The sequence below is a fragment of the Shinella yambaruensis genome, assembly GCF_050859155.1.
GTDB classification, from domain to species: domain Bacteria; phylum Pseudomonadota; class Alphaproteobacteria; order Rhizobiales; family Rhizobiaceae; genus Shinella; species Shinella yambaruensis.
Window position 1 is genome coordinate 2649759 of record NZ_CP150638.1, and the last position, 57013, is coordinate 2706771.

Sequence of the window (57013 nt, forward strand, 5' to 3'; positions counted from 1 at the left end):
AACTCGCCTGGAACAACGCCGCCGTCTACATCGACTATGCCTTCAACGCGACGGACCGTTCGCCGCCCGCGGGCGACGACCACTGGCCGTCCCGCCCCCTCTTCGATTGCCCGCGGCTGGCCGATGGCAGCCGCAATCCCTTCCATGGATGCCTGCGCCACGAGCTGGAAGCGGGCGCCGTCCACTGTCGCCGCAAGGTCTGCTGCCTGCGCTACATGCTGCCCGGCATTCCGGGCTGCGGCGAGCTGTGCGCCCTGCCGGAGCTGAGAAAACAATGACCCTGCGCCTTTCCGCCTTCATCGCCGCCGCCTTCCTGCTCCTGGGCGCCCTCGCCGCCCGCGCCGAGGTGGCCTATCCGCTGACCGTCAAGGACGCCTTGGGCCGCGAGGTCACCATTCCCGCCGAACCGAGGGCGGTGCTGCTCGGCAGCGGCTTCAACCTGGTCGCGCTCTCGCTGGTCCATCCCGACCCGGTCGGCATCCTTGCCGGCTGGGCGAGCGACATGAAGGGCGACAATCCGGAGATCTATGCCCGCTTCAAGGACAGGTTCCCGAAGATCGAGGACGTGCCGATCATCGGCGACGGCATCACCGTCTCGTTCGAGGCCGCGCTCTCGCTGCAGGCGGATCTGGCCATCCTCGCCAACTGGCAGGCCGACACGGATCTCGGCAAGCAGGCGATCGACTATCTGGAGAGAAGCGGCGTCCCTGTCGTCGTGGTCGATTTCAACAGCGACGCGCTGAACAACACCGCGGACAACATGCGCCTCCTCGGCAAGGTGCTGAACCGGGAGGAGCAGGCGAACGCCTTCGCCGATTTCTACGAGGAACGGGTCAAGCGCATCCGCGACCGGGTGGCCGCGCACAAGGAGCCCGGCCCGACCGTGCTGATGGATGCCTTCCCGAACCCGGAAAAGTGCTGCTACGCCTACGGCACCGGCGGGCTCGGCGCCTTCATCGCCATCACCGGCAGCCGCAACATCGCCGAAAGCCTGCCGGCGCAGGGCGGCATCGTCAGCTCGGAATTCATCGTCGCGGCCGATCCGGACGTCTATATCGCAACCGCCTCGCCCGGCGGCACCTACAGCACCTTCTCGGTCGGCCCCGGCGTTGCGCCGGAGGAGGCACGCGAGACATTGGCGCGCGCCGTTTCCGGCCCGTTCCTCAAGAACCTCAAGGCGGTGAAGGAGGAGCGCGTGCACGGCCTGTGGAACTTCTTCAACGCCGTGCCGCTGAACATCCTTGCCGCCGAAGCCTTCGCCCATTGGCTGCGCCCCGACATTTTCGCCGACATCGACCCGGACGCGACGCTGAAGGAAATCAACACGCGCTTCGCCGCCGTGCCCTTCGACGGCGCCTATTGGATCAGTCTCAAGGCAAAGTGAGGGGACCGGCCTTCCGGTCCCTTCTTCCGCAGGCTATACCATGCCCAGGAGGACCTGAATGATCTGGGCATTCGCAGTCGCGGCAGCGGCCATACTCTATCTCGCACTGCGCTTCCGGCGCTTCCAAAGCTGGGTCGAACCCGTCCTCACCATCGTGGTGGCCATCGGCCTTGCAAGCGCGCTTCTCATCTGGTTCGTCGAGGACCGCACGCCCTCCGGCACCGCCGCCACACCGAACGCCACCGTCCAGGCGCTCTCGGCGGACGGGGTGGAACTATCCGAGATGCAGGCCGGCGCCGGCCAGACGAAGACGAGCTTTCGCGTGACCGGCCGCATCGCCAACAAGGGCAGCCAGCCGATGCAGTCCTTCCGCCTCGATGTCGTGCTGTCCGATTGCCCCGGCGGCACCTGCCGCGAGGTCGGCCGCGACAGCGCGCTGATCGTGCTGCGCGTGCTGCCCGGCGAAAGCCAGCCCTTCTCCACCTTCGCCGTCTTCCCCGGCATAGACCTCAACCCCGTCACCGCCCCCGAATGGGATTTCGGCGTGCGCGAGGTGAGGGCCGCGACCCGCTAGAGTATCTCCGCTTCTCTTCGAATCGCGAAAACGCTCTATCTGTTTGTTTACGCAATTCCGGACGCAAAACCGCTACGCACTTTTGCTGGAATTGCTCCAGAGGCCAGCCACGATCTCTGCCGTTCGCAGCACCGTCGCGAATTCGTGGCGCAGCGTCGCGACATGGGCGCGGTGCACGTCGCGGGCGGCGATCGTCCCGCCCTCCCCGTCCGGCAGGTCGAAGCAGTCGCAGGCGTCCTCGATGAGGATCACCCGGTAGCCGAGGTTCGCCCCGACGCGCACGCTGGTCGACACGCACATATCGGTGGACACGCCGAACAGCACGACCGTATCGGCCCCAAGGCGGCGCAGGCGCAGATCGAGATCCGTGCCGATGAAGGCGGCGTTGACGCTCTTTGCCACCAGCGGCTCGCCTTCCCGCGGCGCAAAGCCCGGGCGGAACGCGTTGCCCGGCACCTCCGGCCGCAGGGTGGAGCCGGGCTCGACGCTGTCGTGCCGCACATGGATGATCGGCCGCCGTGCGGCCCGCCAGGCGGCAAGGAGCGCAAGGCCGTTCTCGTCCAGCTTTTCGTTCCAGCGCCGCGGCCAGGGCGCGGCGTCGAAGGCCTGCTGCATGTCGATCGGGATCAGGACGGCGTTTTCCGGCAGGGTCGGCATCGGTCTCTCCTTGAAGCGATGGCCGACGAATAGTTGCTTTTCCATCCGGTTTCGCGCAGCAAGAAGGCAGTGCGCCGGACGATCATCCGGCAACAGGGAGATTTTCCGGATGAACGAACTGGACGACAAGGACAGGCTGCTGCTCGCCGCGCTGCGCGCCGATGCCCGGCAGAGCCTGGTGGAACTTGCGCGCCATGCGGGGCTGTCGCGGAGCGCCGTGCACGAGCGCATCCGGCGGCTGGAGGCGAGAGGCGTGATCGCGGGTTATACGGTCAAGCTCGGCATCGACCGGGAGCGGCCGGGCGTCGAGGCGCTGATCGCCGTCGGCTTCCAGCAGGGCCGCAACTGCGATCACATCGTGCCGCATCTCACCGGCATTCCGAACGTCGTGACCTGCTGGTCGCTCGCCGGGCCGACGGACCTGATGCTGCTGGTCGAATGCGCCTCGAACGGCGAACTCGACACCGTGCGCCGCCAGATCGCCACGACGCCGGGCATCGCGACCGTGCAGACGCATGTGTCGCTGCGCACCCATTTCGATCGGCGGAGCTGACTTTCAGCCGAAAGGCGTCAGAAGTAGATCTTGAACTTCTCCCGCACCGCCTGGTCCGTCGTAAAATCGAAAAGCGGGCCGCCGGCTTCGGAAAGAATGCGGTTCTTGCGCTCGATCGCCTTCTGCACGAGGTCCGGCCGGCCGATCTCGGCCCATTCCTTCGGGCTCGTGCGGTCGGCGACGGCGGGGTAGACATACTCCGTCTGCATCAGCGACAGGGTCTGCGGGTCGCCGAGATAGTGGCCCGGCCCATCGAGGCAGACGGAGCGCATGGTCTCCAGCGAGACGGAATCCTCCGTCACGTCGATGCCGCGCACGCAGCGCTGCACCTGGCCGAGAAGATCATCGCCGAGAACGAGGCTTTCCAGGCAGAAGCCGAGCAGCGAGGCATGCATGCCGACCGCCTCATAGACCATGTTGAGGCCGGAAAGCCCCGCCATGACGTTGGAGATCGCCTGTTCCCAGCCGGCCTGCATGTCCGGCAGCTTGGAATCGGCGATGCCCGCCGCCGCGCCTCCGGGAAGCCGGTAGAACTGGTGCATCTGCGCGCAGCCCGCCGTCAGCAGCGCCTGCTCGCCCGAACCGCCCGACATGGCGCCCGTCCTGAGGTCCGACACGAAGGGCCAGGTGCCGAAGATCGCCGGATGGCCGGGCGCCATGGCATTGACATAGACGACGCCCGCAAGGCACTCGGCGACAGCCTGCACGATGGCGGTGGCAAGCGGCGCCGGCGCCGTCGCGCCGGCCTGCCCGGCCGAGAGCAGCAGGATCGGCATGCCGGCCCGGATGCAGGCCTCCATGGTGATGCAGCTTTCCTCCGCGAACTTCATCGGCGGCACGACGAAGCAGTTGGAATTCGACACGAAGGGCCGTGCCCGCCACTTGTCCTCGCCGCCCGCCATCATGTGGATGAGGTCGAAGCAGCCGGCGACATGCGAGGGATCGGAGAAGCTGGTGCCGACATGTTTCGACGTGCCGGCGCAGCAGCCGTAGAGCGTGTTGATGTCCATCAGGAAATTGTCGGCAACGTCGCGGCAGACCATCGCCCGCTGGAAGAAATGCACATTGTCGAGGTGATGGACGAGCTGGGCGGCGTTGAAGAGGTCCTTCGCCGTCGATTCCCTATATTCCCGCTTCTCGACATCGACGATATGCACCGCCGCGCCCGCCGTGCCGTAATAGACGCGGGTGCCGGTGAGCTCGAGGTCGTATTTCGGATCGCGGCCATGGAGCGTGATGTCGCGCGCGGCAAGCGCCAGCATGTCCTCCACCAGCGCGCGCGGAAAGCGCAGGCGCCCGTCTTCGCCGAGGATGGCGCCGGCCCCGGTCATGATCTCGACGCCGGATTTCGGCGCATTGGCGAGGCCGATATTCTCCAGCGCATCCAGCGCCGCCTCGTGGATGCGGCGCACGCCCGCCTCCGTCAGCGGCTTGTACTGGCCGCCGGGAAGGCCCGGCCGCACCGGCCGGACATTTTCCGCCAGCGGCGCGGCGCGCATGGCGACCCGTGCCGCACGCCCGCCGGACCGCCGGGACAAAACTGCCTGTTCACTCATGACCCGTCTCCCCCGCACCGGCGGCAAGCATCCTGTTGATGAGGTCCCCCGACGCCGCGGCAGACAATTTCGCGAAACTGCCATCCTTCACGATGGCGTCCATCTGCTCCGCGATCGCGGCGTGGGTGACGCGGGCGATCATCGAGCCGAGCGAGATGCGCCGCACGCCGAGCGCGGCGAAGTCCGGCACGGTGAGCTGGCGCAGCGGCCCCGCGGCAAGCCCGTTCACCGGCACCCCGACCGATTGCACGACGCGCCTCAGCTCCTCCGGTCCCGGCGGCACCGGCACATAGACGAGGTCCGCGCCCGCCTTCTCGAAGGCCTGGATGCGCCGGATCGCCTCGTCGAGGTCGTAGACACCGTTCATCACGCCATCGGCCCTGGCGCAGAGAACGAAGGGATGGCCGAGCGAACGGGCGGCATCGGCGGCGGCACGGATGCGCTCCACGGCGAGATCGAAGGCATAGGCGGGGTTGCCCCCGACCATCCGCGTGTCCTCGATCGAGCAGCCGGAAAGCCCGACCTCGGCGGCGAGCCGGATCGTTTCGGCCACGTCGTCCGGCGCATCGGCAAAACCGTTCTCGAAATCGCCCGAGACCGGCAGAGGCGTGGCGCGCACGATGTCCTCCGCATGCCGCAGCGCCTCATCGCGCGTCACGCGGCCCATGTCGGGCCGGCCGAGCGTGAAGGCGAAGCCGGCGGAGGTGGTGGCGAGCGCCACGGCGCCCGACGCCGCCATCATGCGAGCGGAGCCCATGTCCCACGGATTGGGGATGACGAAGCAGCCCGACTGGTGCAGGGCATGAAAACGCCGGTGGCGTTCGGCAAGGTTTTTCACGCGCGGACCCTCTCGGCTTTCGGATCGTACATGGGCACGAGCGAGGCCTCGGCCTTCACCCGCACGCCGGCGATTTCGATCTCGTAGTTGGAGGCCAGCACATCCGCCTCGCTCTCGCCGGCGCACGGCACGTAGCCCATGCCGATCGCGCCGCCGAGATAGTGGCCATAATTGCCCGAGGTGACGGTCGAGACGATCCTGCCATCGCGCACCAGCGCCTCGTTGTGGAAGAGCAGCGGCCCGGGATCGGTCAGCCTGAACTGCATCATGCGGCGCTTCAACCCCGCTTCTTCCTTCCGCAGCACCGCGTCGCGGCCGATGAAATCGCCCTTCCTCGTGCGCACGGCAAAGCCGAGGCCGGCTTCCAGCACATGGTCCTCGTCGGTGATGTCATGGCCGAAATGGCGGAAGGCCTTCTCGATCCGGCAACTGTCGAGCGTATGCAGGCCGCAGAGTTTGAGGCCGACATCCGCCCCCGCCGCCTCCAGCGCCTCGAAGACATGGGCCGCCTGGTCGGTGGAAACGTAAAGCTCCCAGCCGAGTTCGCCGACATAGGTGACGCGGTGCGCCCGGGCAAGGCCCATGCCCACCTCGATCTGCCGCGCCGTGGCGAAGGGATGCGCCGCATTGGAAAAGTCGTTCGGGCTTACCTTCCGCATCAGCTCGCGCGCCTTCGGCCCCATGACGCAGAGCACGCTTTCGGCCGCCGTGACATCGGTGATGACGACGAACTCGTCGCGGAGGTGCTTGCGCAGCCAGGCAAGGTCACGCTGCAGCGTGGCGCCGGGCACGACGAGGAAGAAGGCGGTCTCCGAAAGGCGCGTCACCGTCAGGTCGCTCTCGATGCCGCCGCGCGCGTTGAGCATCTGCGTGTAGACGATCCGGCCGGGGGCGACGTCCATCTGGTTGGCGCAGAGTTTCTGCAGGAAGGCGAGCGCATCGCGGCCCTCGACGCGGATCTTGCCGAAGGACGTCATGTCGAACAGGCCGACGCCTTTGCGCACGGCAAGATGCTCCTCGCGCTGGTTCTCGAACCAGTTCTGCCGCTTCCACGAATAGCGGTACTCCCGCTCCTGCCCCTCTTTGGCGAACCAGTTGGCGCGCTCCCAGCCGGCGACCTCGCCGAAGACGGCGCCGCGGGCCTTCAGGTGCTCGTGCAGCGGCGAGCGGCGCACGCCGCGCGCCGTCGCCATCTGGCGATAGGGGAAGTGATCGGCATAGAGCAGACCGAGCGTTTCGGAGACGCGGTCCCTGAGATAGGCGCGGTTCTTCTGGAACGGCTGGGCGCGGCGGATATCCACCTCCCAGAGATCGAACGGCGCTTCGCCGTCGTTCATCCACTGGGCGAGCGCCATGCCGGCCCCGCCGGAGGAGACGATGCCGATGGAATTGTAGCCGGCGGCGACCCAGTAGCCCTTCAGCTCCGGCGCCTCGCCGAGATAGTAGCGGTCGTCGGGCGTAAAGCTCTCCGGACCGTTGAAGAAGGTGTGGATGCCGGCCGTCTCCAGCATCGGCATGCGGTGGATCGCGTTTTCGAGGATCGGCTGGAAGTGGTCGAAATCCTCCGGAAGCTGGTCGAAGCAGAAGTCCTCCGAAATGCCGTCCACGCCCCAGGGCTTGGCCTTCAGTTCGAAGGCGCCGATCAGCATCTTGCCGGCGTCCTCCTTGTAATAGGTGCATTCGTCCGGCACGCGCAGCACCGGCAGCCTTTGCAGGTTCGGGATCGGCTCGGTGACGATGTAGAAATGCTCGCAGGCGTGCAGCGGCAGGGTGACGCCCGACATGTCGGCCAGCGTGCGGCCCCACATGCCGGCGGCGTTGACGACGTTTTCCGTCTCGATGGTGAAGGTCTCGCCGTTCTGCTCGCAGGCGACGCCCGTCACGCGGCCGTCCTTCGTCAGCACCGACGTCACCTTGACGCCTTCGAGGACGGTCGCCCCGTTCTGCCGCGCGCCCTTCGCCAAGGCCATGGCGATGTTCGCCGGGTCGCACTGGCCGTCGAGCGGCAGATGCACGGCGGCCTTGACATCCGCCGTGTTGAGATGCGGATAGAGCGCCTTCACCTCCTCGACGGTGATCTCGCGCACGTCGATGTCGAAAGCGCGGGCGAGCGAGGCCTGGCGGTAGATCTCCTCCTTGCGCTCCTCCGTCAGCGCCACCGTCATCGAGCCGCACTGGCGCATGCCGGTGCCGATGCCCGTCTCGGCCTCGAGCTTGACGTAGAGGTCGGCGGAATATTTGGCGAGCCGCGTCATGTTCTGCGAGGCGCGAAGCTGGCCGATGAGGCCGGCGGCATGCCAGGTGGTGCCGGAGGTGAGCTGCTTGCGCTCCAGCAGCACCACGTCCGTCCAGCCGAGTTTTGCCAGGTGATAGGCGACCGAGCAGCCGGAGACGCCGCCGCCGATGATGACGGCTCTTGCCTTGGAAGGGATGGGCTTCGTCATGCGCGCAGTCTTTCATTGTTGGGGTCGAAGAGCGGGCCGTCGGGCTGGACGGTCGCCTTGAAGCGCTCGCCGTAGATTTCCACCTCGATCTCCGTGCCGGGCACGGCAAGGTTCGCCTTCAGCATGCCGAGCGCGATGGACCTGCCGGTGCGATAGCCCCAGTTGCCGGAGGTCGTCTCGCCCACCACCTTGCCGCCGTGCCAGAGCGTCGACATGTAGGGCGCATCGCAATCGCCGGCCTCGACGGTCAGCAGCACGAAGCGCTTGCTCACCCCCTGCTGCCTTTCCCGCTCCAGCGCCGCCTTGCCCTTGAAGTCCGGTTTCGACCAGTCGACGAAGCGTTCAAGGCCGCCCTGCAGGATGGTGTAATCGGTCGAAAGATCGCCCTTCCAGGCGCGATAGCCCTTCTCGATGCGCAGGCTGTCGAGCGCCTCCATGCCGAAGGGCTTCAGGCCATGCTTCTGCCCCGCCGCCCAGACGGTATCGAAGATGACGGCCGTGTCCTCCACCTTGGTGTGGATTTCCCAGCCGAGTTCGCCGGCGAAGGAGACGCGCACCAGCTGGCACCAGCGGCCGGCGATCGCCACCGGCTGGTGGGTGAGCCAGGGCATGGTGAGATCGGCCTTGCAGACATCGGCAAGGATGGCGCGGGAATTCGGGCCGGAGAGGATCTGGCAGGAAAAGTTTTCGGTGACGTCCTCCAGCGTGAAGACGGGATTTTCCGGCAGGTGCTTTTGCAGCCACTCGAAATCGTGCCACTGCGCGGTCGCGGCGGTGATGAGGAAGAAGAAATCCTCGGCCAGCATCATGACGGACATTTCCGTGACGATGCGGCCCTTGTCGTCGGAAAAATAGGCAAGCCCGATGCGGCCCGGTTTCGGCACGCGGCCGGTGATCAGCGAGGAGAGCCAGGCCGTCGCGCCCTCCCCCTTCACGCGGAAGCGCGAGAAGCCGGGAAGGTCGAGGATGCCGGCGGCCGCGGTGACGGAGCGGCACTCCGCCTCGATGCGCGGTCGCCACGGGCCCTCACGGTTCCAGGTCTGGGTCGCGGCCTCCGACGTGTCGTCGCCGTCCTGCGCATACCAGCTGGCGCGCTCCCAGCCGTTATAGGGCTTGAACTGCGCGCCGAGCGCCGCGATGCGGTCGTGGATCGGCGAGAGCTTTTGGTTCCGCCCGGCCGGCCAGGCGTGTTTCGGGAAATGCATGGCATATTCGTGGCCGTAGACCTCCATGCCCTTGGCCACGCAATAGTCCTTGTCGGCGGCGAAGCTCGTGTAGCGGCGCGGGTCGCAGGACCACATGTCCCATTCCGTCTCGCCCTCCGTCACCCATTCGGCCAGCACCTTGCCCGCGCCGCCCGCCTGGCAGATGCCGAAGGTGAAGACGCAGGCCTCATAGGCGTTCGGCACGCCGGGCATCGGGCCGAGTAGCGGGTTGCCGTCCGGCGCATAGGGGATGGGACCGTTGATCATGCGCGACAGGCCGGCGGTGCCGAGGATCGGCACGCGCTCGACGGCGTCGTTGAGATACCATTCGAGGCGGTCGAGATCGTCCGGGAAGAGCTGGAAGGAGAAATCGTCCGGCATCGGATCGTCGGGCGTCGTCCAGTGCGCCTTGCAGTTCCGCTCGTAGGGGCCGAGGTTCATGCCCGTCTTCTCCTGGCGGAGATAATAGGACGAATCCACGTCGCGCAGCAGCGGCAGCTTGTGGCCGGCTTCCCTCGACCAGGCGGCAAGTTCCGGGATTTCCTCGAACAGCATGTATTGATGGCTCATCACCATCATCGGCACGTCGCGGCCGAACCATTTGCCGACTTCCCGCGCATAATAACCGGCGGCGTTGACGACCTTCTCGCAGCGGATCTCGCCCTGAGGCGTCGAGATCACCCATTCCTCGCCCTCGCGCCGCGCGCCGGTCGCCGGACAGAAGCGGAAGATCTTCGCGCCCATGTCGCGCGCGCCCTTCGCTAGGGCTTGGGTCAGCTGCGCGGGGTCGATGTCGCCGTCATAGGGATCGTAGAGCGCGCCGGTGAGGTCGTGCGTTTCGAGAAACGGGTATTTGCCGCGCATCTCGTCCGGCGAGAGGATGTCAAGGTCCATGCCCTGGTAGCGGCCCATGCCGACGACGCGCTTGAACTCCTGCAACCGCTCCTTCGAATGGCCGAGGCGGATCGAGCCGGTGACGTGGTAGTTCATCGGATAGTCGACCAGCGCGCCCAGCTCGCGGTAGAGCGCGGCGGAATAGCGCTGCATGTTCATGATCGACCAGGAGGAGGAGAAGGTCGGCACGTTGCCGGCGGCGTGCCAGGTGGAGCCGGCGGTCAGCTCGTTCTTTTCCAGAAGCACGCAATCCGTCCACCCGGCCTTCGCCAGATGGTAGAGTGCCGACGCCCCGACGGCGCCTCCGCCGATGATGACGACACGGGCATGGCTTGGCAGTGCGGACATTCTCGTTCCCCTTCTTTGCCCCGGATTTGTGGCAACCAAAGCGACGCGCAGCAAGCGGTTGGATTTTGCTTTATTAATCGACTTTCTCGATTACACTTCCGCCGAACACTGGGAAAAATCGGCGCATTCATGCAAATTGTCCTGATTGAGACATTCCTCGACCTGATGGAAACGCGCAATTTCAACCGCACGGCGGAGCGGCTGAACATCACGCAGTCGACGGTCACGCACCGCATCAACGCGCTGGAAGCGATGTTCGCGCGAAAGCTCTTCGCGCGCAACAAGGGCGGCACGCAGCCGACCGCGGCGGGCCTGCGCTTCCTCGATCACGCCAAGGCGCTGCAGCACCAGTGGCACGAGGCGGCGCGCGCGGTGGAAACGGCCGGCGCCTACGAGCGCTCCATGCGCATCGGCCTGCAGCATGACCTTGCCGCCCACTTCGCCGGCGACTGGCTGGCGGCGGTGCGCAGGGAGCTGCCGGCCACCTCGATCTATGTGGAGGTCGACTATTCCAACCAGATGAACCGCGACCTCGGCGCGGGCGACCTCGACCTTGCGATCCTCTTCACCCCGCACTACCTGCCGGACCTTGCCTATGAGCGCATCGGCGAGGTGCACTACGAGATGGTGAGCAACAGGGTGGCGCGGATCGAGGACGTCCGGCCGGAGGACTATATCCAGGCCGTCTATTCCCCCGCCTTCGACCGGCTGCACCGCGAGGCGCATCCGACCCTCTCGACCGCGCCGATCGCCAGCGGCGAGACGACGGCGGTCCTCGCCCTGCTGCAGAAGCTCGGCGGCTCCGCCTTCGTGATGGCGCCCGATGCGAAGCGGCTGCTGCGCTCCGGCGCGGCAAGCCGCGTTACCGGCGCCGAGCCGATCGCGCAGGCCGTCTATGCCGCCACCAATGTGCGCACGCGCCACGCCCACCAGCACCGGCGCATCGTCGCCATCATGCAGGCCTTGCTCGCCGCGTGACATGCGGCCATTGAAACGGCCCGCCGCTGCGCCTATGAACGGTCCGCCGACATTTGACGAAGGAGTTTCCATGGCCGCCCGTGACCGCTATTCGCGCAAGCTCGAATGCGCCATGTGCGGCAATTCCGGTTATGCCGAGGTCTCGGAAGACGACATGCCGAGCCGCAAGCACCCGGATTTCACCATCGATTCGCTGCCGCGCGGCTTCCTCACGGAGCGCGCCTCGAAATATCCGGACAAGCACATGCTGCGCTGCCGCTGCGGCCATGTTTTCAAGTTCCAGCAGAAAACCGTCTACGCCGAGGGTGGCGAGCCGCGGCGGTAAGGTTTCGGGTTTCAGCCCCCCTCTGCCCTGCCGGGCATCTCCCCGGCAAGCGGCAGGCGAATTGCATAGGCAGCACGCTGCTGCTTTCCCCTTCTCCCCCGCGGGGAGAAGGTGGCCCGAAGGGCCGGATGAGGGGGCTTGCACACCGTCTGACGTCTGCGCCACCCCCTCATCCCGCTGCCGCGACCTTCTCCCCGCGGGGGAGAAGGGGCAAGATGCGTCGCCTCATTCCATATGCAATTCGCCTGCCCTCAACGGGGGATACCCGGCAGGGCAGAGGGGGTACGCCGCAAGGCACGACAGGGAGCCGTTGCGCGCTTCCCTCTACCCGCGCCCGACGAAGGGCATGGTCGTCGCCATGACCGTCATGTTCAGCACATTGGCATCGAGCGGCAGGCTGGCCATGTAGACCACCGCGTCGGCGACGTGCTTGACCGGCATGGTCGGCTCGGCGACCACATCGCCGTTCGGCTGGAGCACACCGGTGCTCATGCGCTTCGTCATGTCCGTCGCCGCATTGCCGATATCGATCTGGCCGCAGGCGATGTCGTATTTGCGCCCGTCGAGGGCGGTCGATTTGGTAAGGCCGGTGATGGCGTGCTTCGTCGCCGTATAGGGCGCGGAGTTCGGCCGCGGCGCGGTCGCGGAGATCGAGCCGTTGTTGATGATGCGCCCGCCGCGCGGGCTCTGGTCCTTCATCAGCCTGAAGGCCTGCTGGGTGCAGAGGAAGGCACCCGTCAGGTTCGCGGCGAGGATGTTGCTCCACTCCTCGAAGGGAATGTCCTCCAGCAGCGCCGGGGAGACGTTGGAGCCGGCATTGTTGACCAGCACGTCGAGCCGGCCGAAAGCACGCCTGATCTCGGCAAAGACCGCGGCGACCTCGCCCGGATCGCCGACATTGCAGGAAATCGCGCGGACCGGATTGCCCGTTTCACCGGTGATGGCGGCGGCGGCCTCCTCCAGCACCGCGGCCCGGCGGCCGGTGACGACGACCGCATAACCCTCGGCGCTGAGGCCCCGGGCGATGGCAAGGCCGATGCCCGTGCCGCCGCCCGTCACCAGCGCGATCTTGCCCATGCCGGTCCGGCCCCATTCGGTCATGTCGTCCTCCTCCTTTGACGCGTCCTTCCGGTTTGCTCGAAAAGCGCATCCGCTGCAAGCGGTCATAAAAAAGTCCCCGGCACCGGCCGGGGACCTGGTTTTCCGACAAGCATCGCCCCCCACCATCGTCATCCTCGGGTTTAACCTGAGGATCCAAGTCTCACCCGCGGCGGTGGATGGTCGGGTCCAGCCCGACCATAACGGAGGAGAGGGCGTCTGCGGGAGGATCTCAGAACAGCGCGGCGGTGCTCTTCAGCGTCACCCAGATGCCCCAGAGGAGCGGAAGGCCGACGACGGCCCAGGCGAGCACCGCCTTGGCGTCGAGCCCGCCCTTGCCGATGCCGAAGGAACCGGTCGGGCCGGCATTGGCGGCCGCGGTCTTCGCCTGCAGGGAGGCAACCTCCTCGTCCGACATGAACCATTTGTCGGCAAGCGGCCGCACCAGCATGTTGGCGACGAGACCGAGCGCCAGCATGCCGGCGAGGATGTACATGGTGCCGGTATAGAGCGCCGGCCCCGGCGCCACGCCGGCGGCGATCTGCGCCTCGCGGATATAGTTGACCACGACCGGGCCGACGATGCCGGCGGTCGCCCAGGCGGTCAGCAGGCGGCCGTGGATCGCACCGACGAACTGCGTGCCGAAGATATCGGCGAGATAGGCCGGAACCGTGGCGAAGCCCCCGCCATACATCGACAGGATGATGCCGAAGGCGAGCACGAAGAGCGCCTTGCTGCCCATGTCGGCCAGCGTCGGCGCCAGCGCGTAGAGCACGATGCCGAGGATGAAGAAGGTATAATAGGTGTTCTTGCGGCCGATCTTGTCGGAGAGCGAGGCCCAGACGAAGCGCCCGCCGATGTTGAACAGCGAGAGCAGGCCGGTGAAGCCCGCGGCGATCGCCGCGATGGCGGCCTTCTGGTCGGTATCGAGCTGGCCGAAACTCAGCTCGGGCTGGCCGATGAGGCGGCCGCCGAAGATTTCCTGCAGCATCGGCGAGGCCATGCCGATGACGCCGATGCCGGCCGAGACGTTGAGGCAGAGCACCAGCCAGATCAGCCAGAACTGCGTCGTCTTGTGCGCGTCGCGCAGGTGCACGTGCCTGGTGGTGATCATCGTCGACTTGGAGGCCGGCGGCGTCCAGCCTTCCGGCCGCCAGCCGGCCGGCGGAATGCGGTAGCCGAAGGCGCCGCCCATCATGAAGCAGAAATAGATGGCGGCCATGACGAGGAAGGTCTGCCAGACGCCGGCCGTCGTGTCGGTCTTGAAGACGTTCATCAGGAGGTTGGCGAGCGGGGCGCCGATCATCGCGCCGCCGCCGAAACCCATGATCGCCATGCCGGTCGCCATGCCGCGCCGGTCCGGGAACCATTTGATCAGCGTGGAGACCGGGGAGATGTAGCCGAGGCCGAGGCCGATGCCGCCGATGACGCCCGCGCCGAGCCACATCAGCCACAATTGATGGGTCATGACGCCGATCGCCGCGACGACGATGCCGCCGCACCAGCAGCAGGCCGAGACGAAGCCCGCCTTGCGCGGGCCGACGCGCTCCAGCCAGCCGCCCCAGATGGCCGCCGAGCAGCCGAGCAGCACGAAGAACAGCGTATAGATCCAGCCGAGATCGGCGACGCGCCAGTTGCAGCTCGTGGTGAAGAGCGCGGAGACGAGGTTGAGGTCGGCGCAGGCCGCGTCGGCGGCGCCCGGAATCGCCTTGGACAGCGGCAGCCAGAACACGCTGAAGCCGTAGGCCATGCCGATGCAAAGATGGATGGCGAGCGCGGCCGGCGGCACGAGCCAGCGGTTGAAGCCGGGTTTGGCGATGATGCGCTCCCGGTCGAGGATACTGCCGGAATAGTCGCCGGCATAGGTCTCGGTCGATGCAGTCATTGGGTCTCCTCCGCGACGCACCCCTCGGTGCGAAGATTTTCGTGATGGGGAGCCGGCGAAAACCGCCCTTCGACGCCCGGATGCCTGCATCCCTCTCGCAGGCGGCCGGAGGCCGAACCTCCCGCGCGGACCGAAGCAAGGCCCATGCCAGAATGGATGCCCTTTGGAATCAGGCGGTTGGAAGAAAAAACGGGAGAAAAACGGACACTTTGTCCGAAGGGCGGACAAAGTGTCCGGTCAGGCCGCCTCGGGCAGCCAGATGGTGAAGGTCGCCCCCTCGCCCGGCCGGCTCGCCACCGAGATGGCGCCGCCCTGCCGCGTCACCAGCGTCTGGCTGATGGAAAGGCCGAGGCCCGTGCCCTCCTGCCGCTTCGTCGTGAAGAACGGGTCGAAGACCTTTGCGACGAGATCCGGCTCCATGCCGATCCCGGTATCGCTGACGACGATCTCGACGCCCGGGCGCCCGCCGCGGTCGCTGTCGCGGGTGACGATGGTGAGCCTGCCGCCATCCGGCATGGCGTGGATGGCGTTGACGACGAGGTTGACGACGACCTGCTGCAGCTCGGTGCGGTTCATCAGCACCAGCCGTTCGGCCGTGTCCTCCAGCCGCACCTCGATCGCCGCCTTGGCGAGCAGGTGCTGGACGAGCGGCAAGCAATCGGCCACGGCCGTGCCGGACGCATGGCGATCGACGAAACCGGCGAATTCCTCGGGCTTGGCGAATTGCAGGAGCTTCGTGACGATCTGGCTGATGCGCTGGATCTGATCGTCGAGCAGCTGGAACTCGACCTTGGCCAGCGCCGCCCGGTCGCCGACGACGGAACGGATGACCTCCAGATTGCCCTGCATGACGGCGATCGGGTTGTTGATCTCGTGGGCGACGCCGGCGGTGATCTCGCCGATGGCGGCCAGCTTTTCCGACAGGATGAGCTGCTTGGTCGTCGCCTCCAGCCGGCGGTTGGCGAGCTGCAGCTCGCGAGTGCGCTCGTCCACGCGCGCATTCAGCTCCTCGTTCCAGCGGCGCAGCTCCAGGTCGTTCTGCTCGAGCTGGTTCAGGAGGTCGTCGAGATGCACGGCGACGCGGCCGATCTCGTCCTGGCTGTCAACCGGGCCGGTGCGCGCGCCGAGATCGCCGCTCTCCACCCGCGCGATGGTGGCGTCCACCCGCTCCAGCGGCTCGAAGATGCCGCGCGCCCAGCGCAGGAAGATCGGCACGCTGGCCGCCGTGATGGCGAGGAAGGCGGCGACGATGGTGAGCACCGTCTGGTACTTCGCCGCCGTGAACGGCGCCTCGAGGAAGCCGACATAGAGCATGCCGACGCGCTCGCCGCGGCTGTCGGTGATCGGCTCGTAGGCGGAAATGTACCAGTCGTTGACGACGAAGGCGCTGTCGAGCCAGGTGCGCCCCTCGCCCAGCACGGCCGAGCGCACGGCGGCGGAGACGCGCGTGCCGAGCGCGCGGCGCCCTTCGAACAGCCGCACATTCGTGCTGATGCGCACGTCGTCGAGGAACAGCGTCGCCGTGCCCTGGCTGCCCTCCGGCAGGCTCGCCTCGCGATAGACGAGGTCGTTGATCGTGTCGATGAAGACGAGGTTCTGGTTGAGCAGGATGCCGCCGACGAGCACCGCCTTGCGCCCGTTGCCGAGCGTAACGGGGCTGGCGCTCTGCACCACCATGCCGCGCGTCTCCTCTGTGCGCTCGGTCGGCACCGCATTCGGGGTCGAGACGAGCGGCAGCCGCGCGCGGGCGGCAAGGTCCGGCGAGAGCCGTTCGAGATCGGCGTTCTCGAAGATATCCACCCCCGTCGCCGGCTTGCCGGCCAGCGCATCGCGGATGACCGGCCAGTCGGTGCGCAGCGTTTCCGCCGTGGTCGCGGTCACGGAGACGACGAGCCGGCCGTCGGGCGCGATGACATAGAGGAAATCGAGCTCCAGCCGCGCCCGCGCCTCGTCGAGCAGGGCTTTCAGCGCGCCGGTGTCGCCGGCACTGTCGCGGAAGCGCACGGAGCCGCCGAGCGCGGTGACATGCTCGCCGGTATTGTCGAGGATATGGGCGAGATACTGGTGCGCGATGGTGAGGTCGCCGTTGACCTTGGAGATCAGCGTCGCGTCGAACTTCTCGTTCCAGCGGTAGACGGTGATGCCGAGCAGGAGCGGCAGGATCACCAGCATCGGCAGGAGCGCGATGGCCAGCAGCCGGTAGCGCACCGAGCGCGCCGGCCGGATGACGCCCTGCCTGCCGTCAGCCATCCCAGGCCGCCAGCTTGCGGTCGATCGTCTTGCGGGAAATGCCGAGCTGGCGCGCCGCCTCGTCGCGCTGGCCGCTGCAGGCGGTGAGCACCGAGAGGATGTGGCGCCGCTCGACATCGGCAAGCGAGCCGCCCTCCCTGCCGGCCGCCGCCTGCCCGAACCCGTCCGGGAAGCGGCCGAGGATCAGCGTGCGCTCGATGAGATTGCGCAGTTCGCGCACATTGCCCGGCCAGTCATAGGCCGACAGCGCCCGGCGGGCCGCCTCGTCGATGGGCACGGCGGGCATGGCGAGCTGCGCCGAGAGCTTCTTCATGAAGAGGACGGCCAGCTCCACCGCATCGCCGTCGCGGTCCTTCAGCGGCGGCAGATGGATCTGCATGACATTGATGCGGAAGAAGAGATCGGCCCGGAAGCGCCCGGCCTGCACCTCCTTTTCCAGCTCCGCATTGGTGGCGAAGACGAAGCGCAGGTCGACCGGCACCTCGCGTTCGGAGCCGACGGGCCGCACCTTGCGATCCTCCAGCACGCGCAGCAGCTTGCTTTGCGTGGCCGGCGGCATCTCGCTGATCTCGTCGAGGAAGAGCGTGCCGCCCTGCGCATGCAGGAACAGCCCCTCGCGCGCCCGTTCGGCGCCGGTGAAGGCGCCCTTCAGGTGGCCGAACAGCTCGCTTTCGATCATGTCCGCCGGGATCGCCCCGCAATTGACCGGCACGAAGGGTTTCGCCGCGCGGTCGGACAGCGCGTGCAGCGAGCGCGCCGCCACTTCCTTGCCGGTGCCGGACTGGCCGGTGAGCAGGACCGAGGTCGGCAGCGGCGCGACGCGGGCGATGGTTTCGCGCACGCCGGCGATGGCGGTCGATTCGCCGATCAGCCGGTCGCGCAGGAGGATATGGTCCGACGTCGCCTTCAATTCGTAGCGCAGCACGTAGTTTTCGCGCTGCAGGCGGATGCGGTCGAGACAGCGCGCGACGGCATTGAGCAACTGGTTGGAGCGGAAGGGTTTCAGGATGAAATCGACCGCACCGGCCCGCAGCGCCTGGATCGCGGTTTCGAGATCGGCATAGGCGGTCATCAGGATGGCATCGGCGAAGAAGCCGATGGCGCGCTGCTCGGCAAGCCATTCCACGCCGTTCTTCTTCGGCATGATGTTGTCGAGGATGACCACGTCGAAATGGTTCTGGTCAAGCTTGCGCGAGGCCTCGTCCGTATCGGCCGCCAGCTCCAGCTGACGGCAGCGCGGCCCGAGCGTGCGCATCAGGAAGTTGCGCATGCCCGGCTCGTCGTCGACGACGAGGATCGAGGCCTGCGCCAGCCACGGCCCGAATTCCGGGTCGGCGGACGTGTCGCGCAGCACGCGCGCGGCTTCAGTCGGCACCTCATCTCCTCCCGATGGTCAGGCGCGTCAGGTTTGCACGCCCGAATGCGGCAGCGCTGCACGCTTTTGCCCGGACGGCTTGAACACCTACCATAGAAAGCCGCCGCCGCCAGCACAAGGCAGGCATGGCGGCGGAGCGGGACGAGATGTCAGGAGTGCAGATGAATGCGCTCACGGCGTTCACGCATCGCCGCAAGCTCCTGTTCGACATGAACTTTCCGAGCATCCTCCATCGCCACGGCAATGGTTTCGCTGATCACGCGGATGCTGTCTTCCGAGATGAGCGGCGATGTCTCGTGGCATTCCGCTGCATGCAGTTTGCAAAGCGCGCTGGCGAGCAGCCGCGCATAGTCTTCCGGTTTGCGACCCATGTTCCCCACCTTTTTTGATTAGAGCCACAGAAAACCACACAATAATGCAAAAAGCCACATATTTCTCACATGCCGATGGAAAAAATTGCGAGCATCGCGACGGGGCTGCCCGCGCACGAATGCTGCAAAACGAGACTGTTCGGAAATGAGGCGCGGACATGCCCGCCGGGCGTCACCGCGCCGCGGGAAACACGATGTCTGCCTGGAAACCGTCAACACGCCCGGCAACGGGCGATGTGAGGACGAGGCTGGCGCGCATCTGTGCCAGGAGCCGGTCGGCGATGGAAAGCCCGAGACCCGAGCCTGCGGCGAGCGTCCTGCCGCGGGAAAAGCGCTTGCGCACCGCGGCCAGCTCCGCCTCCGACATGGCCGCCGCGCCGTTGCGGATGCACACATTGCCCGTTTCGGTCAGGCGGATTTCGACGGGCTCGTCCGTCCGCCCGTGCAGCAGCGCATTTTCGACGAGGTTGCGCAGCACGATGGCGAAGGCGTCGGCCGTGCCCTCGCGCAGGGCCGGTCCCGCAAGATCGCTCCGGAAACGGATGCGGCTTGCGGTGCCCGATGCGCGCTGGAAATCCGTGACGACGACGCCGAGCACGTCCACGAGGTCGAAGGTCGTCTCGCTGACGCCGATCCCGGCCTCGGCGCGGGCGAGCTGGAGCAGCTTCTCGGTAAGCTTCGTCAGCTTCTGCAGGGAGGCCTCGATCTGCCGGGCGCGGGCGTGGGTCGGGGCGTCCTTGAGCTCGGCCATGAGCAGCTGCGTCTGCGCCAGCGCGCCGGCAACCGGCGTGCGCAGTTCGTGCGCGCTGTTGGCGGTGAACTCCCGCTCCGCCGCCAGCACGGCGCGCAGACGCGCGAGCAGGAGGTTGACGGAGCGCAGGATCGGCTGCAGTTCCCGCGGCAGGTTCTCCGCCGCGATCGCCGCGAGATTGCCGCCGTCCTTTTCACCGATCGCCGCCCGCAGCGTCTCGACCGGCAGGAGCACGCGGCGCACGACGAACCAGACGGCCAGCACCGTGGCCGGCACGATCAGCAGCACCGGCAGGAGCAGCGCCAGCGCGCCCTCGACCATCGCCTCCCGCCGTTCCTCGGCGGAATCCTCCACCTGCACGAAGATGGCCCCGTCCGCCGTCGCGGCGGTGTAGACCCGCCCCCGCGCGCCATCCCGGAAGCCGACCTTCAGCGGCACGTCGAACGGCTCCGCCGAGGCGGTGTGCGAATGCAGCAGCACGCGGCCCGCACGGTCACGCACCTGGTAGGTCAGGTATTCCTCGCCGGGCTGCGCGGGCGAGCGCTCGATGCGCCGGGGGACATTCAGGTCGTCGCGACGGTTGAGGTCGTCGACGACGAGCGGCACCAGGCGCTCGGCCGTCTCCTGCAGGGCGCTGTCGAAGATCTCGCCGAACTCGTCCTGCATGACGAGCGCGCCGAAGCCGACGGCGACGAGCCAGAGGCAGGTGGTGATGACGGTGATCCACAGCATGAGCTGGCCGGCAAGGCTCTTCGGCCGGAAGGCGCTTGCGCGCCGCTCATCGCTCTGCGGTGCCGGCCCCGTCATCGGCCGAGCCTGTAGCCGATGCCGCGCAGCGTCTCGACGCAGCCCTTGCCCAGCTTCTTGCGCAGCCGGCTGACATAGACCTCGACCGTGTTGCTCTCGATCTCCGCACCGAAGGCATAGAGCGCCTCCTCGATCTCGCCCTTGGAGACGACCGCATTCGGCCGCGTGGCAAGCCGCGCCAGCACGGCCCATTCGCGGCCGGACAGATCGACCGGCGCGCCGTTGCGCAGGACCCGGCGGTCGGCCAGCGCGATCGCCATCGAGCCGGCTTCCAGCACCGGCAGCGAGGAGGCCGCATAGCGCCGCGCGACGGCAAGCATGCGCGCACCGAGCTCGCCGAGGTTGAACGGCTTGACGAGATAGTCGTCCGCCCCGCTGTTCAGGCCCTCGATACGGTCGGAAATCTGGTCATGCGCGGTGAGGATGATGACCGGCACGGCCGTGCCGGCGCGGCGCAGGTCCTTCAGCAGCGAGAGCCCGCTGCCGTCGGGCAGGCGCAGGTCGAGCAGGATCAGCTCGTAGCCGACCGCATCCGTCGCCGTGCGGCCGTCCTCGAGCGTCTGCATCCAGTCGACCGCATGGCCGAGCCCGGCCACGTAGTCGCGCACCGCCTCGCCCAGAACGGCATCGTCCTCGATCAGCAGAACCCTCACGCGCCCGTCTCTCCGCACCATGCGACGGCCCGCCCATGCGCCCGCGCGTCACCTTCCGAAACCGGAGAATACACGGGGAAAGCCAGGCTCGCCATCGTCCGTCCCGATCAGGACACGGCGCCGCGCCGGCAGGCGGACAGGAGGTCGAGCGCGGGGTCGCGCACCCTGGTTTCCACCCGCATCATGCCGAGCACGGTGTGGAAGAGCGTGTCGTGCGATTGCGGCTTCGCCGTCTCCGCATCGAGGCAGGCGCCGGAATAGGCGGCCTTCGCATCCTTGCCGAGCCAGAGCACGAAGGGCACATGGGTCTGCTCGCCCGGCGCGATCATATAGGGCGCGCCGTGCAGGTAGAGGCCGAATTCGCCGAGCGATTCGCCGTGGTCGGACATGTAGAGCATCGAGACGTCGAGGCTGCCCTCGGCCTTCTGCAGCCGGTCGATCACGCCGGCGAGGATGTGATCGGTATAGGCGATCGTGTTGTCATAGGCATTCACGATCTCCTCGCGCGTGCAATCGGAAAACTCGGCGCTGCGGCAGTCAGGCCTGAAGCGGCGGAATGCCTCCGGATACCGCAGCCAATAGGACGGGCCGTGGCTGCCGATCTGGTGCAGCACCAGCACGGTGTCCGCCTTCACCGATCCGATCCAGGCGTCGAGGGCATCGAGCAGCACCTGGTCCCGGCACTCGCCGCCCGAGCAGTCGCGCGGGTTGCCGCCCCCGACCAGCGAGCGCTCCCGCACGCGGGCGGCGATCTTCTTGCTGCCGGTATTGTTGTCCCACCATTCGACGGCGATGCCCGCATGGGCGAGCACGTCGAGCAGGTTCTCGGTCTCCAGCCCCCTGCGGTGCGAATAGTCGGCGCGGGTATAGACGGAGAACATGCACGGCAGCGAGACGGCGGTCGCCGTGCCGCAGCTCGTCGTGTCGCCGAAATAGAAAATATCCTTCGTCTTCAGTTCCGGATTGGTCTCGCGCCCATAGCCGCCGAGCGAAAAATTGGCGGCGCGCGCCGTCTCGCCGGCAACGACGACCATCAGCCGCGGCTTGCGCCCGGTGACGGGACCATCGCTGACACGGGCATCCGTGCCGAGCGGGGTGGCGACGACGTTTCGATCGGCCGACTGGCCGGCGGCGAACTGCACGGCCGTGGCGAGCGGCACGAAGGGGTTCAGCGTCTCGAACCAGTCGTGATGTGCCCGGACGGTGGCGGCATAGACGCGGGCATGGGAAAGGCCGGCGACCAGCGCGATGACCAGCGCGGGCAGGATGACCACGAGATTGGCGCGCAGCTTCCAGAAGAAGGTGTGATGACGGACCCTGACCCACAGGAGAAGCGCTGCGGGCAGCACGCCATAGACCAGCATGTGGAGGACGAAACCCGGCGTGATCAGGTGCCCGGCCTCCGCGCTGTTCGTCTCGGCCGCGTTGCGGATCATCTCCATGTCGATGATCACGCCGTAGCGGTCCATGAACCAGGCGCCGGCGGCACTTGCCAGGATGAGCAGGATGAAGATCGGCTTCATCACATATTTCAGCGAGACCGCGACGCAGAGCGCGATGTAGAGGCAGGCGATGCCGATAGCGATGGAGAAGAACGTCGTCGGCCGGCCATCGAGATAGAGCCAGCCCTTCGACCAGAAGCTGCGGTTGGTCAAGGCCAGCAGGTAGAGCGCCGTCAGGATGCTGACGGCAATGCTGCCGAGCTGCGGCCGCCAGAAGGCGGGGGAGCCGGCCTTGCCGGTTGTCTCGCGCATCGGATGTCCTTTCGAAAGCGTCTCCGGCAGCCCGCGGGCCACCATCCCGCCCCTCCCTGCCCCGCGAAACTGACAGCCGCCTGAACGAACCCGGCGGCGACGTTCAGCGCGGCGTCAGGTTGGCGGTGGACAAGACGGCTGTTCGAATATGAGGTGACGCGTGAGATCGAGACTGCTGCATCCGGGAACGCTGTTCGTGACGGCCCTGGTTTTCCTGGTCCTGTCGATCCCCCTCGCCCAGATGCAATTTTCAAGGCCCCACGGCCAGGACCTGAGGCAGGCGCTGATGCTGCGGGCGGGTTGAAAAATCCGATTGCAAAATGCAATCGGATTTGCGACAAATCCCGCAGACGCGGAGGTTGCCATGAAACCCGTTCTCTATGCCCATCCCTTTTCCAGCTACTGCCAGAAGGCACTGACGGCGCTCTACGAAAACGGCACCGGTTTCGACTACCGCATGCTCGACCACAACGATCCGGAGACGATCGCCGATTTCGAGAGGCGCTGGCCGATCAAGCGTTTCCCGATCCTGGTCGACGGCGACCGGACGATCGTGGAAGCGAGCATCGTCATCGAATATCTCGGGCTTCATTACCCGGGGCCGGTAAAGCTCATTCCCGACGATCCGAAGGCGGCGATCGAGGTGCGCATGCTCGACCGTTTCTTCGACAACTATGTCTCGACACCGCAGCAGAGGATCGTCTTCAACGCCATCCGGCCGGAAGAGAACCGCGATCCTTACGGCGAGAAGGATGCACGCGACATTCTGGAGCGGGCCTATGCCTGGCTCGACAGCCACATGGACGGCCGGATCTGGGCCACGGGCGACACCTTCACGCTGGCCGACTGCGGCGCCGCTCCCTTCCTGTTCTATGCGGACTGGACGCACGCCATCGATCCGGCCTTCGCCAATGTGCATGCCTATCGCCGGCGCCTGCTCGCCCGCCCCTCCTTCGCCCGCGCCGTGGACGAAGCGCGGCCCTTCCGGAAGTTCTTCCCGCTCGGGGCGCCCGACCGCGACTAGAGACCCAACGGCTAGCCGGCGCGGCAGTGCCGCCGTTCATCGGCCGTGGCCTCGCGCTCGATGCCGGTTATGACGAGGACCGGCAGGCTCTGCCGCCTGCCGGCAATCTCCTGGTCGCGATCCTCGACATGGCCGCGCAGGACAAGCCGGCCGTAATAGAGCGCATCCGTCTCGAGGATGCGCTGCCGGTCCGCCTCGGCAAGCCCGTCGATATCAGGGGAGACGCCGCGTGATTCCGCACCGCTGTCGAGATTGCGGATGGCGGAGGACGGGCACGGCGCCGTCACGCAGCGAAGGCCGTTGTCGCAGACGATATAGCGATCCTGCGCGGCAGCGAGCGGAGACGCGAACAGGGGCAGCACGGCGGCAAGGGCAAGGGTTCGAAGGCGCATGCATCATCCTCTGCAAGGATTGCGGCCAAATCGCGTTACTTGCGGCCATCCCGCTCGCGGCGCATTTCGGCAAGCGCGCGGATGGCGTCCTGCCGGCCGGTCTCGCCCAGCGCTTCGAACAGCCGCATGGCATCCGTGCGCCGGCCGAGATTCTTGTAGGCATAGGCGCGCAGCACCATCAGGTCCGCCGGTTCGGCATGGAACTGGCGGCGCCGGTCGAGGAACATCAGGGTTTCACGATAGCGTTGCGCGCGAAAACTGCTGACGGCGCGGTCGCCGAGGATCGCCGTCTGCAGTTCGGCGACGCGCCCCTGCTCAAGCCGCGCCTTGGTAGCGGAGACCGCGGCATCGCTCGTCAGCCCCGCGCGCAGATAGGCAAGGCTCTGACCATAGGCGGCATCGCTGCGGGTGCGGCCCTCGCCGGCAAGCGCCGCCTCGAAGGCCTGCGCGGCCTCCAGCGGCCGGTTGATCTCCATCAGGCACCAGCCGAGCGAGAGCGCGCTCGCCGCCGACAGGCCGCCGGGATCACGCGTGCTGCGGCAATCGACGGTGCCGTCCGTCCGGCGCGCCGTGCGGGCGCCGCGCTGCGGCTTCAGGGCAACCTCCTCGACCACCGTGCGCGCCGGCACGCGGCGATCGGTCCGGACGATCCGTGCCTGCCGTTCGCGCAGCGCCGGCGCGGCGTCGTCGCTGGTGTCCCGCTCGCCGAGCAGCGCGATGCGCTCGGACCGGCCCGCCCAGGCCCGCTTGACGGCGGCAACGCCCGCGCGGTCCTCCAGCCTCAGCCGCGCGACGCCGAGCCCGTAGGCGGCGGGCTCGTAGTCCGCCTTCCACGCCAGCACCTGCGAAAACCATTCCTCGGCCGTTCCCGGCTGGTCCATGGCCAGCGCATACCAGCCGAACTGTTCGCCGGTCTGCGGATGCTTCTCCTCCAGCGTCACCTGCGCGATGCGGCCGAGCACCTTGGCATCGAGCTTCGGCGGCGGATCGAGCGCCAGGAGGTTGGCGGTGGCGGCGAGATAGGTCTGCATCGCCTGTTCGGAGGTCGTGCGCCAGGCATACATCACCTCCTCCGCCTCGCCCGGCATCTTGCGCGCGAGGAGGATGAGGGCGAGCCCCTGCGAGGCCGAGGCGGAATCCTCGACGGCACGCGCCTTGCGGAAGAAGGGTTCGGCCAGCGCGTTCTGGTCGCGCCGCAGGTGATACCAGCCGAGCAGCAGCGCATCGGAGGCGAGCCCCTCGTCCGTCACCAGCTTCTCGACGAGCTTCAGATAGGCCGGCGCGACCGTGATTGTCGCATCCTCGTCGCCCTCGCCCACGAAGCGGCGGGCGAGATCGTTGCGGATCGTGTCGAATTCCTTGACGCCATCGGCGCCGGTGCGCTCGCGGGCGATGAGATCCTGCATGTCGGCATAGCCGAGCAGGGTCGAGGCCTTCTGCACGGTGGCGACGCGGATCGGCCCGTCCGAGCAATTGTCGAGCATGTAGCCGTAGGCATCCTTGGCGCGCTGCACGCGCTCGGTCTTCACGAAGGCCTCGGCGACGCGCCAGAGCACATCCGCATCCGAGCAGGTAAGCAGGCTCGGCGTCTCCGCGCCGAGGCGCACGACATCCTCGCTGCGCCCCGCATTGGAGGCGGCCACCAGCTCGGCGCGCTTCTCCGCCACGTCGAGGCGGTCGACGAGGTCGGCGGGCGGCGTCCATTGCGGGTCGTCCTGCTGGCGCCTGGCGATCGCCGCGCGCACGTCCGCATAGCGCGACTGGGCGTAGAGCGCCCACATCTCCTCGAGCTGCCGGTCTTCGTTGACCGGCACGGCGAGCGGGTTCTCCGGCGGCGTCCAGGTGGGGTAGAGCGTGCGCAGCCGGGCGATCTCCGCATTCAGCCGGGCGGTATCGCCACGGGCGGCGAAGTAGCGCAGCGCGCTTTCATCGACCACCGGCCTGGTCTCGGCGGCTTCCACGACGGGCGTCGGCTCCGTGCCGGTGCCGGCCGCCTGCCCGGTCTGCTGCGCCTGCGCGATTTCCACGACGCGCGACCGCTTCGTCAGGGAGGGAGGCGCGTCGTCCGTGCTGCTGGTGGTGACGTCGTCGGTTCCCGCGCCAAGACGCGGCAGGCCCTTCATCAGGCCATCGGGCACGCCGAAGGATACGCCTGCGACGCTGGCTGCGCCGGCGGAGACGAGGACGAACGCCACGAGGATCGACTTCATCCCGAATTTCCTTCGGTCCATCACTGCCACCACAGCACCACGCGTCGGTCATGACGCACAACGGACGCTGCAACACTCAACTTCCAATCGACCCCGGCCCGGTTTACAGCGACATCATGCGCCATGAACGATGGAACATGTCGTCCTTTCCCCGGGAAGAGCCAACCAGTCGTGATAAAACCCCGATAGGGTTAACCGTCGGTAAACAGGCGCGATCAGACTTCCCTGCCGAAGCGGCGCAGGAGGCCGGACGTGGCGATGCCGAGCAGGATCGACAGGATGCAGAACACCACCGCATAGGCGAGGATGTTGGAGGACAGCCAGTTCGCCGCAATGAGCCGCATGTTGGAGAAGGTCCAGGGCTGCGTCGCAACGAAGCGGGTTCGGCTGACCGGGCGCGTGTCGAGCGCGTCCGCGTCCTTGCTGTCCAGGCTGACATAGCCGTCGAGCTGCTGCCAGCGTTCGTCCTGCGCGACCGCCACCATGCCGGCCTTGAGGTCGGCCCCGGTCGGCGCGGAGAGCACGGTCCAGGTCGCGCCTTCGTCGGGGCTGTCGCCCTGCGCGACGAGGAAGCGCGCCGTATCGCCCGGTGCCACGAGCGGCTCTTCGCCGGGCAGCAGGCGAAGCGAGGAGAGCGGGATGTCGAAGGTCTCCTGCAGCCAGGCTTCCAGCGCGGAAATCTGCCCGCGCCAGGAGCCGCCGCGCACGCGCGACTGCCACTCGTCTATGGCGTCCTGGGTCGCGCCGTGCTGCGCGCCGCCATCGGCCGGCCCGCCCCAGGCCGACGCGCTCTCGGCGGCGATATGCGTCTGGCCGAGCACGAGCGGGGGAAGCTGCGAGATCGTGCCCACCAGGATGGCATTGCGTTCGCCGATGGCGAGCGCCGAGGATTCCGGGCGGACCTGCAGCGCGCGTCCGCTCGAGACCGCCATCTTGCCGAGGAAAGTCGCGCTGGTCGACAGGGTGTCCGCGTCGAGGCGGTCGAGATAGAGCGCCACCGGATCGACCTGGCGATTGTAGGGGAAGCCCGTGCCCGACAGGGCGGCAAGGCTGGGGAGCTGCGCGACGCGGGCAAAACGCGGCATGCGGAACTCGGAGGAATCGAACAGCGCGAAGCGCGGCTCCTCGCTTGCGCTGGAGCCCGGCGCGCAGATCTTGTCCGCCTCGGTCAGGAGCGCGGTCTCGATGTCGATGCGGTTCGGCCCGGGCCGGAAATGCCGCATGGTCACGCGGATCGGCAGATGGCGGAAGACGCCGCCGTTGCGGCTGGTGATCGGCACCGTCGTCGCGATGTTGCCGTTCACATAGATGTCGATATGGCTGCCCGGCAGCACCTCCGGCGAATAGGCCGCATCGAGCAGCAGCGTCGCCTCGCCATAGGCATCCGCATAGAAATCCGAGGGAATGCCGATGTCGAAGCCGGTCCGATAGCGCCGGCCGCTGAATTCGCCGGTGCGCACGCCGAGCGAGGCGAAGGTCGGCGACGTCTCTCCCAGGATGAGCGGCATGTCCGCGCCGTTGCGCTGGCGCACGCTGAGGGCTTCGCGTGTCACGCTGAGCGGCCGGTCGATGGGCGAGACCATGCCTTCCACCGCGCCTTCGATCGACGGCCAGTCCGGCCCGCTGACGACGAAGACCTTGCGGTCGCCGTCCGGCGCATCGACGAAGGTGGCGACGGCCGAGGAGCGCGCCGTCGCGGGCAGGCCCGGCAGCAGCGCCGCCAGATTGCCGGCCGTGCCGACCAGCACCGTCAGTTCCCCGGCCCCCGCCGTCGGCGGCAGCGTATCCGTAAGGTCGAAGGTCTGGTTCGGCATCTTCGCCATTAGCGCGAGCCCCTGGCTCAGCCGCATCAGCGCATTGGTGGCGACGGGCTGGCCCATTTCCGGCACGACCATGACGAACTTCGTCTGCCCCGTCGGCCCGAGGCCGATGGCCGCGATATCGTCGGTCGTCAGGAGGCGGCCGCTCGTGTCGCGCGGCACCGTCAGGTAGGTGCGGGCCGGGTCGAGCGACGTCCACAGGTCATAGGTCGAGCGGATCGTGCAGTCGGTGCGGTGGCGGTGCGCGGCATTGAAGGTCACCCGGTTGACGCCGGGGCGCAGGAGGCCCGCCGGCAGATCGAAGCGCACGTCCTTGATGCCTTCCGCGGACTGGACCGGCACCTCGCCCACCACCACGTCGTTGACGACGACGGTGAGCCGGGAGGATTCCGGCGCCACGACGACGGCGTTGGAATAGCCGAGATTGATCGTGGTCGCGCTGCCCGCCTGCTGCGGGGTGAGGAAGAGCGGGAAGGACTGGCTTGCGACCTCTCCTTCCAGAAGCAGCGATTTCGCGGGAACGATGTAGCGCCGCGTGGAAAGGTCGGGGGTCGCCGCCTTCTTCTCTGGCTGCCTGGTTTCCCGCACCGCGGGGGTGGTCTCCTCCACCGCCGGCGTCTTCTCGGCGGCCGGATCGCGTTCGCCGGACATGTCGAAGGGCACGGACGTATCCTGCGCGAAGGCGACGGACGCGGACAGCGAGAAGACGAGGCCGCAAAGCGCGGCCCTGACGGGCAGGAGCATCACGAGGCAGCCTCCTTCTTGCGTCCGCCGCCAAGGCTGCGCGCGAGATAGAGCAGCCCGCGGCTGGTCTGGTAGACGGCGATGCCGAGGAACCACAGCGAGCCGCGGAACAGGCCCGGATTGTAGCGGCGCGAGACCTGGAAATCACTCCACTGGTTGGAATTCGCGAAGATCAGGTCGGCAACGAGCGAATGGTGCCGCGCCACTTCCGGCATGAAGCGGCAGCCGACCGCGATCACGCTGCCGAGGTTTTCGACATTGCGTACATCGACCGGCAGGACTTCCTCCTGCCCGGCGCCGTAGGGCGTGAAGCGCAACGCGCAGCGCGCGTCCTTCGCCAGGTCCGGCTCCAGCCCGAAGACCTGCACGCGCGCGCCGTTGGCCGAGACATTCTCCAGGGTCGAGGGATATTCCCGCCCGTCTACGATGAAGGTGCAGCGGCGCTTGACCGTCACGCGCCGGCTCGCCGCCCTTTCGCTGCGCTCCGAGACGACGCCGAGCGCGCAGCCCGCGATGATGAGGTTGAGCAGGTTCCAGCCGCCGACGACGAAGGTGACGTCGGCCTTGTAGGGCTCGGAATAGAAGCGGTAGATGCTCATCAGGAAGGCGACGAACAGCACGGCGAAGATGACGAAGAACGGCCGGCTGATCTCCGAAAGCCGCGATTCGCGGATCGACTCGTCCTTCGCGGTCACCTTGAAGGTCGGCTTGGTCGGGTTCAGCATGACCGAAACGACGGCGGGCAGGAGATGCACGCTCTGCACATATTCGTAGAGCTCGGAGATCCAGGGCCAGCGGAACGAACCGTAGAGATAGTTCTGCATCATCAGGTTCACGAGCATGTAGGCGAGCGTGTAGCCGAGGAACTCGCCGCCGGAGGCCGTGAAGATTTCCAGGTCGAAGAACAGGTAGAACAGCGGCGCGAAGAGGAAGATCGTGCGCGGGAAGGGAAACAGCCAGAACAGCATCGACGACATGTAGCAAAGCCGCTGCGGCAGCGAGAGGCCGCGCTTGAACAGCGGGAAGCGGAAGCGCAGGATCTGCATCATGCCCTGCGCCCAGCGGCTGCGCTGGCCGATGAAGCTGGCGAAGGTGGCAGGCTGCAGGCCGGCGATCAGCGGCTTGTCGACATAGACGCTGTTCCAGCCGCGCGAATGCAGCGCCAGCGCCGTCTCGCAGTCCTCGGTGATCGAGAGGCCGGAAAAGCCGCCCGCCTCGTTGAGCGCGGTGCGCCGCAGCACGGCGGCCGAGCCGCAGAAGAAGGCGGCGTTCCACTTGTCGAGGCCGCGCTGGATGATGCCGTAGAACATCTCGTTCTCGCTCGGCATCGTCTCGAAGGTGCGCAGGTTCCGCTCCAGCGGATCCGGGTTGAGGAAGAAATGCGGCGTCTGAACGAGGAAGAGCTTCTGGTCGTCGGCGAAGTAGCCCACCGTCTCGCGCAGGAAATCGCGGGCCGGCGCATGGTCCGCGTCGAAGACGGCGATCAGCTCGCCGGTCGAGTGCTGCATGCCGTTGTTCATGTTGCCGGCCTTGGCATGCTCGTTGCGGGCGCGGGTCAGGTAGTTGACGCCGAGGTCGCGGCAGAGCGCCTGGAGCTCGCGGTGGCGGGCTTCGGCCACCTGCGCCTCGATCACCGCCGCCGCATTGCGCTTCTGCTCCGTGCCGCCGTCGTCGAGCAGCCAGACCGTGAGCTTGTCCGCCGGATAGTCCATCGCCTTGGCGGCGGCGAGCGTGTTGGCGAGGAGGCCGGTGTCCTCGTTGTAGCTCGGCACGAAGACGTCGACCGTCGGCAGCCGGCCCTCCTCGGCGACGCGGCTCTTGCGCGGCGGCAGCGGCATGGCGACGACGAAGAGGCTGAGCGCCAGCATCATCACACTGTACATCTCGGCGAGATAGAGCAGGAAGCCGGGTATGAAGTTCTCCAGCTGGTTCAGCGGCGGCAGCGTGCTGGTGGTGCGCCAGTAGACGTAGCGCAGCACGACGGCGGTGCCGAAGGCGAGCGCGATCAGCCGCCAGATGCCCTCGGCGCGCAGCACCTTGATCACCGCCATGAAGGTGACCACCGCGATGCTGGCGATGAGCTGGGTCTGCAGGTTGATGGGCAGCGTGATCACGAGGATCACCAGGGCGGAGACCAGTGCCCACAGGATGATCGTGCCGATATGTCTCATACGCCGTCCTTCGCCGTCATAGCGCGTTCCAACCCGGGACCTTACGCCCCATTATGTTAAGGAAAAATTAGGCGCCGGACTTCAATTGCAGGTTGTCGGCCCGGAGGACGATGTAATGCAAACGGGTGACGGCACCACGACGGCCTCCCCTTCCGTTCCAGAGACGGTGCCGCCGGTCGGCGACGGCACGATGACGGCATCGCCCCTGTCGAGCGCCTCGGTGCGCCGTTCGACAGGTTTCCTGTCCGTCTGGCGGCGGGCAGCCGGCACGCGCGTACCGGTCTCCACGACGGTCGTGATCGGCGCCTTGCGCTCCTCGATCGCGACCCGCAGCGGCTCGCCGCCGCCAATCCCGCTGTCGACCGCAGCCGGCGTGCCGTAGGGGTTCCAGGTCGCGCCGGAAAAGCCGCCGACGATGGTGTAACCGTACATCATCTCGACCAGTTCCTTCTCGCCCGCACCGGACTGGCAGACGCGCAGGCGGATCTGGATGGAGCCGTAGCTGTTGAGCTTGTCGCGGTCCGCCTCGTCCGCGCGGATCTGCTGCCAGCCATAGAGGCAGCCGTCGTCGCCCGCGCCGCGCCCGTAGGCGTAGCCGAACGGCCCGTAGCTGTTGCGCACGAAATTCGGCGAGATCGCCAGCGCGCGGCCGGGCAGCGCGGCGCGGATCTCGCTTCGGATCGCCGAATGCTGCACCGGCTTGAAGGCCAGCGTGCCGCCGGGCATCGCCGTCGTCTCCACCGGGCCGAAGGCCTGGATGCTGATGAAGTTCTGGCCGGGCGTCGCCGCCGAGGTGGACAGCGCGATCTGCTGCTCGACCGCATTGGTATATTGCCGCTGGATCACGCTGACGATGGACAACGTGCCCGGACTAGGCAGCACCAGCGCGCTCGACGCGGAAACGGTGGTGGAAAGCGTCGCGACACCGGCGCCCGGTCGCGCCGCGCAGCCGGCAGCCAGCGCTGCTGCCGTGCAGGCCGCAAGCAGGAGGCTCCTCTGAAACACCCTGCCGCCACGACCGGAAAAACGAATCGCCGCCGAATCATCCATGCAGCACTCATATTTCGCCCGGGCGCGAATAGGAATCCCCCATATCCAGCCATGGCGCTGCCGGCATCAGCTTCGGGCAAGCGGCATCTTTGGCCGCCCGAACGGCAAGAAGCCCCGGCATCCGCACGATGCCGGGGCTCTTCCGTCACCTCGACGGCGTCTTACTTCAGCTTGGCGCTGACGGCCTCGATGCCGGCGCGGGCGCATTCGTCGTCGATATCGCCGCTCGGCGCGCCGCCGACGCCGATGCCGCCGATCGTCTCTTCACCGGCCTTGACCGGCACGCCGCCGGCAAGCACCAGCAGGCCCTCGATCGAAACGAGCTGGGCAGCGGCCGGGTTCTTCCCGACATTTTCGGCGATCGTCTGGGTCGGCGTGCGCATGGACGCGGCGGTGTAGGCCTTGCGGACGGCGCTGTCGAGCGTGTGCGGGCCGGCGCGGTCGGCGCGCAGGACGGCGCGGGTGACGCCGGCGCGGTCGACAACGGCGACCGATACGTTGAACTTCTTGGCAGCGCAGGCCTTCACGGCAGCGTCGGCCGCCTCGACGGCGATGTCGAGCGGCATGTTGCGCTCGGTGAGGATTTCAGCCTGGGCGGCGCCGGCAAGCGTGAGGGCGGCGAAGGCGGCGGCAACGAAGGTCTTCATGTCTATCTCCATCTGGGCCGCTCGGTCTCGTTGGCGGCGACGGCCCTCTTTTCGGAGATTTCCGGCTTTCGCGGTATCGGTGGACGGACGGAGCGGGGTCGGTAGGACTACGGAGCCTGCCCGATCAGCGAAAGGCGCGCGAATTCCGCGACCGAGGTCGTGCCGAGCTTCTGGGCGATGTTGGCCCGGTGCGTATCGACCGTGCGGGGCGAGAGCTGCAGGGCTTCGGCGATCTCCTTCGTCGACCAGCCGCGCCCCACCATGTCCAGCACCTCGCGCTCGCGGTCGGTGAGCTGCGCCACCAGTTTCGCCGCCTCGGCCCGCTCCGCATGCACGTCCAGCGCGCCCGAGGCCTGCTGCAGCGCCTCGACCAGCACCTGCTCGTCGATGGGCTTGGTGAGGAAATCGACGACGCCGGCCTTGAAGGCGCGGCGGCAGGCATGCACGTCGCCATGGCCGGTGCAGATGATCGTCGGCCAGTCGCAGCCGATGGCGGCGAGCTTCTCGTGCAGTTGCAGGCCCGTGATCGCCGGCATGCGCAGGTCGAGCAGCAGCACGCCGGGCTTGAGTTTCGGCGCGCGGGCGAGGAACGCGGTGGGATCGCCGAAGGTCTCGATGCGGATGCCGTAGGTACCGAGCAGCAGCAACAGCGCGCTGCGCACCCCCTCGTCGTCATCGACCAGATAGACCGGCGCCATCGTCATTCCGCTGCCTCTTCCCGTTCCTCGATGCCGTCCGCCGGCAGCCGCACGGTGAAGACCGCGCCGCCCGCCGCCACGTTTTCCGCCGAAATGCTGCCGTCGAAACGCTCGACGATGCTTTCGCACAGGCTGAGCCCGAGCCCCATGCCGTCCGGCTTGCCGGAGAAGAACGGCTCGAACAGCCGCGGCAGGATATCCGGCGCAATGCCGGTGCCGTTGTCGCGAACGTGGATCGCATGGCCGGCCGCATCGGACGTGAGCGCCACACGCACCCGCCCGTCCGTCCGCCCCGCCTCGCCCACCGCGTCGGCGGCATTGCGGATGAGGTTGTGGATGACCTGCTCGATCTCCACCGGATCGACCCGCGCCAGCGCCGGGGCCTCCGGCAGGTCGACGTCGAGCGCGATGCCGCGCCGGTCGAGGTCGATGCGCGACAGCGCGACGATATCGGCGACGTGGCGCGAAAGGTCGTGCACGCCGGCCTCCGGCGCGCTCTTGCCGACATAGGCGCGCAGGCGCACCAGGATATCGGCCGCGCGTTTGGCCTGCAGCACATTGGCGGCAAGCACGCCGTCGATCGGCGTATCCTTGAGGCCGGCCGCCGCCGCGATGCGCCGGCCCGCCTGGCTCTGGCTGAGCAGCGCCGTCAGAGGCTGGGTCAGTTCATGGGCGATGCCCGAGGCCATTTCGCCCATGCTGTTGATGCGCAGCGCATGGGCAAGCTTCGTCTCGTGCTGGCGCAGCGCCTCTCGCCGCGCGGCCGCCTCCGCCGCCTCCCGCGCCAGCACCGCCTCCTGCCGGTGGCGCAGCAGCGAGCGCACGAGCACAAGCCCGGCGAGCGAGATTGCGGCGAAGAGGGCAAGCGGCAGCGGTGGAAGAAGCGCCGCCAGCGTGACATGGCGTTGCAGCGAAAGGCGCAGTGGCTGCGTGGCGCTGGCGATCGGCGCCTCGAAGCGGATGGTGCGGGCGAGGAAGCCCGACCCCGCAGGCTGCGCCGCCCCCATCTCCAGCAGCGTGCCCTCCCCCGTCGCCAGCCGGAGCAGGGCCCAGCGCGGCAGTTCCTTGTCCTCGACGAGCTTTGCCCCGTCGATATCGAGGCTGACGGCCATCGTGTCGTTCATGCGCTTCATCAGGCGATAGTGGCCGGGCCGCGCATCCGCGCCATAGGCAGCCTTGCCGGCCGCCAGCGCCGCCACGGCCTTCGAGACCTCTTCGGGGCTCGCCGTCGCGCCATCGGCGGATGTCGCCGAACTCACGACGCTCGCCCCCTCGCCCGGCATCAGGCGGATGAGGTCGATCGCGACGATGCGCGGATAGAAGCGCAGGATGGATTTTGCGACGAGATCGAAATCCTCCGACGGCTGCGCCTGCGCAAGCCCGAGGGCACTGAGGCTCGTCAGGTGGGCATCGTGCTGGGCGACGCGCTGCGAGACCGCCCTTTGCAGCGCACGGCCGCTCTCGGAGACGTCCAGCTCCAGCGCCTGCCGGTGGCTTTCGGCCGAATAGAGGCCGAAGGCGGCGACAAGCAGCAGCCATCCGCCGGCAAGGGCGGCCGAGGAACGGAGAAAGGTCGGGCGTGCACGCATCCGGGATGAAGCCGCGTCAGGGATCGGGAGGACCATCATAGGGCCTCGCCCGCGCCTTGGCGATCCGCAGCACCACGGATATCGGCCCGGAGCCGGCCTGCGCTCCAGACAGAGATTTGCCGGGATCGCGTCAGGACAGGACCGGCAGCGACAGCGGTGCGAGCGTCGTGGCGGGCCGGCCGCGCGGATCGTTCGCCGGAAGGCGGCGCACCGCGAAATCCTGCACCGCCTGCAGCTCGGCCAGCGCACCGTCGTAATCGACCAGCGTCGGGCGATCCTCCCGCATGACGCAGGCGCCGTCGACATAGACGGCGTCGACGGCGCGTTCGGCGGCGCAGTGCAGGAGGTTGCGCAGCGGATCGTAGAGCGGCTGCATGCCGGGGTGCCTGAGGTCGACCAGCGAAAAATCCGCCTTCGCGCCGCGGGCGATGCGGCCGATGTCGCTGCGTCCCAAGGCCCTGGCACCCGACAGCGTGGCGGCCTCGAAGACCGCGGCGGTATCGACGTCGAAGACCGAACCGCCGGCGATGCGGGCGCAGATCATCGCCATGCGCATCTCCTCCAGCATGTTGAACGGATAGCTGTCCGTGCCGATCGCCACGTTGACGCCCGCCTGCCGGTAGCGGCCGAGCGATTGCAGCACCATGCCGCTGCGCGAGAAGGTGACCGGGCAATGGGCGACGCTCGTCCCGCTGGCGGCGAGCCGGTCGAGGTCGGCCGCCGTGCGCTGGCGCGTCCAAGCATGGCTGTCGATGAAGATGCAGTGCCCGAGGATGAAGTCCGGCCCGAGAAGGCCGAGGCTTTCGAGATAGGCGACGGCGGTGAGGCCGTGGCGGCGCATGAGCTCCTCGTGCTCGGCCATGGTCTGCGCGGCATGCACGGTGATCGGCACGCCGCGGCTGCGCGCCGCCTCCGCCGCCGCCTGCAACAGGTCCGGCGAGCAGGTCTCGACCTGCGCCGGGGCGACGATTCCGCCGAGCCGGCCCGAGGGATGCGCGCGGGCGGCATCGACCGTCTCCAGCGCCCGGGCGAAAGCGTCGCGGCCGCGCGCGGCGTCCCAGCGGAAATCGAGCCGGTGGCTGCCTTCGACATGCCAGGCCGCCTCGCGGAAGCCGGGGGCGACATAGGCGCGCGCGCCGCTCCTTGCGAGCGTCGGCAGCCAGCAGGCATGCGGGCCGGCAATGTCGACGAAGGTGGTGACGCCGCTGCGCAGGAGATCGCCGAGCATGACGGTGAGCGCGGCCTCGACCGCATCGTCGCCAATCTCGATCAGCGTCGAATATTCGTACATCGCCTGGCCCCAGAGGGCCGCCGTGCCGGCATCCTCGAACAGGCTCTTGGAGACCGGCTCCTCGCCGGAATGGCAGTGCACGTTGACGAGGCCCGGCATGACCATGCGGTCGCGGCCGGAGATTTCCGCGGTGAACGGCCCCTCGTAGCGCCCGCCGACATGGACGAAGCCGGCCGCATCGAAGGCGACGTCGGCATCGTGGAGATAGGCATGGCCGCCGCGGGCCGCATCATAGGCGATGACGGTATGGGCGTTGCGGATGACGGTGATCGTATCAGGCATGGGTCGTCCGGAAATGCTTTTCGAGGAAGCGGCTATAGGCGCCCATCAGGGCACTGAAGGTGAAGTAGACGGCGGCGGCGACGAGATAGCCTTCGAGCACGGCGATGCCCTGCCATTGCGGATCGCGGATGGCCGAGCGCACCGTATCGAGGAAATCGACGAGGCCGACGATGGTGACGAGCGTCGTATCCTGGAAGAAGCCGATGAAGAGGCCGACCATCGGCGGGATGACCTTCTTGAGCGCCTGCGGCAGCACGATCTTGCGCATGACCTGCCAGTAGTGCAGCCCGAGCGAGGATCCCGCCTCGTATTGTCCGGCGGGCACGTCCTGCAGGCCGCCGCGCACGATCTCGGCGATATAGGCGGAGGCGAAGAGGATGATCGCCACCTGCGCGCGCAGCAGTTTGTCGATGGTGACGCCCTCCGGCATGAACAGCGGCAGCATGACCGTCGCCATGAAGAGGATGCTGATCAGCGGCACGCCGCGCACGATCTCGATGAAGCCGACGGCGAGGACCCGGATCGCCGGCAGGTTGGAGGCGCGCGCCAGCGCCAGCACGATGCCGAGCGGCAGGGCGAGCGTCAGCCCGACGAAGGAGAGCATGAAGGAGAGCGGCAGGCCGCCCCAGCTCGTCGTCGCGACGGGCGTCAGGCCGAAGACGCCGCCGGCCATCAGGATGTAGAGCACCGGCAGGATGGCGAGGATCCAGGCGAGAAGCAGGCCCCGGCTCCAGAAGCGCGGCATCATGGAAACGAGGAAGGCGGCGAAGAGCAGCAGCAGCGCCAGCATCGGCCGCCACTGTTCGTCATAGGGATAGAAGCCGAACAGCATGTAGCGCAGCTTCTGCGCGACGAACGGCCAGCAGGCGCCGCTTGCCGCCTTGCAGGTCTCGCCATTGCCGGAGAACACCGCATCGACCACCAGCCAGCCGAAGGCGAGCTTGGCGATGAAGACGATGGCGGCGATGGACAGCACGCTGACGAGCGTGTTGCCGGGCGTGCCGAAATAGGCGGAAAGCCTGCCGAGGCGCGGGGCCGCCGGTGCCGGCTGCGGCGGCGCCAAAGCAAGGGTCTGGACGTCGGCCATCTCAGCGCTCCTTCAGCGCGACATGCGCATTGTACCAGTTCATCAGCAGCGAGATGGCGATCGACAGGGCAAGGTAGACGCCCATGAAGATCGCGATCGTCTCGATCGCCTGGCCGGTCTGGTTCATCACCGTGTTGGAGACCATGACGAGGTCCGGATAGCCGATGGCGATGGCGAGCGAGCTGTTCTTGAAAACGGTGAGATAGGTGTTGGTGAGCGGCGGGATGATGATGCGCAGCGCCTGCGGCAGCACGACGAGCCGCATGGTCTTGCCGCGGGCAAGGCCGAGCGCGGCGGCCGCCTCCCACTGCCCCTTGCTGACGGCCTGGATGCCGGCGCGCACGATCTCCGCGACATTGGCCGAGACGCTGAGCGCAAGGCCGAAGAGCAGCGCCACGAATTCCGGCCGCACATGCAGACCGCCCGTCAGGCGGAACTTTCCGGCCGTCGGGAAATCCCAGCTTATGCCGACGCCGCCCGCAAGCCAGAGCAGCAGGGCCGGCAGCACGAAGGCGGCCGTGGCGATGAGCCCGCCGTGGTTCGACCGGCCCGTCGCGACACGCTTGCGCATGGAAACCCGGCGGATGGCGAACGCCGCCGCCGCGCCGCCGAGAAGACAGGCGAGCAGCGCGCCGCCGCCGCTTTCGACCAGGGCCGCCGGCACGACAAGGCCGCTGTTGGAGAGATAGACGCCCGGCAGGAGGTTCAGCGCCTGCCTGACCGGCGGCAGGATGAGGATGATCAGCGAATACCAGAGGAAGAGATAGAGGAGCAGCGGCACATTGCGCAGAAGCTCGACATAGACGAGCGCAAGACGCGCCAGCAGCGGATTGCGCGACATGCGCGCAATGCCCACCGCAAGGCCGAGAAGCGTGCCGAAGATGGCGGCGAGCAGCGACACCTTCACCGTGTTGGCGATGCCGACGAGGATGGCCCGGCCGACCGTGTCGGTCGCCTCGAAGGCGATGGCGGCCTCGGTGATGACGAAGCCGGCGGGCCGGGTCAGGAAGTCGAAGCCGGTCGCGATGTTCTGCTTGGCGAGGTTGCCGCTCGCCGTCGAGAACATCGTCCAGCCGACGAGGATCACGGCGCCGATCGCGACGACCTGGTAGAAATAGGCGCGAAAGCGCATGTCATGCAGGAAAGCCATGAATCCCCACCGCTAAGAACAAAAAGGGGACGGGCGCACGCACCGCCATGCGCGCGCCCGGGTGAGCGCTTGAAAGCGATCAGCGGATCGGCGGCGAATAGATCAGGCCGCCGGCGTTCCACAGCGCATTGGGGCCGCGCGTCAGGCCGAGCCTGGTGCCCTCGCCGAGATTGCGCTCGAACACTTCGCCATAGTTGCCGACGCTCTTGATGATGCTGTAGCCCCAGTTGTTGTCGAGGCCGAGCATCTTGCCGAGCTCTTCCGTGGCGCCGAGCATGCGCTGCACGTCCGGGTCCTCGCTCTTCAGCATCTCGTCGACATTCGCCTGGGTGATGCCCTTCTCCTCCGCGGCCATCAGCAGCCAGACCGACCAGGAGACGATGTCGCCCCAGTTGGAATCGTTCTGGCGGAAGGCCGGCGCCAGCGGCTCCTTGGAGATGGTTTCCGGCAGGACCACATAGTCGTCCGGGTTGTTGGCGACGGCGCGGATCGAGGCAAGGTCGGACCGGTCGGAGGTGATCGCCTCGCAGCGGCCGGAATAGAAGGCCGCACGGTTCTCGTCCGGGCTTTCGAAGACGACGAGTTCGAACTTGCCGTTGATCGCGCGGAAGAAGTCGGAAATGTTCTGCGCCGTCGTGGTGCCCGGCAGGGTGCAGATCGCCGCTTCCGTCAGCTCCTTGGCGCTGGCGACGCCAAGCGACTTCGCCACCATCAGGCCCTGGCCGTCATAGAAGACCGTCGGGCCGAAATCGAGGCCGAGCGAGGCATCGCGCGAGAAGGTGTGGGTCGTCTGGCGCGACAGGACGTCGATCTCGCCGGACTGCAGCGCCTGGAAGCGCGTGTTGATGTTGGTCGGGACGAACTCGACCTTGTCGCCGTCGCCGAAGACCGCGGCGGCGATCGAGCGGCAGATATCGGCGTCGAAACCCTGCATGCGGCCCTTGTCATCGGGTGCCGCGAAACCCGGCGTCGCCAGCGAGACGCCGCAGACCAGCTTGCCCCGCGCCTTGACGGTTTCGAGCGTGCTCGCTGCCGAAGCCTGGCCGGCCATGGCAAGCCCGAGCGCGGCCGCGCAGATCGAAAGAAGTGCCTGCTTCATGCTTCCCCTCCCATTGGGTCTTGTTGGATGCGGCCGGCGCCGCCCTCCAGCGGCACCGCCCCATCGCGATCTTCCGGATCGCAATTATTGTGTACAATGCAAAAAACACATCATCAACAGTTCCCGATATGGAATGTCGACAATCCCGTGAAATCGGCCATGTACTTTGGGTATGAAGCTATGTATGTTGGACATTAACTTGTCGTTTCGCACGCTTTCAAGGCGCATCTCACGCCGCAGAAGGGTCCGGGCGTACCGACAAAGCTATCATGCGATACAGTTTTTCGGATATTTAATTATACAATCTTCGTCGGACATCCGTGGTCGGATCTCCCGCTTGGATTTCTCCCGGACGACGAGGCCGGAGCGCGAATGTTCCGGCCTCGTCGCTGTTTCGCGTCGGCGCGGCAGCTTTCCGCAACACGCATCTCCACTCCCCGCAGGCGGGGCTTACGCTGTCGCGAAAGCCCCTTCCGCTACGCTCCCGGATGCACCCGATTTTTTCCTCTTTCCACCGGAACAATCGCTCCCCTTTCCGGTTGGAGCAGGGTCGAAGACGATTGAGCGTGATCGCCCATGCCGGACCAATCCAAGCTGTTTCCCGACCACCGCAGGCTGTCGGGGGAGCGCTACACGATAGAAACCTTTCGCGCGGCCTATGACCTGCCGGCGCAGGAGGCCAAGCGCCTCTACGACAAGTTCGGTCCCTCGAAGCGGGAGTTGGACCTGCTCATGCGCGCCCGCGAGAACCCGGCGCAGTTCCTGAATTTCTGAGACGCGCCGGAACAAGCCCCGGAGTAATAAAGGAGCCGACCATGACCATTGGAAAGCCACAGAGCGGTGCCCCCGGCACCACCGAGCAATCCCCCCGCTGGGAAGGCCCCGAGGCGACGCGCCCGCGTGGCTACCTTCCCGCCAAGGACGATCCGGATCGCGACCGGGACGCCCATGGGGAAAACAATGCCGACCCGTCCCGGGAGAAACTGCGCGATGCCGGCAAGACCCGCGACGACCCGCCGGACGATGCCGCTAAGACCGAGGAAGAAAGGATCGAGCGCAAGCAGGCGACGAACCCCGCCCTGATGCCGATCGGCGACCCTTCCGGAGCGGCATAGGGCGAAGCTGTCCGCAAAACCCGCCACTTTGGCGACGGGGCTCCCCATCCCGGGGAGCCCAAGGTGTCGACCATTCAGGCCGCCGCCAGCGCCTCGCGCGCCTTCGGCACCGGCTTGAACGTCATGGCGATCAGGAAGGCGCCGAGACCGATGCCCCACGAGCCGACATAGAGCCAGGTATAGCTGGCGAAGGTGTCGTAGATCAGCCCGCCGGCAACCGGCCCCAGCGCCATGCCGAGGCTGCTGGCCATGGCCGTGCCGCCGATGACGGTGCCCATCATGCGCAGCGGGAAGTTTTCCCGCGCGATCACCGCATAGAGCGGCATGACGCCGGCATAGATGAAGCCGAACAGGCCCGCCACGACGTAGAAGGAGGCAAGCCCGCCGGTGAAGACATAGGCGAGCGCGCCGAAGGCCTGCGCGAAAAGGCCGAGCACCAAGATGTGCTTGGCGCCGAACCGGTCGCCGAGAAGACCGAAGACGACCCGGCCGCCCATGCCCGCGAGCCCCTCGATGCTGTAGATCGAGACGGCGGCGATCATCGGAATGCCGCAGGTGATGGCATAGCTCACCGTGTGGAAGATCGGCCCGGAATGGGTGGCGCAGCAGAAGAAGTTCGTCAGGCACAGGATGATGAACTGCGGCGTCTTCAGGATATCGCGCGTCGTCATGCCGGCCTGTGGCTCGTCGGACGCGGCAAGGCCCTCGCCGCCCGCCTCCAGCGCCGGTGCGCGCCGCACCAGCAGGGATGCCGGGATCATCACGACGGCGACGAGGAGCGCGATGATCTGCATCGCGCTGCGCCAGTCGTTGAAGGTGACGAGCCAGGCGGCGAAGGGCGACATGGTCATCGGCGCCATGCCCATGCCGGCCGAGACGAGCGAGACGGCAAGGCTCCTGTGCGTGTCGAACCATCCCGTCACACAGGCCATCATCGGCGCGAAGACCGCGGCGACCGCCACCCCCGCCACCAGGCCGAAGACGAACTGGAAGGCAAGGAGCGACGGCGCAAGGCTCGCCGCAAGCAGGCTCGCCGCCAGGAGCACCGAGCCCGACAGCACGACCGGCCGCGGCCCCCAACGGTCCGAAAGGCCGCCCCAGACCATGCTGGCGAAGGCCATGGCGAGAAAGCCGACGGTCATGGCGGTGGAAATGCCGGTCACCGACCAGCCGGTATCCCTGGCGATCGGCAACAGGAAGACCGGCAGCGAGAACATCGCGCCGATGGCGATGCAGCCGAGGAGGCCGCCCGCGGCGACGATCACCCAGCGATAATGCGTATGGATCATTGTCATCTCCTCTGCGGCCGCCGGCTGGCCGGGGCCGCGCCCAAATCAATACTGATCGTGCCGCCTTACCCATTCCATAGGATAGCGAAGGCCGTCCTCGTCGCGGCCCTTCGGCACGAGGTCGAGGAAGTGATAGGCACCGTTCACCATCTCGACGCCGCGCGCGTAGCAGGAATAGGTGTGGTACACCTCGCCCGGCCCGCTCCTGTAAAAGACGCTGACGCCGACCATTTCCGACACCGTGTTCGAACAAATCGCGAAATTGTAGTAGGCGCGCCCCGCCGCCAGTTCCTCCGGTGTCGCGGAGGCCTGGTAGTCGAAGTTGAAGTCGCTGCCGCCCGAGGACACCCACGGAAAGCTCCAGCCCATGCGCCGCCGGTAGGATTCGATCTTTTCCAGCGGCGCGCGCGAGACCGCCGTGAAGGTCACGTCGCGCCGGGCAAGATGGACCGGGATGCCGTTGAAGTTGTCGGCCCAGAAGGAACAGGACTTGCAGCCTTCCTGCCAGTCGGGCCCGAGCATGAAGTGATAGACGAGGAGCTGGGAGCGCCCGGCGAAAAGATCCTCCAGCGTCAGGCCGCCATCCGGCCCCTCGAAACGGTAGGCCTTCTCCACCCGTTCCCAGGGCATCGCCATGCGGCGGCGGGTCAGCGCCTCGCGCTGGCGGGTGAAGGCCTTTTCCGCGGCCAGCAGCTCCAGGCGGGCTTTCAGCCAGTCCTCATGGGAAACGACTTGATTGCGCATCGTGAAACGCCTTTCTTCTCTACCGATGCACCGAGACTAAGCGCCAGCCGCGGAAAAGCGGGAGTTACAAATGTGACGGGAATTCAATGGACTCGATGATCACCGCCGCCGCCCGGGCGCTCGCCACCGGCGATCCGCTCGGCGCGCTGAACCGCGTGGCGCTGCGCGACGACGCGCCGGCACTGGCGCTGCGCGGCATCGCCATGGCGCAGCTCGGCGATCTCGACCGCGCGAAGGCGCTGCTGAAGAGCGCCGCCCGCGCCTTCGGCCCGCGCGAGGCGGTGGCGCGGGCGCGCTGCGTCGTCGCCGAGGCGGAAATCGCCCTCGTCTCGCGTGATCTCACCTGGCCGGTGAAGGCGCTTTCCGCCGCCGAGGCGACGCTCGCCGCCCATGGCGACCGGCTGAACGCCGCCCATGCCCGGATGCTCGCCGTCCGTCGCCTGCTGCTGATCGGCCGGCTCGCCGATGCCGCCGCGCTCCTGGCCGCGATCGATCCCGTCCCCCTGCCCCCGCCGCTTCGGGCCGCGCACGCGCTCGCCGCCGCCGGCATCACGATCCGCCGGCTGCAGACGGCGACGGCCCGCGAGGCCTTCACGCGCGCCGCCGCGGCCGCCCGGCAGGCCGGCATCCCCGCCCTGATCCAGGAGGTGGAGGACGCCGCGACGGTCCTGCAAAGGCCGGCTGCGCGCGCGATCGCGGATGGCGGGGAGCGCCCTCTCCTTCCCCATGAGGTCGAGGCGCTGCTGGCGACCGACAGGCTGGTGGTCGATGCCTGCCGCCACGTCGTGCGCTGCGGCGAGACCACCGTCTCGCTGGCCACGCGGCCGATCCTGTTCGCGCTTCTGCGCACGCTCGCCGAGGCCTTTCCCGGTGACGCCAGCCGGGAAAGCCTGCTGCTGCGCGCCTTCCGCGCCCGGCAGGCGGACGAGTCCCACCGCGCCCGGCTGCGCGTGGAGATGGGCCGGCTGCGGGCCGGGCTGGAAGCCCTCGCCGAGATCACCGCCACGCGGGACGGTTTCCTGCTGGTGCCGCGTGACGGACGGACCGTCGCCGTGCTGGCGCCACCGCGTGACGAACCCCATGCCGACGTGCTGGCGCTCTTTGCCGATGGAGAGGCCTGGTCGAGCTCGGCGCTCGCCATCGCGCTCGGCACCAGCGCGCGCACCGTGCAGCGCGCCCTCGAACAGCTCTGCGCGGACGGCAGGGTGCAGGCGATCGGCCGCGGCCGCAGCCGGCGCTGGCTGACGCCGACGCCCGGCGCTTTCTCGACACTCTTGTTACTCCCGGGTCCGCTGCCGGGCGATTAGGATCGTCCCATCAACGATCCAAAGGAGATTGAGATGACCACTTCCAAGGCAGACATCCTGCGCGAATACGGCCCCTTCCCCGGCGTGGAGCAGGTCCATGGCGTCACCTTCGACGGCAAGGCCGTCTGGTTCGCCTCCGGCGACAAGGTCAATGCCCTGGACCCGGACGACGGCCGCGTGCTGCGCACGATCGACCTTTCGGCCCATGCCGGCACCGCCTATGACGGCCGCCACCTCTTCCAGATCGCGGAAGACCGCATCCACAAGATCGATCCCGCCTCCGGCGCGATCGTCTCCACCATCCCCGCGCCCGGCAATGGCGGCGATTCCGGCCTCACCTGGGCGGAAGGCTCGCTCTGGGTCGGCGAATACCGCAGCCGGCAGATCCACGAGATCGACCCGGAAACCGGCGCCGTCCTGCGCACCATCCAGAGCAACCGCATGGTGACGGGCGTCACCTGGGTGGACGGCGAACTGTGGCACGGCACCTGGGAGGGCGAGGAAAGCGACCTGCGCCACCTCGACCCGGAGACCGGCACCGTGCTCGACACCATCGTCATGCCGGCGGGCACCGGCGTATCGGGCCTCGAATCCGACGGTGCCGACCGCTTCTTCTGCGGCGGCGGCAACAGCGGAAAGATCCGCGCCATCCGCCGCCCGCGCTGAGCGTCTTGCTACCGCCGCATTGTCCGGCGCCGAAGCGATGCCGCTTCGGCTAGAGCCCGTGGGTGCCGTTGTAGCCGTTGACCGGCGGCGGCGCCCAGCCTTCCGGCAAAGCCTTCGGCTTGTAGATCTCCACGACCATCGGATAACACGCCGCCGTGTCGGAGGAATGCTGCGCCGAGCAATCCCCGCCCGGGCAGGCCGACATGCAGCCGAGAAGGTCGATCTCGGCGAAGAACTCCAGATAATCGTCCGGCCGCACCGGGCTCGCCTTCATGAAATACTGGCCCGTATCGCGCGTGAAGCCGGTGCACATGAAGACGTTCAGCACGTCGTGCACATAGGTCTCGGCCTCGCGCGGCGCCATGCCCGTCTTCGCGGCGAAAGCGCGGGTGAGGTTCGAGTGGCAGCAATGGTGATACTGCCCGCCATGGCTGAGCAGGTTGTGCGTATAGGGATCGCAGCGCGTGCCGATCACGTCATGCACCGCGCCGCCGAACGCGTCGAAGCCGTACCAGTCGAGCGTATCGTGCGTGATGGTCGCGATGGGGCGCAGATAGGGGAAATTGGAGAAGAGCTGGTCGCCGAGGCCGACATGGGTGCCGGCGAGCGCCCGCGTCTTGCCCGTATAGAGCCGCTCCTTCAGGTCATTGGCATTGAAGAGGTTGAGGTCTCCCACCTGCGGTCCCTCGCTGCAGACGATGCGGCAGAAATGCCCCGCCGGCACCGACCAGGTCGCCGCCTCGCGCGGCGGCACGACGACCGTCTCGACGAGCGCCAGATCGTCGCGGAGCGCACGATAGGCGGCAAGGTCGGGGCGCGGCAGGGTCTCGACCGGGTAGCAGATCACCGGCTTGACCGCCTTGCGGGCCGCGGCATCGCCGGGCGCCGCCGTGATGGGCGTGGGCTTCATCTCTCGTCTCCATGTCCTGTCGCCGCGCCGTCCCCGGCCTCGCGAACCACCGGCGACTATAGCCGCTTCGCACCGCCTGTCAGCCGCCCTTTCCGACGCGGCACGCCGCGATACATGCGAATTTTTTCGGGGAACTTTGGCGCGCCGCCGACGCCCGGCTGACGGCCGCAGGCAGGGCGCAATTCGGGCGCCACGGGCATTGTCGCCCGGGCGCCCTTTGCACCACGCTCACTCGTCCCAGGCCTGCACGACCGTCTGGCGGACGATGAGCCCGTCGGAAAGCTCGAGGATCGCCGCGCAGAAAACGCGCGTGCCGTCCGGATAGGCACAGGCCTGCGTGAAGGCGAGCCGGCTATCCTCGGCGATCGTCGTATCGACCTGGTGGGTCATTGCCCGGCTGCAGATGTCGTCCCAGAAGGTGGCGATCGCCTGCCTGCCGCGCACCTCGCGCGGCTTGCTCGGCGGGTTGTTCCGGTCGATGACGCGCACGATCGCGTCGTCGGCATAGAAGCTCGCCAGCATCTTGCCGTCGCGTCCTTCGATGGCTTGCTTGATCGCCGCGCCATCCACGGCCTTGGTCCGAAGCATGTCGTTCTCCTTTGGCCGCCTGTCGCGGCGATGGGAATTGCAGCACCGCCTAGGCAGCACCGCCTAGGGCGCCGTCTTCGCCATCCGGGCGGCGCGGGCGAGGATGTCGTCCGTCTCCTGCCGGAATGTCGCCGGATCGACCTGCAGGCCGTTCAGCACCGTCGACCAGTGCCGCACGATCGAGGCCATCGCCACCGCCTCGCGGATCTCCTCATCCGTCGCGCCGTTCAGCTTTGCCGCCGCCGTGTGGAAGTAGATGCAATACTGGCAGGGAATCTGCGACGACACGGCGAGCCCGAGCAGCTCCTTCGTCTTGCCGTCCAGCGCCGTCTCGGGATTGAGCTGCAGCGACTTGAACTCGGTCCAGGCGCCGGCGATGCCGACCGCCGGGAAGGCCTTGAACATGACGGGCACCTGGCCGAGCGTCGCCTCGATGTCCTTGTAGGCGGCCGCCGAGCCGTCGTCGGCGTGCAGCGGCGCGGCAAGCGCGATACCCGCCGTCAACGCGGCGGCAAAGATCAAGCATGTCCTGATCGGTGTCATTTTCCTGTCTCCCTCGGCTCTTCCCTCCGGCGACCGCCGCCACGGGGAATGCATGCCGCCACCCTAGGATCTTGCCGTTCGCGCCGCTTCGCCCGAAAGCGCCATGCCGCGCATGGCTCTGCCGGGCCAGCGGTCAGCGGTCTTTCTGGCCGGCGGAAAATGCCGCCGCCGCGGCGCGCGAGCTAAGGTCGAGCTTGGTGAGGATGTTGGCGACGTGGCGCTTCACGGTGTGCTCGCTCAGCACCAGCATGGCGGCGATCGCGGGGTTGCTCATGCCATCGGCGACTCGGGCGAGGATTTCGCGCTCGCGCGCGGTCAGCACGGCGAGCGACGGTCCGGAGCCTTTCTTCGGCACTGCGGGTTCCAGGTGCTGCTCGGCGACCACCAGGACGATCTCCAGCGGATGGCTCCGGCCTTCGACCTCCATCACGCCGCGCGCGGCGAAATGCAGGCCCGAGCCGGCGCTCAACTCCCCCACAAGCGAGGAGGCCATGATCTCGCCGGATCCGGCCAGGCCCGCGATACGCTCGGTAACCTGCACTGCAAGCCCCGCCATCGTCTCGCCGCCGATCTCGATTTCGCCGACATGCACGCCCTGCGCCAAGGCAAGCCCGAGCGCCGCACCCGCGTCCCTCAGCGCGAGCGCCGTGCGGGCAGCGCGGGCCGGGCCGTCGAAGCGCGCGACGAGCCGATCGCCGTCCCAGCGCAGACACCGTGCCCCCAGCCGCTCTGCCGCGGTGAAGGCCGCGGCCTGAAAATCCTCGGTACACTTCGACCATGCCCGATCCCCAAGACGGGAGGCAAGCCGCTCCGCGCCGTCGATACGCGCCACCAGAAGGGCGGAAAGCACGCGGTCGGCCTCCGTTACCGGCCGCGCGCCGGTCAGGAACTCCTCGACCTCGTCCGCGATGCGGTCAACGTCGCCGGTCCAGACCGGATGGTCGCTGCCGGGTATCTCGACCAGCCGGGCACCGGCGATCCGCGCCTTGAGGTAACGGCTGCCATCGGGGCTGACATGGGCGTCGTTGCAGCGGTGGATAAGCAGCGTCGGAACCTTCACGGCCGGCAAGGCGCCACGCACGTCGATTGCGGCATTCATGCGCGCCAGCGAGATCGCGGCGGCAGGGCTTGCCGACAGGCGCTCGAAGCGTGCCCACCACGGGGCGAAACGCTTATCGTTCACCAGTCGCGGCGCAAAACTCTTCAGCGTGGCGCCACTGCCCCAGCCTGCATCCAGCACCCCTACGAATTGCTCAAGCGCCGTCTCGTCCATCACCCAGTTCTTGAAATGCGCATAGCCGCCATAGAGGATAAGGGCGCGCGTGCGCTCCGGGCAGGCGGCGGCGAAGAGGATCGCCATCGGCACCCCCTCGGAAACGCCGAGGATCGTGGCCCGGCCGCTCCCGGCGGCGTCCATCACGGCGCGCACGTCATCCATCCGCGTCTCGATATCGGGCAGCGCGGCGGCATCGACCGGGTCGGAGAGGCCGGTGCCGCGCTTGTCGAACTGGATCACGCGTGAAAATGCCGAGAGCCGCTTCAGCAGGCGGCTGTAGCCGGGATCTTCCCAGTTCAGTTCGAGGTTGGAGATGAAACCCGGCACGAGGACGAGATCGAGTGCGCCCTGGCCGACGACCTGATAGGCGATGTGGAGGTTCCCGCTTCTGGCATAGCGCGTTTCGAGCATCTTCACGAAACTTCTCCGTAGGGATGCATACCTTACCAGAACACACCATCGGGAAAAATCCGCCATGCACGCCGCATCGCGAGGGGGCATTCGGCGGCGGCGGCACTGCAACAGCCCGCGGTCGAGGGCAAGACCGTTCTGCGATCCGTCCGCTTCTCCGAAGAGCCGTCAGTTTTCGATCGACGTGTCCCGCCCGTCCCACCTGAGCAGGAAGACGTCCGCCCGCGGCATGCCATCGCCGTCCTCGCCGCCGGCAATCAGGAGGCCGCCGGGCACGGCGAAGGAGGCGCCATAGGCAAGACCGCGCGGCAGCCGTCCGGCAAGCTTCCAGCTCGTCCCGCCAAGCACATAGACCTCGTCGCGCCAGCCCTTCTTCAGGCCGTCATGCGCGAACCAGCGGCCGGCCTGCGCATTCGCCCTGGCGCCCGGGAAATTCGCGCCGCCGGCAAGAAGGACATCGCCGCCGACGATGCCCGCATAGGCGCCGGCCACCCCTTCCTGCTGCTGCCCGGGCAGGGCCGGCGGGAGATCGGCAAGCTTCGTCCAGACGGCGGACGCTCCCTTGATCTCGACGCGCTTCACCTCCGGCGTGCGCAGGCCGGGCTTGATTTCCCCGCTCATCACCAGGAACCGGCCGTCGCCCTCCGCCACCAAAGCGGGGTCGCAGTTCGGCAGGTACGGATTGTCGCCGAGCGAACCCCAGCGGTTGGCGGCAGGGTCGTAGACCAGCAGCTTGTCGTTCCACCGGTACGCCTTCGGCTCCATGCCCATATAGGACGCGACGAGCGCCCGGAAGCCTTCCGGATCCGCCTCCTTGTCGATGGCGCCGGTCTCGGCGAGGTAGGTGTCGAAGAGCGCCTTGTTGTAGCCGCCGACAAGGGCGATGCGGCCGTCGCCGAGCGAAACGGCCTTTGCGCCGGAAAGCCCGACCGGCGTCTTCGTGTCGCGCTTCGACCAGCGGTCCGATTGCGTGTCATAGGCATAGACCGTGTCGAAGATGATCGGTGACCCGGCGTCCTCGGCCGCCTTCCCATTGCCGCTGAACAGGTAGATCGTCGTCGCGGAAACGGCGACAGCCGCGCCGTTCGTCGCGGGGCCGATAAAGGATGCGCGTTTCTGCCAGCCCGCGGCCGGGGCGGAGAGATCGAGGGCGTAGAGATCGGTTCCGGCCGAGCCGAGGCCGACAAAGGCCATGTCGCCGACGCGGGCGGCAATACCGTTCTTCACCGGGGCGGGCAGGTCCGGCCAGGTTTCAGCGGCCATGGCAGCGCCCGTCGACAGGGCCAGGACGGCCAAGCCCGCCCGGAGCGATCGTGTCGGCATGGAAACAGGCATGCATTTCTCCTCTCCTTCAAAGACCGTAGCACCTACGGAAGGGGTGAGTTACGGCAACTGAGCCGATGGTGCGCGCAGCTTTTCGCTGCAAGCGCGCACCGCGTGAGGCGGCCATGGCCAGTCAGAATTTCTCTAGAATGTGAATGCTCACAACCCATTCCGGAGAGACCGACCATGACCATTTCCAACATTATACCCGCTGATGTCGTACTGGTAGCGATCGACATCGCCAAGGTTCGCAACGAGGTTCTGATCGAAGACCTAAGCCATAGGCGTCGCCGCCGGCTGCCGGTCCTCAACACCCGTGCGGAACATGATCGGCTAATCGAGATTCTGCAATCGTATGGCCGACCGGTGGTCTGCGGCTTTGAAGCAACGGGTAATTATCACCGCCCCATCGCATGGCGCCTGGCTGAAGCGGGTTTCGAGGTGCGGCTCGTGTCGTCACTGGCTCTGGCTCGAACCAGGGAGGCTTTGCACAACAGTTGGGATAAGAACGATCCCAAGGATGCGCAGGTGATCCTGCACATGCTCAGGATCCACGCGACGCAGGTCTATCATGATCCGCTGCGCGCCGGCATTAACGACGTGCAGGAACTTTCGAAGACGCATGAAGCGATCGCCAAGGCTAAGACCGAGATCCAGCATCGTATCCTGACGCATTACCTGCCACTGTATTTTCCCGAGATCGAGCGCATCAGGGGAAACAGCCGTAGCGATTGGTTCTTCGCTTTTCTCGATGCCTTTCCAACGCCGGCCAGCATCACGGCGCTAACGAAGGAAGAGTTCGTTACAGCAGCTTGGGATGTCGTCGGCCGCAAGGTCAGCAAGACACAGATTCTTATGGACATTTACGAGACGGCGCGAACATCGATCGGACTCCCGCTACCGCTTGATGCACCCGCCATACGTATGTTCCGAATGGTTGTTGCCGAAGCACGCAGCCTGATCCGGCAGCGCAATGAGATTGAGGCCCAGGCCGATGAACTGCTGCGGCACAGTCACGACTATCAGCTCTTACGGCAGATCCCGGGTATCGGGCCAATCAATGCGCTGACGATCATTGCCGAGGCTGGAGATCTTCGTCGCTTTCACCATCATCGCCAATTTCTCAAGTTCTGTGGACTGGACCTGTCGACACAGCAGTCTGGCCAATATCGCGGTCAGACCCGGCTTTCAAAGTTCGGCAATGCTCGGCTGCGCCGTACCCTATGGATCGCCGGGCAAGTTGCTGTCCGCCAGCGAGAGAATGGCTTCCGGCACAAATTCGAACGCTACATAGCAAGAGATCGCGACAATCCAGATCTGCGCCGTAAGGCAATGACCGCAATTACCGCCAAGATGGCCCGTGTCGTGCACGCGGTCATCAAAGGCGGTTCAGACTACCGGCCCTTTGTCGAAGGGCGGGTGCTAGGTGGAAGAACCTCTGTCAGCTAGAGCCGTGAGGGCATCGCAAACGATGACCCTGTAGATAATGCTCGGGTCTTCCACCTGGATCAGAAGCTCGTGTTGAGGACGGTGAGGGCCACAATGATGGACCCTGTGTTTGCTATGGACGAGACCTTTTCCCTTGCTCGTGGAAGCCGCCTGGTTCGGCCGTGCATCTTGACGAGCGCCATGCAGCGAGAGCATGCTGGCGAACAGAGACGTTTTGACCCCCTGCCTCATTTCCTTCCGCTCTTAGGACGTTGTCGCTCACGGCGCCGACGCCGCGATATCGGCGGCGCCGATGATGCCGGCATCCGCACCCAGTTCCGCCAGGGCGAGTTCGGGCACCATGACCTCGGGATGGGCGCGCAGGGCTTCGCGCAGCCCGTCGAGGAAGCCGCCGGCAAGCCCGACGCCGCCGCCGATGACGATCCGCTCGGGATCGACGATGGCCTGGAGGCCCGCAATGGCGGCGGCGAGCCGCTTCGTCGCGGTATGGAGAATGTCCTCAGCCCAGGCCTCGGCCGCGCCGGCGGCCGCCAGAACCGTTCGCGCATCGCCGTTGCGGCCGGCCGCGCGCGCCGCCCGGGCCATGCCGAAGCCCGATGCCAGGGTTTCCAGGCGAACGCTTTCGCCCGGAAGGACAACCGGAAGCTGGCCCAGGCTGCCGGCGAGCCCGCGCGCGCCGCGGCGCAGCCGGCCGTCAAGGACGAGCCCGCCGCCGATGCCGCTCGACACGGTCAGGAAAGCCATGTCGCGCCCCTGCCCCGCGCCGAAGCGATATTCGCCCCAGGCCGCGGCTTGGGCGTCGTTGAGGATCTCGACGGGCATGCCGAGGATTCCGGCAAGTTTGCCGGCAAGCGGAAACTCCCGCGGGATATCCAGCGTCTCCCGGTTGAGCGCCGACCAGGCGCCGCCGGCGACAAGGCCGGTGACGGCGGCGGCGGCACGGGCGTATCGGCCGCCCCAGCCTGCCACGAGCCCGGCCATGGCATCGCTCCAGGCGTCCCCTCCGACGACGGCAGGCGTCGGCATCACGCGGCGGTCGAGGATCGCCCTGCCCGCGACGAGGGCGGCAAGCGTCTTGGTGCCGCCGATGTCGAAGGCAAGCACGGGCGCGGGCGGGCGCGCGGCCGTCTCGACCGCCTGCCGGAACCATGCCGTCACATGTTCCGGCCGCGTGATCGCCGATCCGACCACCACGGCATCGGCACCGGCGCGGATGGCCGCGCCCGCCGCTTCCGGGGTGTTGTAGCGCCCTTCGGCGAAAACCGGCGCGCCGAGCCGGGCGCAGAGGGCCACGAGGCCGAGGTCGGGTTCCTTCGGCACGGGGCCGGGACCGGCATAGCCCGACATGGTGGTGCCGACGATATCCGCACCGGCCGCAAGGGCCGCGCGCGCCTCGTCCTCCGTGGCGATATCGGCCATGGCGAGACGGCCGTGCCGCTTGATCTCGGCGATCAGCGCCGGCACGGAGACCGGGCGCGGACGGTCCGTTGCATCGACCGCGATGATGGCGGCACCCGCCTCGGCAAGCGCCGCAACGTCCGACAGGAGCGGCGTGATGCGCACGGGGCTGTCGTCGAGATCGCGTTTGACGAGACCGATGACCGGCAGCCGGCTCGCCCCGGCGACGCCAGCGACATTGGCACAGCCTTCGATGCGCAAACCGGCCGCGCCGGCGCTTTCGGCGGCCCGCGCATAGGCCACCACCGATGCCACGGTGTCGAACGGGCCGGCGGGAACCGGCTGGCAGGAGACAATCAGCCTCCCCCTCAACCGCGCGAGAATGGACTTGAGGTCGTGCATCAAGGGTCTTCCCTGTCCCGTGCGGCCCCCGCTGGGCCGTGTCGTTGAAGGCGCGTCGGCGGGGCCATGCGGCGTGGCCGGTGCGGTTTGCGCTTCGCCGGGAGACCGATTTGAAGTATCCCTGAAGTGAACCACTTATTGGCAATTTCAATATCCAATTGACAGATATCCTACAAGTGGATAAATGTAGGGCCACTGTCTTTTCGGAGTCAAAAAGGCAACCGGAGACGAAGATGAACGTGAAGTCGATCAAGCCCCTGAAGCGCGCGCCCCTCCTGCATGTCTCGGTGCAGGAAAGCCTGCGCAGCTATATCGAGGACAACCACCTCGATGCGGGCGCGCCCCTGCCGCCCGAAGGCGAGCTTGCCACCCAGCTCGGGGTGAGCCGCAATTCGGTGCGCGAGGGCATCAAGGCCCTGGAATCCGTCGGCGTGCTGGAATCGCGCCGCGGCATCGGCGTCTTCGTCAAGGCGTTCTCCTTCGAGCCGCTGCTGGAAAACCTCGCCTATGGCCTCGGCGGCGCGCTGAAGCAGATCGAGGAGGTCATCACCATCCGCCGCACGCTCGAGGTCGGCCTGATCGGGCGGACGCTGGAGGTCATCGGCGCCGACGATATCCGCGAGCTGCGCGAGACCGTCGAGCGGATGCGGGTCCGGGCGGAGCGCGGCGAGAGCTTTCCCGAGGAGGACCGGCATTTCCACCAGCTGCTCTTCCGTTGCCAGCAGAACGAGGTTCTGCTGCGGCTGATCGAGGTGTTTTGGCTGGCCTTCTACAAGGCATCCGACTTCGTCAACCTCAACAATACGGACCCCATGCAGACCTGGCGCGACCACGCCGCCATCGTCGATGCCGTGGAGGCGCGCGACCACGCCGGCGCCCGGGACCGGCTCGACAAGCACTATGCCGGCATCACCCGCGTGATCGCCGACAACAAGACCACCGTTTCATCAGGGAGGATGACATGAATCTGAAGACCACATTGTCGGCGCTTGCCCTTTCGGCGGCGCTGCTCGGCGCCCTGCCCCTGGCGCCGGGCCAGGCACGCGCCGAAGGCGGCACGATCTCCGGCGGCTTCGACGTCGGCCCGGGCGGCTTCCAGGGCAATTTCAATCCGCTGGCGGCGACGAGCGGCTTCACCTGGCTCGTCACCTATTTCGAGCCGCTGGTCATCTACGACGACAAGCTGACGAAGGTCATCGGCGCTCTGGCCGACAGCTACGAGGTCAGCGCCGACCAGAAGACCTACACATTCAAGCTTGCCGAGGCCAAATGGCATGACGGCCAGCCGTTCACCGCGAAGGACGTCCGCTTCACGCTCGACCTCGCCCGCAACGACAAGGCCGGCTCGGTCTTCGCCGCGCGCCTCGGCGTCGTCCAGTCCGTCGAGGCGCCGGACGACCGCACGGTCGTGATCACCCTGTCGGCGCCGTCGCCGAGCATGCTCGACACCCTGACCAAGGTGATGATGCTGCCGGAACACGCCCTTGCCTCGATCCCTCCCGAGCAGATCGCAAAACATGCCTGGTGGTCCACAACGCCGATCGGCACCGGCCCGTTCAAGTTCACCAAATATGTCGCCGACCAGTATGTCGAACTCGCCGCCAATCAGGACTACCACGGCGGCAAGCCGGCGGCCGACAAGCTGATCAACCGCTACTTCGCCGACCCCGCCGCCGCCATCGCGGCCCTCCGGTCGGGCGAGATCCAGTTCACCTATGTCGATTCCAACGATGTGTCGACCTTCAGCGGCGACAGCGCCTTCCGGGTGATCGAGGGCGATTCCTACGTCGTCAACTATGTCGGCTTCAACCAGGAGGTGCCGCTCTGGCAGGACCTGCGCATCCGGCAGGCCTTCATGTACGCGATCAACCGCGACGCCATTATCCAGAGCCTTTATGGCGGGGCGGCCAAGCCTGCCAACTGCGTCTATGTCGCCGACCAGCTCGTGCCGCAGGGCATCGAGAGCTATGGCTACGACCCGGAAAAGGCCAAGCAGCTTCTCGCCGAGGCGGGCTGGGACAAGATCAACGGCGACAAGCCGGTCACGATCCTGACCTATTACACCTCGCCGCTGGCGACCAACGTGCTCGCCGCCATGCAGGCCATGCTCGCGCAGGTCGGCATCAACATCGTGCCGCGCGCCGTCGACACGCCGACCTACAACTCGATCGTCTACCAGCAGTCGGGCAATTCCGGCGACTACCCGCTGATCTATGCCGGCCTGCAGAACGGCCCGGATGCCTCGAACATCAATATCGGCCTCAACGAGAAGCAGATCCCGCCGGCCGGCGCCAACATCATGCGCATCCGCATGGCGGCGGTGACGGAGGCGCTGGACGCCGCCCTGGCCGAGACGGATGACGCCAAGCGCGACGCCCGCTACCAGGACGTCTGCAAGGCGACCAATGCCGAGCTGCCCTGGGCGACGATGTGGGTCGCCAACCGTTATGGTGTCGTGTCCTCGAAGCTCAAGGACTTCGTATGGACCCCGGCGCCGGCCGGCGGCCCGTACCAGGCCCATGCGGAAAAGTGGTCGATCGCCGAATAGGCGAAGACAACAGGGCGCGGGCTGCCCCGCACCCTCGGTTTGATGACAAACATCGCTCCAAGCACTCCGTCATCCTCGGGCTCGGCCCGAGGATCCGATTGCCTCCAGGGGTTATGGATGGTCGGGTCAAGCCCGACCATGACGGAGGAGAGGTTTGCGGACTTTGTCGACAGTCTGAGGCACGGCTTGCCCCGCGCCCTTCCACAAGCCACCCTCGGCCAGCCACGCGATCAGGTGTTGAACCCGCATGTTACGCTACTGTCTCCATCGCCTGCTCGTCGGGCTCGCCATGCTGCTTGCGCTGACGGTGCTGATCTTCACGCTGCTGCAGCTGACGCCGGGTGATCCGATCGATGCCTATATCGATCCCAACGTCGCCATGACGAAGGAGGCGATGGACGCGCTGCGCGCGCGGCTCGGCCTCGACCAGCCGCTGCCCGTGCAGTATCTCGCCTGGCTGTCGCAGGCCGCGCAGGGCAATCTCGGCCATTCGCTGCAGCGCTTCAACGAGACGGTATCCGGCCTCATCCTCTCGCGCATCGGCCCCACCCTCCTCTTGATGGGCGCCGGCCTCTCCATCGCCGTCGTCATCGGCATTGCCAGCGGCATCCTCAGCGCGGTGCGCCGCAACACCGTGCCCGATTACTCGCTTTCGGTGCTGGCGCTGCTCGGCATTTCCAGCCCCGCCTTCCTCACCGCCCTGCTCGGCCTCTACGTCTTTTCCGTCCGGCTGAAATGGACGCCGTCGGGCGGCATGCTCACCCCGGCGACCGACTTTTCGGTGGGCGATCTCCTGCACCACCTCATCCTGCCGGCGACCGTGCTGTCCATCGGCCATGCGGCGCTGATCATGCGCTACATGCGCGCCTCGATGCTCGAAGTGCTGAACCAGGACTATGTCCGCACGGCGCGCGCCAAGGGCGTCCGGGAGTTCTGGGTCGTCACCAAGCATGCCCTGCGCAACGCGCTCCTGCCCGTCGTCACGCTGATCGGCTCGACCATAGGCCTTGCCGTCGGCGGCGCCATCTTCGTCGAAAGCGTCTTCAACTGGCCGGGCATGGGCCTGCTTCTGATCAGCGCGGTCGAGACG

General features: G+C 67.3%; 47 protein-coding genes and 2 pseudogenes (2 of these 49 only partly in view). 16 read left to right on the forward strand and 33 right to left on the reverse strand.

The annotated features are described in order from the left end of the window. The 3 genes in view from fhuF to WMC41_RS13045 are tightly spaced (at most 58 nt apart) and all read left to right on the forward strand, a layout consistent with a single transcriptional unit that may run on beyond the window. Nucleotides 1-278, forward strand: the final stretch of a protein-coding gene (gene fhuF / locus WMC41_RS13035) for a siderophore-iron reductase FhuF (protein WP_288081493.1). 385 nt of this gene lie to the left of the window's left edge; the window shows 278 of its 663 coding nt (coding positions 386-663); its start codon lies off the left edge, out of view; the stop codon is at nucleotides 276-278. After that, nucleotides 275-1384: an ABC transporter substrate-binding protein gene (locus WMC41_RS13040; RefSeq protein ID WP_432343757.1), complete on the forward strand. Its 1110-nt coding sequence runs from the start codon at nucleotides 275-277 to the stop codon at nucleotides 1382-1384. Before fhuF ends, WMC41_RS13040 begins: the two co-directional genes overlap by 4 nt. 58 nt (nucleotides 1385-1442) lie before the next feature. Next, the gene (locus WMC41_RS13045; protein ID WP_288081234.1) at nucleotides 1443-1958 is read left to right on the forward strand and encodes a hypothetical protein; all 516 of its coding nucleotides are present in this window, start codon (nucleotides 1443-1445) and stop codon (nucleotides 1956-1958) included. A 72-nt stretch (nucleotides 1959-2030) separates the two neighbouring features. Here the strand turns inward: WMC41_RS13045 and WMC41_RS13050 are convergent, their stop codons facing one another. Further along, nucleotides 2031-2615, reverse strand: a complete 585-nt coding sequence (locus tag WMC41_RS13050; protein WP_432343759.1) for an isochorismatase family protein — start codon at nucleotides 2613-2615, stop codon at nucleotides 2031-2033. A 109-nt stretch (nucleotides 2616-2724) separates the two neighbouring features. Between WMC41_RS13050 and WMC41_RS13055 the strand changes: the two genes are divergently transcribed. After that, on the forward strand, nucleotides 2725-3168 hold the full coding sequence (locus WMC41_RS13055; protein WP_133032806.1) for an Lrp/AsnC family transcriptional regulator: 444 nt from the start codon (nucleotides 2725-2727) through the stop codon (nucleotides 3166-3168). Nucleotides 3169-3185: 17 nt separating this feature from the next. Here WMC41_RS13055 and WMC41_RS13060 read toward each other — a convergent pair whose 3' ends face one another. Genes WMC41_RS13060 through WMC41_RS13075 form a run of 4 tightly spaced genes read right to left on the reverse strand, consistent with a single transcriptional unit; the run spans nucleotide 3186 to nucleotide 10453 of the window. Continuing rightward, nucleotides 3186-4724: a trimethylamine methyltransferase family protein gene (locus WMC41_RS13060; protein WP_432343761.1), complete on the reverse strand. Its 1539-nt coding sequence runs from the start codon at nucleotides 4722-4724 to the stop codon at nucleotides 3186-3188. Beyond that, entirely contained in the window at nucleotides 4717-5562 is an 846-nt protein-coding gene (locus WMC41_RS13065; protein ID WP_432343763.1) for an isocitrate lyase/PEP mutase family protein, read from the reverse strand. The genes WMC41_RS13060 and WMC41_RS13065 overlap by 8 nt, the downstream gene beginning before the upstream one ends. Next, on the reverse strand, nucleotides 5559-8006 hold the full coding sequence (locus WMC41_RS13070) for a GcvT family protein (protein WP_432343765.1): 2448 nt from the start codon (nucleotides 8004-8006) through the stop codon (nucleotides 5559-5561). Before WMC41_RS13070 ends, WMC41_RS13065 begins: the two co-directional genes overlap by 4 nt. Then, nucleotides 8003-10453 (reverse strand): GcvT family protein, encoded by a 2451-nt coding sequence (locus WMC41_RS13075; RefSeq protein ID WP_432343767.1) that lies wholly within the window; start codon nucleotides 10451-10453, stop codon nucleotides 8003-8005. The genes WMC41_RS13070 and WMC41_RS13075 overlap by 4 nt, the downstream gene beginning before the upstream one ends. Before the next feature lie 129 nt (nucleotides 10454-10582). Here WMC41_RS13075 and WMC41_RS13080 point away from each other — a divergent pair, with 129 nt between their 5' ends. Both WMC41_RS13080 and WMC41_RS13085 read left to right on the forward strand, forming a co-directional pair. Continuing rightward, on the forward strand, nucleotides 10583-11431 hold the full coding sequence (locus WMC41_RS13080; protein ID WP_288081248.1) for a LysR family transcriptional regulator: 849 nt from the start codon (nucleotides 10583-10585) through the stop codon (nucleotides 11429-11431). Between the two features lie 70 nt (nucleotides 11432-11501). Further along, nucleotides 11502-11756, forward strand: a complete 255-nt coding sequence (locus WMC41_RS13085; protein ID WP_064330653.1) for a hypothetical protein — start codon at nucleotides 11502-11504, stop codon at nucleotides 11754-11756. 324 nt (nucleotides 11757-12080) lie between these two features. Here WMC41_RS13085 and WMC41_RS13090 read toward each other — a convergent pair whose 3' ends face one another. From WMC41_RS13090 to WMC41_RS13125, 8 genes are all read right to left on the reverse strand, one after another. Then, the gene (locus tag WMC41_RS13090) at nucleotides 12081-12857 is read right to left on the reverse strand and encodes an SDR family oxidoreductase (protein ID WP_432343770.1); all 777 of its coding nucleotides are present in this window, start codon (nucleotides 12855-12857) and stop codon (nucleotides 12081-12083) included. Nucleotides 12858-13086: 229 nt separating this feature from the next. Continuing rightward, nucleotides 13087-14739 carry an OFA family MFS transporter gene (locus WMC41_RS13095; protein ID WP_272805923.1) on the reverse strand — a complete coding sequence of 551 codons (1653 nt, stop codon included), beginning with the start codon at nucleotides 14737-14739 and terminating at the stop codon, nucleotides 13087-13089. 237 nt (nucleotides 14740-14976) lie between these two features. After that, the gene (locus tag WMC41_RS13100) at nucleotides 14977-16989 is read right to left on the reverse strand and encodes a sensor histidine kinase (RefSeq protein ID WP_432343772.1); all 2013 of its coding nucleotides are present in this window, start codon (nucleotides 16987-16989) and stop codon (nucleotides 14977-14979) included. After that, the gene (locus WMC41_RS13105; RefSeq protein WP_432343774.1) at nucleotides 16982-18364 is read right to left on the reverse strand and encodes a sigma-54-dependent transcriptional regulator; all 1383 of its coding nucleotides are present in this window, start codon (nucleotides 18362-18364) and stop codon (nucleotides 16982-16984) included. Before WMC41_RS13105 ends, WMC41_RS13100 begins: the two co-directional genes overlap by 8 nt. A gap of 149 nt (nucleotides 18365-18513) precedes the next feature. Further along, entirely contained in the window at nucleotides 18514-18735 is a 222-nt protein-coding gene (locus WMC41_RS13110) for a hypothetical protein (RefSeq protein WP_288081257.1), read from the reverse strand. A 172-nt stretch (nucleotides 18736-18907) separates the two neighbouring features. Further along, the gene (locus tag WMC41_RS13115; protein WP_432343778.1) at nucleotides 18908-20293 is read right to left on the reverse strand and encodes a histidine kinase dimerization/phospho-acceptor domain-containing protein; all 1386 of its coding nucleotides are present in this window, start codon (nucleotides 20291-20293) and stop codon (nucleotides 18908-18910) included. Continuing rightward, the gene (locus WMC41_RS13120; RefSeq protein WP_244766877.1) at nucleotides 20290-20946 is read right to left on the reverse strand and encodes a response regulator transcription factor; all 657 of its coding nucleotides are present in this window, start codon (nucleotides 20944-20946) and stop codon (nucleotides 20290-20292) included. The genes WMC41_RS13115 and WMC41_RS13120 overlap by 4 nt, the downstream gene beginning before the upstream one ends. Before the next feature lie 107 nt (nucleotides 20947-21053). Further along, complete coding sequence (locus WMC41_RS13125) at nucleotides 21054-22700, reverse strand: phosphoethanolamine transferase (RefSeq protein ID WP_432343780.1); 1647 nt, start codon at nucleotides 22698-22700, stop codon at nucleotides 21054-21056. A gap of 160 nt (nucleotides 22701-22860) precedes the next feature. Between WMC41_RS13125 and WMC41_RS13130 the strand changes: the two genes are divergently transcribed. Beyond that, on the forward strand, nucleotides 22861-23004 hold the full coding sequence (locus WMC41_RS13130; protein ID WP_432343782.1) for a hypothetical protein: 144 nt from the start codon (nucleotides 22861-22863) through the stop codon (nucleotides 23002-23004). Nucleotides 23005-23064: 60 nt separating this feature from the next. Continuing rightward, on the forward strand, nucleotides 23065-23724 hold the full coding sequence (locus WMC41_RS13135) for a glutathione S-transferase family protein (protein WP_432343784.1): 660 nt from the start codon (nucleotides 23065-23067) through the stop codon (nucleotides 23722-23724). An 11-nt stretch (nucleotides 23725-23735) separates the two neighbouring features. On the opposite strand, the gene WMC41_RS13140 is transcribed toward WMC41_RS13135, so the two are convergent. From WMC41_RS13140 to WMC41_RS13195, 12 genes are all read right to left on the reverse strand, one after another. Then, nucleotides 23736-24116, reverse strand: coding sequence for a hypothetical protein (locus WMC41_RS13140; RefSeq protein WP_432343786.1), 381 nt, complete (start codon nucleotides 24114-24116; stop codon nucleotides 23736-23738). A 35-nt stretch (nucleotides 24117-24151) separates the two neighbouring features. Then, nucleotides 24152-26326: a cellulose synthase gene (locus WMC41_RS13145; RefSeq protein ID WP_432343789.1), complete on the reverse strand. Its 2175-nt coding sequence runs from the start codon at nucleotides 26324-26326 to the stop codon at nucleotides 24152-24154. Nucleotides 26327-26541: 215 nt separating this feature from the next. Beyond that, complete coding sequence (locus WMC41_RS13150; RefSeq protein WP_432348334.1) at nucleotides 26542-28890, reverse strand: cellulose biosynthesis cyclic di-GMP-binding regulatory protein BcsB; 2349 nt, start codon at nucleotides 28888-28890, stop codon at nucleotides 26542-26544. After that, on the reverse strand, nucleotides 28890-31061 hold the full coding sequence (gene bcsA / locus WMC41_RS13155; RefSeq protein ID WP_244766883.1) for a UDP-forming cellulose synthase catalytic subunit: 2172 nt from the start codon (nucleotides 31059-31061) through the stop codon (nucleotides 28890-28892). Before bcsA ends, WMC41_RS13150 begins: the two co-directional genes overlap by 1 nt. An 81-nt stretch (nucleotides 31062-31142) precedes the next feature. Continuing rightward, nucleotides 31143-32111 (reverse strand): cellulose biosynthesis protein BcsN, encoded by a 969-nt coding sequence (gene bcsN / locus WMC41_RS13160; RefSeq protein WP_432343792.1) that lies wholly within the window; start codon nucleotides 32109-32111, stop codon nucleotides 31143-31145. A 161-nt stretch (nucleotides 32112-32272) separates the two neighbouring features. Then, on the reverse strand, nucleotides 32273-32758 hold the full coding sequence (locus WMC41_RS13165; protein ID WP_272805933.1) for a GlcG/HbpS family heme-binding protein: 486 nt from the start codon (nucleotides 32756-32758) through the stop codon (nucleotides 32273-32275). Between the two features lie 107 nt (nucleotides 32759-32865). Beyond that, a complete protein-coding gene (locus tag WMC41_RS13170) occupies nucleotides 32866-33462 on the reverse strand; it encodes a response regulator transcription factor (RefSeq protein ID WP_432343795.1) in 597 nt (198 codons plus the stop codon). Then, entirely contained in the window at nucleotides 33459-35045 is a 1587-nt protein-coding gene (locus WMC41_RS13175) for a sensor histidine kinase (RefSeq protein WP_432343798.1), read from the reverse strand. The genes WMC41_RS13170 and WMC41_RS13175 overlap by 4 nt, the downstream gene beginning before the upstream one ends. Nucleotides 35046-35175: 130 nt before the next feature. Beyond that, complete coding sequence (locus WMC41_RS13180) at nucleotides 35176-36618, reverse strand: amidohydrolase family protein (RefSeq protein ID WP_432343800.1); 1443 nt, start codon at nucleotides 36616-36618, stop codon at nucleotides 35176-35178. Beyond that, the gene (locus WMC41_RS13185; RefSeq protein WP_432343802.1) at nucleotides 36611-37705 is read right to left on the reverse strand and encodes an amino acid ABC transporter permease; all 1095 of its coding nucleotides are present in this window, start codon (nucleotides 37703-37705) and stop codon (nucleotides 36611-36613) included. The genes WMC41_RS13180 and WMC41_RS13185 overlap by 8 nt, the downstream gene beginning before the upstream one ends. A gap of 1 nt (nucleotide 37706) precedes the next feature. Beyond that, the gene (locus WMC41_RS13190) at nucleotides 37707-38855 is read right to left on the reverse strand and encodes an amino acid ABC transporter permease (protein ID WP_432343805.1); all 1149 of its coding nucleotides are present in this window, start codon (nucleotides 38853-38855) and stop codon (nucleotides 37707-37709) included. A 79-nt stretch (nucleotides 38856-38934) separates the two neighbouring features. Continuing rightward, complete coding sequence (locus tag WMC41_RS13195) at nucleotides 38935-39954, reverse strand: amino acid ABC transporter substrate-binding protein (RefSeq protein WP_432343808.1); 1020 nt, start codon at nucleotides 39952-39954, stop codon at nucleotides 38935-38937. Nucleotides 39955-40530: 576 nt separating this feature from the next. Here WMC41_RS13195 and WMC41_RS13200 point away from each other — a divergent pair. Both WMC41_RS13200 and WMC41_RS13205 read left to right on the forward strand, forming a co-directional pair. Next, nucleotides 40531-40728: a hypothetical protein gene (locus WMC41_RS13200; protein ID WP_244766892.1), complete on the forward strand. Its 198-nt coding sequence runs from the start codon at nucleotides 40531-40533 to the stop codon at nucleotides 40726-40728. Nucleotides 40729-40769: 41 nt separating this feature from the next. Continuing rightward, nucleotides 40770-40961, forward strand: a pseudogene (locus WMC41_RS13205) (hypothetical protein); the annotation flags it as partial. Nucleotides 40962-41143: 182 nt separating this feature from the next. On the opposite strand, the gene WMC41_RS13210 reads toward WMC41_RS13205, so the two are convergent. Next, nucleotides 41144-42358 carry an MFS transporter gene (locus WMC41_RS13210; RefSeq protein ID WP_244766893.1) on the reverse strand — a complete coding sequence of 405 codons (1215 nt, stop codon included), beginning with the start codon at nucleotides 42356-42358 and terminating at the stop codon, nucleotides 41144-41146. A 45-nt stretch (nucleotides 42359-42403) separates the two neighbouring features. Beyond that, complete coding sequence (locus tag WMC41_RS13215) at nucleotides 42404-43102, reverse strand: DUF899 domain-containing protein (RefSeq protein ID WP_432343810.1); 699 nt, start codon at nucleotides 43100-43102, stop codon at nucleotides 42404-42406. A gap of 86 nt (nucleotides 43103-43188) precedes the next feature. Between WMC41_RS13215 and WMC41_RS13220 the strand changes: the two genes are divergently transcribed. Together WMC41_RS13220 and WMC41_RS13225 are read left to right on the forward strand one after the other, a co-directional pair. Continuing rightward, the gene (locus WMC41_RS13220; RefSeq protein ID WP_432343813.1) at nucleotides 43189-44409 is read left to right on the forward strand and encodes a helix-turn-helix domain-containing protein; all 1221 of its coding nucleotides are present in this window, start codon (nucleotides 43189-43191) and stop codon (nucleotides 44407-44409) included. 33 nt (nucleotides 44410-44442) lie between these two features. Continuing rightward, on the forward strand, nucleotides 44443-45075 hold the full coding sequence (locus tag WMC41_RS13225; protein ID WP_432343816.1) for a Vgb family protein: 633 nt from the start codon (nucleotides 44443-44445) through the stop codon (nucleotides 45073-45075). Between the two features lie 49 nt (nucleotides 45076-45124). Here the strand turns inward: WMC41_RS13225 and WMC41_RS13230 are convergent, their stop codons facing one another. The 5 genes from WMC41_RS13230 to WMC41_RS13250 form a co-directional block, all read right to left on the reverse strand. Continuing rightward, complete coding sequence (locus WMC41_RS13230) at nucleotides 45125-45985, reverse strand: urea carboxylase-associated family protein (protein WP_432343819.1); 861 nt, start codon at nucleotides 45983-45985, stop codon at nucleotides 45125-45127. Between the two features lie 228 nt (nucleotides 45986-46213). Further along, nucleotides 46214-46573, reverse strand: a complete 360-nt coding sequence (locus WMC41_RS13235; RefSeq protein ID WP_432343822.1) for a nuclear transport factor 2 family protein — start codon at nucleotides 46571-46573, stop codon at nucleotides 46214-46216. 63 nt (nucleotides 46574-46636) lie between these two features. Further along, the gene (locus WMC41_RS13240) at nucleotides 46637-47116 is read right to left on the reverse strand and encodes a carboxymuconolactone decarboxylase family protein (protein WP_432343825.1); all 480 of its coding nucleotides are present in this window, start codon (nucleotides 47114-47116) and stop codon (nucleotides 46637-46639) included. 133 nt (nucleotides 47117-47249) lie between these two features. Continuing rightward, the gene (locus tag WMC41_RS13245) at nucleotides 47250-48803 is read right to left on the reverse strand and encodes an alpha/beta fold hydrolase (RefSeq protein WP_432348336.1); all 1554 of its coding nucleotides are present in this window, start codon (nucleotides 48801-48803) and stop codon (nucleotides 47250-47252) included. Nucleotides 48804-48971: 168 nt separating this feature from the next. Continuing rightward, nucleotides 48972-50138, reverse strand: a complete 1167-nt coding sequence (locus WMC41_RS13250) for an N-acetylneuraminate epimerase (protein WP_432343828.1) — start codon at nucleotides 50136-50138, stop codon at nucleotides 48972-48974. A 174-nt stretch (nucleotides 50139-50312) separates the two neighbouring features. Between WMC41_RS13250 and WMC41_RS13255 the strand changes: the two are divergent. Continuing rightward, a pseudogene (locus WMC41_RS13255) lies at nucleotides 50313-51609 on the forward strand (IS110 family transposase). Between the two features lie 224 nt (nucleotides 51610-51833). Here the strand turns inward: WMC41_RS13255 and WMC41_RS13260 are convergent. After that, nucleotides 51834-53375 (reverse strand): putative N-acetylmannosamine-6-phosphate 2-epimerase, encoded by a 1542-nt coding sequence (locus WMC41_RS13260; protein WP_432343831.1) that lies wholly within the window; start codon nucleotides 53373-53375, stop codon nucleotides 51834-51836. A 233-nt stretch (nucleotides 53376-53608) separates the two neighbouring features. Here WMC41_RS13260 and WMC41_RS13265 point away from each other — a divergent pair, with 233 nt between their 5' ends. From WMC41_RS13265 to WMC41_RS13275, 3 genes are all read left to right on the forward strand, one after another. Further along, the gene (locus WMC41_RS13265; protein ID WP_244766902.1) at nucleotides 53609-54340 is read left to right on the forward strand and encodes a FadR/GntR family transcriptional regulator; all 732 of its coding nucleotides are present in this window, start codon (nucleotides 53609-53611) and stop codon (nucleotides 54338-54340) included. Beyond that, complete coding sequence (locus WMC41_RS13270) at nucleotides 54337-55923, forward strand: ABC transporter substrate-binding protein (RefSeq protein ID WP_432343834.1); 1587 nt, start codon at nucleotides 54337-54339, stop codon at nucleotides 55921-55923. The genes WMC41_RS13265 and WMC41_RS13270 overlap by 4 nt, the downstream gene beginning before the upstream one ends. A 247-nt stretch (nucleotides 55924-56170) precedes the next feature. Further along, on the forward strand, nucleotides 56171-57013 hold the 5' portion of the coding sequence (locus WMC41_RS13275; protein ID WP_432343835.1) for an ABC transporter permease. Its footprint extends 117 nt past the window's final position; the window shows 843 of its 960 coding nt (coding positions 1-843); its start codon is at nucleotides 56171-56173; its stop codon lies off the right edge, out of view.

Bases quoted from the DNA above. Each gene is read 5' to 3' on its own strand.
- WMC41_RS13040 (WP_432343757.1), top strand. From the start codon at position 275: ATGACCCTGCGCCTTTCCGCCTTCATCGCCGCCGCCTTCCTGCTCCTG.
- WMC41_RS13045 (WP_288081234.1), top strand. From the start codon at position 1,443: ATGATCTGGGCATTCGCAGTCGCGGCAGCGGCCATACTCTATCTCGCA.
- WMC41_RS13050 (WP_432343759.1), bottom strand. From the start codon at position 2,615: ATGCCGACCCTGCCGGAAAACGCCGTCCTGATCCCGATCGACATGCAG.
- WMC41_RS13055 (WP_133032806.1), top strand. From the start codon at position 2,725: ATGAACGAACTGGACGACAAGGACAGGCTGCTGCTCGCCGCGCTGCGC.
- WMC41_RS13060 (WP_432343761.1), bottom strand. From the start codon at position 4,724: ATGAGTGAACAGGCAGTTTTGTCCCGGCGGTCCGGCGGGCGTGCGGCA.
- WMC41_RS13070 (WP_432343765.1), bottom strand. From the start codon at position 8,006: ATGACGAAGCCCATCCCTTCCAAGGCAAGAGCCGTCATCATCGGCGGC.
- WMC41_RS13075 (WP_432343767.1), bottom strand. From the start codon at position 10,453: ATGTCCGCACTGCCAAGCCATGCCCGTGTCGTCATCATCGGCGGAGGC.
- WMC41_RS13080 (WP_288081248.1), top strand. From the start codon at position 10,583: ATGCAAATTGTCCTGATTGAGACATTCCTCGACCTGATGGAAACGCGC.
- WMC41_RS13085 (WP_064330653.1), top strand. From the start codon at position 11,502: ATGGCCGCCCGTGACCGCTATTCGCGCAAGCTCGAATGCGCCATGTGC.
- WMC41_RS13090 (WP_432343770.1), bottom strand. From the start codon at position 12,857: ATGACCGAATGGGGCCGGACCGGCATGGGCAAGATCGCGCTGGTGACG.
- WMC41_RS13095 (WP_272805923.1), bottom strand. From the start codon at position 14,739: ATGACTGCATCGACCGAGACCTATGCCGGCGACTATTCCGGCAGTATC.
- WMC41_RS13100 (WP_432343772.1), bottom strand. From the start codon at position 16,989: ATGGCTGACGGCAGGCAGGGCGTCATCCGGCCGGCGCGCTCGGTGCGC.
- WMC41_RS13110 (WP_288081257.1), bottom strand. From the start codon at position 18,735: ATGGGTCGCAAACCGGAAGACTATGCGCGGCTGCTCGCCAGCGCGCTT.
- WMC41_RS13115 (WP_432343778.1), bottom strand. From the start codon at position 20,293: ATGACGGGGCCGGCACCGCAGAGCGATGAGCGGCGCGCAAGCGCCTTC.
- WMC41_RS13125 (WP_432343780.1), bottom strand. From the start codon at position 22,700: ATGCGCGAGACAACCGGCAAGGCCGGCTCCCCCGCCTTCTGGCGGCCG.
- WMC41_RS13135 (WP_432343784.1), top strand. From the start codon at position 23,065: ATGAAACCCGTTCTCTATGCCCATCCCTTTTCCAGCTACTGCCAGAAG.
- WMC41_RS13140 (WP_432343786.1), bottom strand. From the start codon at position 24,116: ATGCGCCTTCGAACCCTTGCCCTTGCCGCCGTGCTGCCCCTGTTCGCG.
- WMC41_RS13145 (WP_432343789.1), bottom strand. From the start codon at position 26,326: ATGAAGTCGATCCTCGTGGCGTTCGTCCTCGTCTCCGCCGGCGCAGCC.
- WMC41_RS13150 (WP_432348334.1), bottom strand. From the start codon at position 28,890: ATGCTCCTGCCCGTCAGGGCCGCGCTTTGCGGCCTCGTCTTCTCGCTG.
- bcsA (WP_244766883.1), bottom strand. From the start codon at position 31,061: ATGAGACATATCGGCACGATCATCCTGTGGGCACTGGTCTCCGCCCTG.
- bcsN (WP_432343792.1), bottom strand. From the start codon at position 32,111: ATGGATGATTCGGCGGCGATTCGTTTTTCCGGTCGTGGCGGCAGGGTG.
- WMC41_RS13165 (WP_272805933.1), bottom strand. From the start codon at position 32,758: ATGAAGACCTTCGTTGCCGCCGCCTTCGCCGCCCTCACGCTTGCCGGC.
- WMC41_RS13170 (WP_432343795.1), bottom strand. From the start codon at position 33,462: ATGACGATGGCGCCGGTCTATCTGGTCGATGACGACGAGGGGGTGCGC.
- WMC41_RS13175 (WP_432343798.1), bottom strand. From the start codon at position 35,045: ATGCGTGCACGCCCGACCTTTCTCCGTTCCTCGGCCGCCCTTGCCGGC.
- WMC41_RS13180 (WP_432343800.1), bottom strand. From the start codon at position 36,618: ATGCCTGATACGATCACCGTCATCCGCAACGCCCATACCGTCATCGCC.
- WMC41_RS13185 (WP_432343802.1), bottom strand. From the start codon at position 37,705: ATGGCCGACGTCCAGACCCTTGCTTTGGCGCCGCCGCAGCCGGCACCG.
- WMC41_RS13190 (WP_432343805.1), bottom strand. From the start codon at position 38,855: ATGGCTTTCCTGCATGACATGCGCTTTCGCGCCTATTTCTACCAGGTC.
- WMC41_RS13195 (WP_432343808.1), bottom strand. From the start codon at position 39,954: ATGAAGCAGGCACTTCTTTCGATCTGCGCGGCCGCGCTCGGGCTTGCC.
- WMC41_RS13200 (WP_244766892.1), top strand. From the start codon at position 40,531: ATGCCGGACCAATCCAAGCTGTTTCCCGACCACCGCAGGCTGTCGGGG.
- WMC41_RS13210 (WP_244766893.1), bottom strand. From the start codon at position 42,358: ATGATCCATACGCATTATCGCTGGGTGATCGTCGCCGCGGGCGGCCTC.
- WMC41_RS13215 (WP_432343810.1), bottom strand. From the start codon at position 43,102: ATGCGCAATCAAGTCGTTTCCCATGAGGACTGGCTGAAAGCCCGCCTG.
- WMC41_RS13220 (WP_432343813.1), top strand. From the start codon at position 43,189: ATGGACTCGATGATCACCGCCGCCGCCCGGGCGCTCGCCACCGGCGAT.
- WMC41_RS13225 (WP_432343816.1), top strand. From the start codon at position 44,443: ATGACCACTTCCAAGGCAGACATCCTGCGCGAATACGGCCCCTTCCCC.
- WMC41_RS13230 (WP_432343819.1), bottom strand. From the start codon at position 45,985: ATGAAGCCCACGCCCATCACGGCGGCGCCCGGCGATGCCGCGGCCCGC.
- WMC41_RS13235 (WP_432343822.1), bottom strand. From the start codon at position 46,573: ATGCTTCGGACCAAGGCCGTGGATGGCGCGGCGATCAAGCAAGCCATC.
- WMC41_RS13240 (WP_432343825.1), bottom strand. From the start codon at position 47,116: ATGACACCGATCAGGACATGCTTGATCTTTGCCGCCGCGTTGACGGCG.
- WMC41_RS13245 (WP_432348336.1), bottom strand. From the start codon at position 48,803: ATGCTCGAAACGCGCTATGCCAGAAGCGGGAACCTCCACATCGCCTAT.
- WMC41_RS13250 (WP_432343828.1), bottom strand. From the start codon at position 50,138: ATGCCTGTTTCCATGCCGACACGATCGCTCCGGGCGGGCTTGGCCGTC.
- WMC41_RS13260 (WP_432343831.1), bottom strand. From the start codon at position 53,375: ATGCACGACCTCAAGTCCATTCTCGCGCGGTTGAGGGGGAGGCTGATT.
- WMC41_RS13265 (WP_244766902.1), top strand. From the start codon at position 53,609: ATGAACGTGAAGTCGATCAAGCCCCTGAAGCGCGCGCCCCTCCTGCAT.
- WMC41_RS13270 (WP_432343834.1), top strand. From the start codon at position 54,337: ATGAATCTGAAGACCACATTGTCGGCGCTTGCCCTTTCGGCGGCGCTG.